Source organism: Streptomyces lincolnensis (assembly GCF_021173675.1).
GTDB lineage: Bacteria > Actinomycetota > Actinomycetes > Streptomycetales > Streptomycetaceae > Streptomyces > Streptomyces lincolnensis_B.
This window is the reverse complement of the sequence record NZ_JAIHON010000007.1, coordinates 510151-564834: the sequence shown is the minus strand read 5'-3', so window position 1 is coordinate 564834 and position 54684 is coordinate 510151. Positions and strand designations below refer to the sequence as shown.

Below are 54684 nucleotides of genomic sequence, written 5' to 3'. Positions count from 1 at the left end.
CACGAGCGACAGGGCCGCTCGAACGTCTACCGCATCGCGCAGGGCACGTTTCTGCGGCACCCGGCCGACGCCGGCGCCACCGTCGCGGACCTGCTGTCCCTCCTGGTCCATCAGGACAACACGCGTGCCACCGCCGCCGAGGCGCAGGAGACGCACTGAGCAGTGGTGCCCACCGCGTCGGGCCGACGCCTCGGCGCCGAGCGGCAGGTGTCAGCGCAGCCTGCTCGTCAGACGGTACGAGCCGGACGGCAGCCGGTACGAGGCCACACCGCCCGAGTGTCCGAGGAAGCGCACGCCGTCCACGCGGGCCAGCGGAGAGCGCCCCTCGCGGACGGAGTCGGCCGAGACGGCCGGCAGGCGTAGCGTGGCCTCGCTGTTCGCCGGCACCAACGCGTCGTAGGACAGGCTCGCGCCCCGGTCGCCGACCGTCCACTCACTCCTGATCTTCCCGTACGGCGACTCGTGCGCGCCCGCGACGTGCGTGATCCTCCCGGTGGGATCGAGATGCGGTCGCAGGACGAAGTGCTTGAAGCCGGGGCTGTCCGGGTCGCGGGCGATGCCGGCCATGTAGGCGTACATCCACTCCATCACGGCGCCGTAGGCGTAGTGGTTGAAGGAGTTCATGCTGACCGGGCCGAACCCGTCCTGCCCGGAATAGGAGTTCCAGCGCTCCCAGACGGTCGTGGCGCCGTTCTTCACCGAGAACAGCCAGGACGGCATCGCGTCCTGGTGGAGCAGCTTGTACGCCAGGTCCGCGCGGCCCTCGTCGGTCAGGACGGGGGCGAGGACGTTGACGCCGAGGAAGCCCACCGACAGCGTGTTCTCGGCGTACTTGACCCGGCTGCTCGTCGGATGGGCCGCCTTGTAGGCCGCGTCATTGCCGATGTTGTCCGCCAAGTGGGCGACGAGGGCGCGGCGTTGGGACTCGGTGTCGTAGAAACCGAGCTTGAGCACCCACAGCAGGGCGGTCTGGCTGTTGTCCTCGGTCTTCTGGTTCGGGTCGGCGCCGGGTTCGATCGGGGAGGCGTCGCCGAGGCTGGACCTCACGGTGACCGTGCCGCCCTCGGTGCTGAGGTACTTCCTCATGAACGCCTTCTTGATGTCCGCGAACAGCCGCTCGTAGGCCGCCGCCTCCGCCGGCCGGCCGACGGCTCGGGCCATCTGTGCCATCAGGCGGGCGACATGGCCGTAGTAGACGTCGCTCATCAGCTGGGCGCTGGTCTTCTGCGGCGCCAGCCAGTCGCCGGTGAGGGAGCCCTGTCCGGCGTGGGTGTCGCCGGTCTGCCGCCGGATCCAGTCGAGGTAGCGGGTCATGGCGGGCCGGCTGCTCTCGATGACGGCCGGGTCGCCGGTCATCTGCCACAGGGTCCACGGCAGGACGACCCCGCAGTCCGCCCAACCACTGCCGCCGCCGGGGAAGTTGTACCGGCCGCCGGGAGAGACTCCGGTGAACTGGGCCTTGTCCATGCCGTAGATGGTCTGCGAGTCGGCGACCGAGGCCTGGAAGTGGCCGAGGAAGGGCCCGGCGTCGGCGTTGTACAGGCCCGTGGTGGCGAAGACCTGGGTGTCCCCGGTCCAGCCGAGGCGTTCGTCGCGCTGCGGGCAGTCGGTGGGCACCCACAGGTAGTTGCCGCGCTGGCCCCAACGGATGTTGCTGATCAGCCGGTTGGTGTCGGGGTCGTCGGTGACGACGGTGCCCCTCTCATGGATCGCGGAGGTGGCGACCCTGCCGGTCAGGCGGGTGATCGTGACCGTCTCGGTCGCGGTGACGGACGCGTAGCGGAAGCCGTAGAAGGTCAGGGAGTCCTGGTGGGTCTCGCCCCGGCGCGGTCTCCCTTGAGGCTGTACGTGCTGGTGGCCTCGGCGCTGCGCAGGTTCGCCCGGTAGGCGCCCAGCGGCGCGGCCTTCATGACGAAGGACAGCACCTTGAAGACGACCTCGGTCAGCCGCCCCACGGCGGCGATGATCGGCTCGCCCGTCCTCCCTCCTCATCGACCGTGCCAAGGCCACCGGCCGGCTGCGCGCGGACTTCGACCCCTCGGACCTGGTGCTGATCCACATGGCCAACGCCGGTGTCGTCAACGCCTGCGGCGACGCCGCCCCCGACGCCTGGCGACGCGTCGTCGCCCTGCTCGTCCAGTCCCTCCGGACTCCGGCACACGGCCCCCTGCCCGACTCACCCGGGCACGAACCCCTCTACAAGGCCATGCTCCGCGCCGGCCAGGGCACTTCCGCACCTCCGTCGGGCAAGAGCGGCTGACCTGGAAAGCATGCCGGGGTCGGGCGCGGCAGGCGGGGTTGGCCCGGGGGTCCGCTCCGGGCGGCGGTGTCATGCCGGGTGGATGAGACGGCTTTCGTAGGCGAAGATCACGGCCTGGATCCGGTCCCGGAGTTCGAGCTTGTGCAGGATTCGCCCCAGATGGGACTTCACGGTCGCCTCCGCGAGGTAAAGGGTGGCCGCGATCTCGGTGTTGGACAGGCCGCGGCCCACCTGGACCAGCACCTCGCGCTCACGGGCGCTGAGCCGGCTCAGCCGCTCGTCGCGGTCGGCGCCGCCGCCGTCGGGGATGTGCGGGCGGAGGCTCTCCAGCAGGCGGCGGGTGATCCGCGGGGAGACCACCGCGTCGCCCGCGGCCACGCTGCGTATCGCGGTGAGCAGTTCCTCGGGCCTGGTGTTCTTCAGCAGGAAGCCCGAGGCTCCTGCGGTGAGTCCGGCGAAGGCGTACTCGTCCACGTCGAAGGTGGTGAGGATCAGCACTCTGGTCCGCGGGGAGACCCGGATGACCTGCCGGGTCGCCTCGATCCCGTCGGTCCCGGGCATCCGGACGTCCATGAGGACGACATCGGGGCGCACCTCCCGGGCGAGGCGTACGGCCTGGGTGCCGTCCGCGGCCTCGCCGACCGGTGACATGTCGGGCTGGGCCTCCAGGACCGTACTGAAGGCCATACGGAGCAAGGCCTCGTCGTCGGCGATCAGGATGCGGATCGTCATGCGGACGCCGCTCCGCCGCTGCCGAGGGAGAGGCGGGCATGGACGCCCCAGCCACCGCCCGATAGCGGTCCGGCGCGCAGCTTTCCTCCGTAGGCGGCGGCGCGCTCGCGCATGCCGGGGATGCCGTGGCCGGACGGTGTGGCGCCGGGAAGGGGCGAGCAGGGGCCGCTGTCGGTGACGTCGACGGGGACGGTCTCGGTCGAGCAATGTACCCGGACCCGCGCGTGTGTGCCGGTGGGTGTGTGCTTCAGGGTGTTGGTCAAGGCTTCCTGTACCAGGCGGTAGACGGTCAGTTGTGCGGTGGCGGGTATGTGGGTGTGGCCGCCGTGGACCTCGACGCGGGTCGGCAGACCGGCGGCGCGCATCTGGTCGGTGAGGACCTCCAGTTGTGCGATGCCGGGCAACGGGTGGCGCTCCGCGTCCGGTTCGTCGGTCCGCAGGACGCCCAACGAGCGCCGCATGTCGGTCAGGGCCTGCCGGCCCGTCTCGGAGATCTGGAGCATCGCGGTGGTGGCCCTGTCGGGCGAGCGGTGCTGGGCGTAGACGGCGGCGTCGGTGAGCGCGACCATCACGGACAGGTTGTGGGTGACGATGTCGTGCATCTCCCGGGTGATACGCGCCCTCTCCTCGGCGACGGCCAGTCGCGCCTGCTGGTCCTGTTGCTGCTCCAGGCGTACGGCCCGTTCCTCCAGGACCGCGAGGTAGGCGCGCGTGGTCCGCACGTTCACGCCCAGGACCGTGGCGGCGACGACCATCGCGGACAACGCGACGAAGAGGGTCGGGAACGCGCCGTCCACCGCCCAGCGCAGGCAGGCCAGCAGGGCCCCGCCCTCCACGACGGCAGCGGCGACAAGCGCGCCGCGCCGGCCCGAGTGCGCGGCCACCGTGTAGAGCGCCACCAACAAGGCGACGTCCGCGGGCAGTTGGATGTCCACCAGCCACTGGACGAAGGCCGCGGCTGCCACCAGCCCGAACACCGTGAGCGGGGCCCGGCGCCGCCACACCAGGGGCAGCGCAAGGGCGGCGGTGAGGGCCACGGCCACCGGGAGCTCCGGGTGCGCGCGCGTGGTCAGGATGTTGAGCAGGAGCAGCGCCGACAGCAGCGAGTCCCCCACCATGGGCGGCAGCCGGAGCGCCCGGCGCCGGGCCGCTCTCACCGGTCCACCGCTCGCACCGAGGCGGCCGGGTCGGCGTACCCCGTCAGCCGTACGGCTGTCCCCACCCGCCGCACACGGTCCCGGGGGCGCACCGCGTTGGGGGGCTGCCTCGGTCATCTCACGTCCCTGTCGGTTCAGCAGCGTGGTGACCCCGGCCGGGGTCACCACCGCGTGCGGCCGGAGCCGGGTCGGGTACGGGGAGCGCGCACCCGGCGCTCCCGGCGTGCGCCGCGGCCCTGTCACCGTAGGCCGCGGGCCCGCGCGGCACATGAGTCCACCGGCTGATCGCACCGCGCCGAGGTACGACCGCAGGAGGAGTCCCGTCACCTCCCGCGGTCGCAACGCGGCCGTTCATACGGCGTGCTCGATTGCGACTCCGGTCGCATGCCGGGGCGACCCGGGATCGATGTGGCCTCGCGGGCCGCGCCCCGAGGATGGCCGGGTGACCGAGATCATCGCGGGGCTGTACATGTCCCCTCCGGAACTTCTTGCCCTGCTGGGTGCCGTCGCGCTGGTGGGGGCGCGCCGGCTTCCCCCCATCGCCCGCCCACGCGTCACGGTCGCGGCGGGGGCGGTTCTCGTGCTGTCCGCGATCGTGCTGAGTGCGGTGGGGATCCGCTGGCAGATGCTGCCGGTCCTGGCCGGCGCTGCCCTCGCGTCGCCGTTCGCCCTCTCTCCCCTGCTGCGACGCCGTACTGGCCGGCCGGCGCGGCGCGCCCGATGGTGGCTGGCATTGCCGGGGACGGTGGCCTGCGTCGGCCTGATCGCCGCGGGTCCGGTGGCCGCCTGGGCCTTTCCCGTCCCCGTGTTCCCCGAGCCGTCGGGCCGTTTCGCGGTCGGCACCCGCGTGGTGCAGTGGACCGATCCACGCCGCCCCGAGACCTTCACGGCCGATCGGCACGACCGGCGCACGGTCGTGGTCCAGCTCTGGTACCCCGCGCGGAAGAGCCCCGCCGGCACGGAGCGGGCCCAGTACCTCGGACGCACGGGGCACGAGGCACGCACTGTTTCCGAGGCCCTCGCAGACTATGCCGGCCTGCCCGCCTTCCTGATCGACGGCGTCCCGCGGGCCCGCACCCATGCGGTCTTCAACGCCCCGGTGGCCGACCGGGGCGGACGGTTTCCGGTCGTGCTGTTCTCTCCCGGATCGGGTGGGGTGCGCACCCAGAACACCGCCTGGGCGGAGGAACTGGCGAGCCACGGCTATCTGGTCGCCGCCCTGGACCATCCGTACGACTCCGCCGCCGTCGTCCTCACCGACGGCCGAACGATTCGCACCAGGACCACCTCCACCGGCGACCGGGACAAGGACGACCAACTGGCGGCCGAATGGACCGCTGTTCGGGCCGCCGACCTCCGCTTCGTCCTCACCCAGCTGGACCGTATGGGCCGAGGCGAGATCGCCGGCCCGCCGGCCGGACGCCTGGACACCGGCCGAGTCGCGGTCGGCGGCCACTCCATGGGGGGCGCCGCCGCCCTGCAGGCGGCCCGGCAGGACTGCCGGTTCGACGCCGTCATGGATCTGGACGGCTACCCCCACGGCCCCGTCTCCCCCTCCCTCCACCGACCGACGCTCGCGCTCACCCAGGCCATCACCCCGGGAACCGACCCGGACTACCTGCCCCGTCTCACCGAGGCCCTCCAGCACAACACCGCGACGAGCTACCGGCTCACCGTCCCAGGCGCCGCGCACCTCACCTTCATGGACGGCCCCCTCTACCTGCCGCCCGTGCCCTCGACGGTCGGCTCCCTGGGCCGCACCGGGAGCCCGCACGTCGTCGCCGCGACCACGCTCGCCTTCCTGGACACCACCCTGCGACACAAGCCAGGTGACCTGGCCGGCGTGCTGTCGGCCTACGGCGACCTCAGCGTCCACGAACCGGGCGACAGCCGCCGGCCGGGCGCGATCAAGCTGTGTGACAAATGAGGTACAGCTGAGCCACGTGATCGTCAATCGCCGGCCACTGCACGCAAGTTGCTGCCACCATCATCGCTGGTGTGGGGTGGCGGTCGGGCGCGGGGAGAGTCGTGGTGGCGAACGGATGGGTGGTGCGCTTTGGCTGCGCCGTCGCGACGGGGGCTCTGCTGGTGACCGGTTGCACCTCCGGCGCCGGCGAACAAGCGGCGACGCCGCCGCCCCAGGCCCGCGCCACCGGCTCCGCCGCCCCTTCCCCGAGCACCGCCGTCGACATCGATCCGGGAAAACTGCCGACGACGGCGGCCCGGGCCACCGCCCTGATCCGCGACGTCATCGCGCAGCCCGCCGCGTTCGGACCGGACACCGAGCGCGACACTCCCTATGAGAGCGACCCGCGCAGGTGGGCGGTTCTCCGGAAGAACTGCGTCTGGGAGCAGCAGGCGCTCCCGAAGGACGTCCTCGCCACCCTGACCCGCCACTACGAGGTGCCGGCGGGCGGCGGCAAAGGACCGATCCTGCTGACCGCCGTGGTCACGGCCCACCGGACCGCCGAGCAGGCCGACTGGGAGAACGCCGAGGTCCTGGAGGAGATGATGCGGTGTCCCTCGCAACTGCTGCGCGCCGGTGAGGTGTTGTCGAACCTGACCGATGTGCCGACCGCCCTCGGGGACGACGGGATCACCTACGCCGACGACGTCCTCACCGAGATGGGCGAGTACACGAGTGACGAGGCCGGCGGCCCGCACGCCTACGTCTGGTCGCAGACCCGCATCGGGCCGTTCACCGTCGCGGTCTCGGCCAAGGGGTCCAAGGGCTGGTCCCGGACCGATCTCTTCGACCGGCTGAGGCAGCCCCACGCCGACATGCGCGGCCGTCTCGCCGGCGCGATCGAGCGGGGCACCGCGGCCGCCTCGCCCTCCGCCTCGGCGTCGACCACCGCGAAGGACACGCGCTGATGGCCGAGAAGCTCACCCCCACCGACCCGTCCCGCATCGGCGGTCACCGCCTGCTCGCCCGGCTCGGCGCCGGTGGCATGGGCGTGGTCTATCTCGGCCGTGCGGAGTCGGGCGAGCTGGCCGCCGTCAAGGTGATCCTGCCGGAGTACGCCGACCAGCCCGAGTTCCGTGCCCGGTTCCGCCGTGAGGTCGCCGCCGCGAGGCGGGTGGACAGTCCCTGGGCCGTGCCGGTGACCGGTGCCGATCCGGACGCGGCGGCGCCCTGGCTGGCCACCGCGTTCGTACCGGGCCCCGCGCTCGCCGAGGCCGTGGCCGCCTGCGGTCCGCTGCCGTCGCGCGGGGTGCGGGTCCTCGGCCGCATGCTGGCCCGCGCGCTCACGGCCGTGCACGCGGCGGGACTCGTGCACCGGGACGTCAAGCCCGGCAACGTCCTCCTCGCCGTCGACGGCCCCCGCCTCATCGACTTCGGTATCGCCCGCGCCACCGAGGACACCGCGCTCACCTCGGCCGACATGGTGGTCGGCACCCCCGGCTTCCTGGCTCCGGAACAGGCCCGGGCCCGGCCCGCCTCGCCCGCCAGCGATGTCTTCGCCCTCGGCTGTCTCCTCGTCTACGCCGCCACCGGGCGCCCGCCCTTCGGCACCGGAGCCGTCGACGCCCTGCTCTACCGCACCGTGCACGACGCGCCCGACCTCGACGGCGTCCCCGACGACCTGCGCGCGCTGCTCGACGCCTGCCTCGCCAAGGACCCGGCCGCCCGGCCCACCGCCCGCGCGCTGGACGAGGCGCTCCTTCAGCACACCGAGGACCTTCAGGACACCGAGGACACGCCTGCCGGCACCGCCGACTGGCTGCCCGACCCCGTCGTACGGCTCATCGCGGACCGCTCCGCCGCGATGCTGGCCCTGCCGGACATCGAGGCCACGTCTGTCGACGTGGCAACGGACGGGCCCGCGGCAGAAGTTCCCGAGGACGCTCCGCCCCCGGGCCGCCCGAGCCGACGCCGGCTGCTGCTCCTGGGCGGGGCAGCCGTCCTGGCCGCGGGCGGTGGCGCCGCCTGGTGGGCGAGCGGTCGCGACGACGAGCCCACGCCTGCCGCCCGCCGCTGGGTGCTCGGCGTCCAAGCCGACCTGACCGGCCCGCAAAGAGCCGTCGGACAGGCCCAGGAACGCGGCACACGCCTCGCCGTCGAGCAGTTCAACTCCCGTCAGGACAAGCCCTTCACCCTCACCCTCCAGGTCGCCGACGACCAGGGCGACCAGACCCGCGCCACCGAGCGCGCCCGTGCACTCGCCGCCGACCGCGACCTGCTCGCCGTCATCGGCTCCACCGGCGACGCCACCACCGGGGCCGCCCTCGACGCCTACGACGCACAGGGCGTGCCCCAGCTGACGGCATCCTCCGCGCAGGCGGTGTACGGCACCGCGCAGCCCCGCCGTTTCCTCCAGGCCGTGCCCGGCTACATGGTCTCGCCGGCCCTGATCGCCTTCCGGCTGCGGGACTTGGGGGCGAAGAGCGTGGGCGTGCTGATCGACCGGGACGGCGGCCAGGCGTCCTGGGAGATCGGCCATACGACGTTCCAGTCCCTCGGTGTCGTGAAGATCCCCGTCGAGCCGCGGGTGGTGCCCGTCCTGGCCGCGGATCTCGCGCCGGTGGTGGCAGAGATGACCGCGCGCGGACCCGACGGCTTCGTCTACACGGGCACACCCGCCCGCGCGGCAGCCGTCGCCCGCGCCCTCGCGCAGCGCGGCTTCACCGGCCCGCGCGTCCTGGGCTACCCGGCCGCCGAGCAGGAGTTCCTGACCACCGCGGGCAGCGCCGCCGAGGGCTGGCAGACCTTCGCCCCGTACATCGACCCGGCGAGCACCCCCGTCCGCGCCTTCACCACCGCCTACCGCAAGCGCTACGGCTCCGCTCCCCCGCACTGGGCGGCGGAGGCCTACGACGTGGCCCGCATGGTCATCACCCGTCTCACCCAGGCCCGCGGCCGCCCCTCCCGCGCCCAGCTGTACGCGCTGCTGGCGAAGGGCACGTACAAGGGCCTGGTGCGCACGTACGCGTTCGACGGCCAGACGCTGAAGGGCTACGACGTCTTCCGCTACGAGGTGAAGGGCGGCCGGTTCGCCTACGCGGGCGAGGCGGCGTTCTGATGCGGCCGCTCACGGCCGACGATCCCGACGACATCGGCGGGCACCGGCTGCTGGCCCGGCTCGGCGCGGGCGGCATGGGCGTGGTCTACCTGGCCCGTACGGCGGGCGGGGCGCTGGTCGCGCTCAAGGTGATCCGGGCCGAGCACGTGGCCGATCCGGCGTTCCGCACCCGTTTCCGGCGTGAGGTGACGGCGGTCCGCTCGCTGACCGGGCGCCGGCTGGTGCCGGTCGTGGCCGCCGACCCCGAGGCCCGACAGCCCTGGCTGGCCACCGAGTTCGTGCCCGCGCCCTCCCTGGTCGAGGCGGTCGACGGCCAGGGGGCACTGCCCGTCGCCGCGGTACGGGCCCTGGGCATCCGGCTGGCCGAGGCGCTGACCGCCGTGCACGCCGCGGGAGTCGTGCACCGGGACGTCAAGCCGGGCAACGTCCTGCTCGCCCTCGACGGGCCGCGCCTGATCGATTTCGGCATCGCGCACGCTGTGGGGGCCACCGCGCTCACCGCGCCGGACGCCGTCGTCGGCACGCCCGGCTTCCTCTCACCGGAACAGGCACGTGCCCGTGCCGACGAGGTCGGCCCGCCCAGCGACGTCTTCTCGCTGGGCTGCGTCCTGGCGTACGCGGCCTCGGCGCGGCGCCCGTTCGGCACCGGGCACGCGGCGGGCGTCCTGTTCCGTACGGTGCACGAGGAGCCGGACCTGACGGACGTACCCGCCGCACTACGCGAGCCGATCAAGACCTGCCTGGCCAAGGACCCCGCCAGGAGGCCGACCGCCCGGCAGCTCGCGACCGCGCTCCAGGATCCCCGGACCTCACTGGCACGGAACGGGCCGACGGGACAGGCGGCGGAGCACTGGCTGCCGCCCGCCGTCGTACGCCTGGTCGCCGAGCGGTCCGCGCGGGCGCTGGACGTGCCCACACCCCAGCGATCCCCCCAGCGCCCGGCGGACGACGGCACGGCCCTCGACCCGACGCCGCCGGGCCCGGCCGAACCCGACCCGCCGACCCGGCGGCGCGTACTGCTCCTGGGGAGCGCGGCGGCCTCCGTGGTGGCGGCCGGCGGCGGGGTCACCGCCTACCTGGCGGCCGGGCAAGGATCCACAGGCGGCTCCGACACCCGCCTTCCCGTGCACACCCTCGGCTTCCAGGGGACGCTGAGCGGCACCGGCCGGGCGGACGGCGTGGCACAGGAGCGCGGGGCGCGGCTTGCCGTGGCGCAGCACAACGCGCACAAGGACATCACCTTCCGTCTCGCCCTCGACTCCTTCGACGACCGCGGTGAGGCGGCACGGGCCGAGCAGGCGGCCCGCCGTTTCACCGAGGCCCAGGTCAGCGCGGTCCTCGGACCCACCGCGGCCGCCACGGCGATCGCCGCCGGACCGCTCTACCAGGCCGCCGGCACGGCCATGGTGCTGATCTCCGTGGACGACCCCCGGCTCACCGACGCCGATCTGCGCACCCTGTGCGTCACCCGGGCCCCGGAGCAGTTCCTCGCCCTCGCGCTGACCTCGTACTTGTCCCAGGTGCGCCCCGTCGACCGCACCGCCGTCATCGACGACAGGGCGGCGGGCCGGGCAGGCTCCGACGTGACCGACACGCTGACACGGCAGCCGCCCCACGAGGGCACGACCAGCGTGCACCCCGTCGCCGCCGACACCGACGACTTCGCGCCCGCCGTCCGCGCCGCCCTCGACGCCCGGGCCCAGGCCGTCGTCCTCACCGGGACCTCGCCCGAACGCGCCGCCCGCTGCGCCCGCGCCCTCGCCGCCGCCGGATTCACCGGGCCGCGCCTCGGCACCTGGCACATCATGCGGTCCTCCTTCCTCCAGCAGGCCGGATCAGCAGGCCAGGACTGGCTGTTCGCCACCCCGTTCACCGACCCCGACAGCGTCTCCCCCGCCTTCCGCACCGCCTACCGCGCCAAGTACGCCACCGCCCCGGCCCGTTGGTCCCCCGAGGCCTACGACGCCGTAGGCCTCGTCGCGCGTGCCCTGTCCTCCCTGGGCGGCTCGCCCGACATCACCCCGACCACCGTCTCGCAGCACCTCTTCGGCATCACCTACCAGGGCCTGGCCAAGCCCCTCCGCTTCAGCGACGGCACCCTCGACCGGGGCCCGGTGTACTTCCTGTTCCAGGCCAAGGGGAACGGCTTCCGCCTCGTGGGACGCTACGGGTAGAGCACGCGAGCCCGCCGACACGATCGGGGCAGCGGCTGTGGCCGCTCACGACACCGGTGACTCGGCGTCGGTCAGCGGCTTCTGCGGGTAGGTGCGAAGTACGAGGGATGTGGTGACGGGGCCGAAACGGGCGAGTGCGTCGACCACTTCTTCGAGTCGTCCCGCCTGCGGGCAGTGGACGTCGAAGATGAGGCAGTCCTCCCCGGTGACCCTCAGGGTGGAGGCGATCTCGGTGGTCCGGGAGGCGAAGTCCAGGGCGCGTGCGAGCTGGGCATGTGTGGTGCGCAGCCGGATGACCGCGTGAATGTTCAGGCCGAGGGCCACCGGGTCGACCACGGCTCGGTAGCCGGTGATGATCCCGTTCTTCTCCAGCCGCTGGATACGCGCGCTTGCCGCCGGCTGCGAGAGTCCGACACGGCGCCCCACCTCGGCGCCGGTCAGCCGGCCGTCGGTCTGGAGCAGGGCGAGGATGTCCCGGTCTATGCGATCGAGTGATTCCATCGTCGTCAGCACCACTTCCCTTGAGATCACTTGCGCCACCGCCACGGTCCTGATGCATCCAGCAGAATCTGCGCCAGGAGCCCCCGCGATCCTAGGGAGCGACGAGTGAAGGAGTGGTGGGCGGTGGCCGCGTACGTCATCATCCCGGGCATCGACGGCTCGGACGAGCAGCACTGGCAGTCGGTGTGGGAGCGCCGGTGGGGCACTTCGGCGGTGAGGATCTCCCCTGCCTCGTGGTCCGCTCCCGACCTGGACGACTGGGTCGACGCCGTCCAGGAGGCATACGACCGGACTCGCGAGCAGGACAGCCGGGTTGTGCTGGTGGCCCACAGCCTGGGCTGCTGGGCGGCATCCACCTGGCTGACCAGGAACCCGTCGAACCCGACGGCCGGCGCGTTCCTGGTCGCGCCGCCCGACCCGGGTGGGCCGGCGTTCCCACGCCAGGCGGCAGCGACGTTCACCGGGCTGTCGGCCCAATCGTTGCCGTGCCCTGCTCTGGTGGTGGGCAGCGCCGACGATCCGTACTGCGCCACCGAGGCAGCCGCCGGCTTCGCGACACGGTGGGACGCACGATGGCATCTGGCGGGCGCCCACGGACACATCAACTCCGCCAGCGGCCTGGGCCCGTGGCAGCAGGGCCGTCACCTCCTGGACTCCCTGACCGAGCAGTGATCCACCCGGATGTGTCGACCCGCGTGTGCCCGGGAGGGGCCCCGGGCCGTCAGGCGTTGCCCGGTGTCACCAGGCCGGATTCGTAGGCGAGGACGACGAGTTGGGCGCGGTCGCGGGCGTGGAGTTTGGTCATCGCCCGGTTGATGTGGGTTTTCGCGGTGAGCGGGCTGATCACCATGCGGTCGGCGATCTGGTCGTTGGACAGGCCCTGCGCGACGAGGGCGACGGCCTCTCGTTCGCGTTCGGTCAGTCCGTCGAGGCCGGTGCCGGTGCCGGTGAGGAGGGACGGCGGCTGGGCGACGTACCGCTTGATCAGCTTGCGGGTGATGGACGGCGCCAGGAGCGCGTCACCGCGGGCGGCGACCCGCACGGCGTGCACCAGGTCGTCCGGCACGATGTCCTTGACGAGGAATCCGGCGGCTCCGGCGCGCAGCGCGTCCAGGACGTACTCGTCCATGCCGTAGTTGGTGAGGATGACCACGTGCACCTGGGCCAGGGCGGGGTCGGCGGCGATGCGGCGGGTGGCCTCGATGCCGTCGACGACCGGCATCCGGATGTCGATCAGTACGACGTCCGGCAGGTGCCGGGCGGCCAGCGCCAGGCCCTCCGCGCCGTCGGCGGCCTCGGCCACCACCTCGATGTCGTCCTCCAGGTCGAGAAGGGCGCGGAACCCGCTGCGGATGAGCGGCTGGTCGTCGACCAGCAGGACACGGATCATGAGGTCTGCTCCACGGGTCATGAGACCTGCTCCACGGGAAGTTCGGCCCGGACGGTGAAGCCGTGCTCGTCGCGCGGCTGCGCGCGCAGCCGGCCGCCGAGGGCGGTGACGCGTTCCCGCATGCCCAATAGTCCCAGGCCGGGCGTCGGCACGGTGTCGGGTGTGGCCTTGCCGTCGTCGTCGACCTGGACGGCCAGTGAGTCGGCGCGGTAATCGATGCGGACCGACGCGGTCGCGGCGCCGGCGTGCCGGGCGACGTTGGTCAGCGACTCCTGCACGATCCGGTAGGCGGTACGGCTCACCGCGGCCGGCACGTCGGACCGCTTCCCGTCGATCGTCAGCGTCGTGTCCAGACCGGCCCTGCGGGACTGTTCCACCAGTTCCGGGATGTGGTCGAGCCCACGGGGCGGGGTGGTGTCGTCGTCGCGCAACGCCTCCAGGGTGGCGCGCAGTTCCCGGGTCGCCTCACGTCCGGCCTCCTGGATCGCCAGCAGCGCCTCGGAGACCTGCTCGCCTCGTCTGCGGGCCACATGGACGGCGACTTCGGACTGCACCTTGATGATGGAGATCTGGTGCGTGAGCGAATCGTGCAACTCCCGCGCGATGTGCAGCCGTTCCTCGTCCGCGCGGCGCCGCGCGGTCTCCTCCCGGGTGCGTTCGGCCTCGTCCGCCCGCCGCTCGGCCTGCCGCAGCGCCTCCCCCGCGGCGAAGGCAGCGATCAGCCAGGCGATCTCCAGGACGTGCCGGGCCTGTGCCCACCCCTCCCCCACGGGCCCGTCGCGGAGGACCAGGGCGGTCAGCTGAAGCACGACCAGCATCGTCACGGACACCACCACCGTGAAGGTGCGGTGCCCGGCCCGTACCGCGCCGTACACCGCGACCAGATACGGCACGGAGAGCGCGTCGAAGCCGGCCGCCAGATACCCCACCGCGCACACCCCGGTGACGGCCAGCACGGCGAGCGGGGCACGGCGACGCGCGACCAGGGCCAGACCGCCGGCCGCCAGCAGTACGTAGCCGAGCACGTCGAGGTCCGTGCCGGGGGGCTCCCCGGACAGCCCGGTGCCCAGCAGCAGGGCGGCCGCCCCGAGGGCGATCGTCCCGTCTGTGACCCCGGCCGGCAGGCCGAACCGTCCTTCGTCCATGCGCGCACCTTAGACCGGCGGCCACCGGCGGCAAGTCCCGCTCCGGGACGAGCCGCCCACTACCGCACCCGTGGTAGTCACGCGCCGTCTACCACGTCCGCGGCAGCAGCCTGCGCCGGCTGCGGCAGCGCGAAGTGTCTGCGGCTGCGGGACGACCGGCGGGGCGTCCGGCAGAGATGCTCAGGTCGCGGCGAAGCGACGGGATCGTTCGCGTGAAGAGCGCGAAGAACCCGAAGAGCGCGAGAACGCGAGAACGCGAAGAAGGTCATGAGAAGTAGGTCATGAAGGGGAGAGACATGAACGCATCAGGCGTGGTGATGGCCGCCGCCGAGGGCGGAATCATCGGTGACGGGCGTACCGGGGCCAACCTGGCCCTAGGGGTCGGGCTGGTCGGCGTGGCCCTCGGCTGGCTGGCCCTGGCCCGCGTCTCCGGCCGCATCAGCGCCGGCAACGCACGCACCGGAGCCCTGTCGGCCATGGCGGTGGGGCTGGTCGGCACGGTCCTCGCGGTACTGCACCTGGCCACCTCCAGCGGCGGCCCCGGCACCGGCAACGGCCTCGTCGGCGCCATCGTGGCCGTCCCCCTGGGGCTGCTCGCCATCGGCCTCGGCGGCCGCGTCCTGACCCGCTCGCGTACGGGGGGCTCGGTACGCACGGGTTGAGCGCGGCGAGTCCGTGGGCGGCCGACCGGGCGGTTCAGCCCGCGCTCTCCGGGCTCGGGCATGGCGATCACTTCCCGGGTGCCCGCTCGGCTGCCGCGCGCTGGTCGGTACTGCCCGCGAAGAGGACCTCGGTCGGCGGCGGCCCGTCGCGGTCAGCCGAGTGGGTTGGAGGCGGGCAGGTGCTGGTCGGCGGCCCAGGAGGCGAGGATGCGCAGTCGTTCGTGGGTGGCGGAGCCGGGGGCGGCGGTCCAGACGGTCAGGTGCTGGTCGGGGTCGGTGTTGGCGGTGAGGGTGTCCCAGTCCAGGACGAGTTCGCCGACGACGGGATGGTGGAGGGTCTTGGTGCCGACGGTGCGGGCGGCGACGTGGTGTTCGCCCCACCACTTGGCGAACTGCTTGTCGCGCAAGGACAGTTCGCCGACCAGTTCGATCAGGCGGGGGTCCTCGGGGTACTTCGCGGCCTCCATGCGCAGCTGGGCGACGGCGATCTGCGCGGAGGCCTCCCAGTCGGCGTACAGGGTGTGCATGGGCGGCTCGGTGAAGATGATCCGGGGATAGTTGCGGTGTTTCTCCGGCAGGTGGGAGAAGTCGGTGACCAGGGCGGCGGCCAGTGCGTTCCAGGCGAGGATGTCTCCGCGCCGGCCCTGCACGATGGCGGGGGTGGCGGTGAGGTCGTCCAGGACCCGTTGCAGTTGTGGCTGGACGGTCTGCCGGCCGCGGCGCCGGGTGCGGGTGCTGGTCCTGCCGGCGAGCTGGAAGAGGTAGCCGCGCTCGTCGTCGTCCAGATGGAGTACCCGGGCGAGGACGTCCAGCACGGGTGCGGAGGCCTGCATGCGGCCCTGTTCCAGGCGGGTGTAGTAGTCGGTGCTGATGCTGGCGAGCTGGGCGACCTCCTCGCGGCGCAGTCCGGCCACCCGGCGGGGCCGGTCGGTCTCGGGCAGCCCGACCGTGCGCGGGCTCAGTTTCGAGCGGCGCTTCTTGAGGAATTCTCCCAGCTCGTTGAGGGGGACGTTGGCGGTCATGCTGCCCAGCATGACACCGGTCGCACCGGGGGAAGGGGGGAGAATTTCCTCCCCGGATGTTTTCCTCCCGGGATGGATTTCTCCGCTTTTCCCGCCTGCCCCTGCGTGTGAGGGTCGATGACGAGCAGCCGACCACGAACTGGCCCGGCCGCCGCACACCGACCTCGCACCGAAGGAAGCACCCCCATGCGCGCAGCAGTCATCCACGCCCCCGGCGACGTGCGCTTCGTGGTCGGCCCGTTCGCCACCTCGGACAACACCGCGCCAACTGCATCGGCGCCGACTCCGTGCTGGAGTGCGTCGGCGCCCCGGAGTCCATGCGGCAGGCCCTGCACTGCGCCCGGCCCGACCCGGCCCGGCGGCAACGTCGGCTTCGTCGGTGTCCCGCACGAGGCGCCGCTCGACGGCGAGGAGCTGTTCGACCTCGCCCTGCCCCTGGAGCAGGTCGCCGAGAACTACAAGGCGATGGACGAGCGCCGCGCCGTCACACCCCTCCTCAAGCCCTGACCGCACGCCTCCCCACAGCGGAACCGCACCCAGGTGTGCCGCTCCCGCCGAAAACCACGACCGCTCGCACAAGGAGCACCCATGACGACCTTCGCCCTCGTCGGCGCCGGCCCCGGTCTCGGGCTGGCCACCGCCCGCCGCTTCGGAGCCGCCGGCCACACCGTCGCCCTGATCGCCCGCGACGCGGAGAAGCTGGACGAGTTGACGGCCGACCTCGCCCGTGACGGCATCCAGGCGCGCGGCTACCCGGCCGACGTCCTCGACATCGAGTCCCTGACCGCGGCCTTCCACGCAGCCGCGGCCGATCTGGGGCCCGTCGAGATCCTCCAGTACAGCCCGGTGCCGCGCACCGACTTCATGAAACCGGTCCTCGACACCAGCGCCGACGATCTCGACGCCCCGCTCGCCTTCTCCGTCAAAGGCCCGGTCACCGCGGTGAACGCCGTTCTGCCCGGCATGCGCGCGCTGGGCCGCGGCACCCTGCTGTTCGTCAACGGCGCAAGCGCCGTACGACCGAATCCGAAGGTCGCAGGCACCTCGATCGCCTTCGCCGCCGAGAGCGCCTACGCCCGCATGCTCCACGACACGCTCGCCGCGGAGAACATCCACGCCGCCCAGCTGATCATCCCCGGAGCCATCCGACCCGACGCCGAGCACAGCAGCCCCGACCGGCTGGCCCAGCGCCTGTACGACATCCACACCGAGCGGGACGCCTTCCGCCACTACTCCGAGCCCCTGCCCAACTAGCCGGCCACTGGACGCCTCCGTGAATCCCGCCCCCTTCCGCGCTCTCGCCCGCGTGGCCCCGGCCGCCGCCCTGCTCCTGGTCACGACCGCCTGCGCCGACGATTCCCCGCCCGCCTCCTCAACCTCCGCCGAGTCCGTGCCCGGGTCCGCGTCGCCGCAGGCCTCGACCGCCCCGGCAGCCACCCCACCCACCGGCAGGACCACCACCATGAACATCCGGCTCACCCTCGACGGCCACCCCGTCGACGCCACCCTCAACGACAGCCCCACCGCCCGCGACCTCGCCGCCCAGCTCCCGATGACCCTCTCCCTGCGCGACCTCAACCAGGCCGAGAAGATCGCCGACCTGCCCCGGAAACTGTCCACCTCCGGCGCCCCGGAAGGCGCCGACCCCGAAGTCGGCGACCTGGCGTACTACGCCCCCTGGAACCAGCTCGCCACCTACTACCGCGACGCCCCCTACGCGACCGGCCTGGTCATCCTCGGGCACATGGCCGACGACGGCACCGAGCAGCTCGCCACCGCCGAAGAGATCACCATCGAAGCCGCGCCCTGACCCACCCCACCGCACCCGAGCGTTCGAAGGGACGAGCACACGTGAATCCCCGCTACGACTTCACCGGCCAGGTCGCTCTCGTCACGGGGGCCGGTGCCGGTATGGGCCTGGCGACCGCCCGCGCGTTCGCCGCCTCCGGAGCCGCCGTCGCCCTCACCGACATCGACGAAGCGGCCCTGACCGCGGCCGCGAAGGAACTCACCGACGCCGGCCACCAAGTCCTCGCCCTCACCTGCGATGTCGGCGACGAGGACCAGGTCGCCGCCGCGGTCGACCGCACCGTCGAGACCTTCGGCCGCCTCGACATGGCCTACAACAACGCCGGGATCCAGATCCCGTCCAGCGACGCCGCCGACGAGCCGGCCGAACGGTTCGACCGCGTCAACGCCGTCAACCTCCGGGGCGTGTGGGCCTGCATGAAGCACGAGTTGCGGCACATGCGGGCCCAGGGCAGCGGAGCCATCGTCAACTGCTCCTCCCTCGGCGGGCTGGTCGGCCTGCCCGGCCGCGCCTCCTACCACGCTTCCAAACACGGCGTCATCGGCCTGACCAGCAGCGCCGCCCTCGAATACGCCCCACGCGGCATCCGCATCAACGCCGTCTGCCCCGGCACCATCGACACCCCCATGGTCAGCGACATGATCGCCAAGGGGGAACTCGACCGCGCCGAAGCCGAGGCCGACCAGCCCATCAACCGGCTCGGCACCGCCGAGGAGATCGCCCAGGCGGTCCTGTGGCTGTGCAGCCCCGGTGCAGGCTTCGTCGTCGGCGTCGCCCTCCCCGTCGACGGCGGCTACGTCGCCCGCTAGATACAGCCCACGCACGGAACAGACCTGGGAGACACCATGGAATTCGTCGAGCAGCAGCCCACCAGCAAGGCCCCGGCCCACTGGTTCACCGGCGACGTCTGGTGGGACGTCATCGTGGCCGGCCGGGCGCCGTCCCGGATGCGCGCCAATCTCGTCCGCTTCTCCCCCGGCGCCCACACCAACTGGCACTCCCACGCCGTGGGCCAGACCCTCCACGTCGCTTCCGGCATCGCCCTCATCGGCACCCGGGACGGCACCGTCTTCGAGGCCCACCCCGGCCAGACCGTCGCCTGCCCGCCGCACGAAGAACACTGGCACGGCGCCGCCCCCGACCGGTTCATGGAACACCTCGCCCTGTGGGAAGCCACCGACGACGGCACCCCCGAGACCACCTGGGCCGAACCGGTCACCGACCAGCAGTACAACAGCCCCCGCACCCGCGCCCAGTAGCCCCGGCCGGGCGCCAGGTTGCCCGAGCGGGTAGTGCTCAGTCGTCGTCGGGCCGCCACAGCCGGCGCAGAGCGTCCGGCAGCAGGACGCCGCCGTGATTGGGACTGTGTCCGCCGTCTCCCAGGACAAGGCGGAAGTCGTAGCCCGCTTCGGCGAGAGCGGCTGCCACGCGCAGGTTCTCGGTGAGCCAGTTCCGCTGTGCCTCATTCCAGTGCAGGTCGCGGTGGCCGCCCTGCAGGAAGATGCGCAGCGGCCTGCGGGGAGTTCGCCCCCAGCAGCTCACCTACGACCGGCGCAAGAACCCGGCCGTCAACGGTCAGGTTCCCCTTGCCCCCGTGGGCGACCCGGCTCGCGGAGTGCTCTTCGACTCCGTCGGGATGCGGTGCAGTCCCTTGCGGTCGTACCACCCGAGCATGCCGAAGCCGAAGAGGGCGGCTGCCGCGAGGGCGGCGGCCATCATGACCCAGCCCCGAGTCAGGCCGGCGTCGCCCTGGGCGTCGTAGTAGAGGATCGAGCGGACACCGGCCGTGATCTGCCGCAGTGGTTCGAACTCCGCGAGGAAGCGGTAGAAGCCGGGCAGCGCCTCGAGGGGGGTGGTGGCCCCGGCCGTGGGCACCGCCATCCCGATGAAGACCAGCGTGACCACCAGCATGCCGGGTGTGCCGAAGACCGCGAGCAGGGTGAGCGCGCCGATCCCGGCGACCGCGACGGCGCACACTGAGTACAGCCACAGCAGCGGCAGATGGGGCGCGTCCATGCCCATGACGCCGACCGCGCCCGCCATGACCAGGCTCCCCGTCAGCAGCGACAGACCGGCCATGAGAGTGCTGCTGATGGCGAGGGTCTGCACCCGGGACGCCCTGATCAGCGGGCGGTGCAGGCGCAGCGGGCCCATGTCGTTGTGGGTGTAGCCGAGGGCGTGGTCGACCTGGCCGCTGATGACGTTGGCGGAGAGCATGCCGACGACCACGAGGGTGAGTGCGTAGTAGAACGCTGTCAGGCCCAGGCCGCTGTGCGCATCGAGGGATGGCCGTCCTCGACGGTGACGGCGGCCGGGTCGGCGTCGACCAGACCGACGGGCAGATGCTTCATGGGATCGACGGGATCGACGTTGGCCCCGACGTAGAACACGGCGAAAAGGAGCGCGAGTACGCCGGTGATGACGCCGTTGGCGATCCACAGCGGTTCGGCGCGCAGGACGCGGAGGGGGTGAATGCCACTCAAGACGTACGTTTCTCCCGCTCGGTGGGCGCGGAGCGGCGCGCCGGGGGCTGCCAGCCGCCGGTGACTTCCTTGACGGGCTTGTGAGGGAAGCGGCGTTGGGCGTACTCCTGGGCGTGGGATCCCGGCAGGACGTAGAGGGTCTCCTTCTTGTCCCGGAGCGGGCGCAGCACGGTGTCCATGAACGTTTTGCGGTCGTCCAGGTAGGGGCCGAGGACGTCCTCGCCGGCGGGGCAGACGGCCAGGCAGTAGCCGGACTTGTAGCCGGGGGGTGAACTCAGGCTCTGCCACATGGAGGCGTTCTCGGAATCGGTGACCCGGGAGCGGTAGTCGGCGGCGTCCTCGCTGTCGGCCAGGGTCTGGGCCCAGTCGGTGAACCCGCTCATGAACTCGCGGTAGTTGTGCGTGGTGCAGGCCGGCGCGTCGAAGGCGCCGTCCTTGGCGATGGCGCCGACCGGGCAGGCCGCGACGCACAACTTGCAGTCGATGCAGGGGTTGTAGTCCAGCGCCTGCCCGTATTCGCTCACCTCCGCGTCCACCAGGACGGTGACCAGCAGGATGAAACTGCCGAACTTCGGGTGGATGACGTTGCGGTGCAGGCCCATCACACCGAGCCCGGCGGCCACCGCGACCGTCTTGTGTGCCACGACCCAGATCCGCTCACTGGGGAAGCGGTCCATCTCCTGGGGGAAGCCGACGGACGGATTGAGTGCGCGGTAGCCGGCGTCCTGGAGCGCCCGGGTGACGCTGCGCGCGGCATGGTTGGCCTGTTCGTCGGCCTGGTGGAACTCCTGGTTGGCCACGCTGCGGGCCGGGGAACGGCAGTTGTCGCGGTTCATCCGGACCGCCATCGCGATCAGGGTGCGGGTGCCGGGCAGTGCGGCCTGCGCGTACTCGCGCTCTCCGGCCAGGTCGGGGTGGTCCAGGCCGACCGCGGCGGCGTCGTCCGCACCGGCCGCCAGACACAGCTCGCGCAGCCACCCGGCATCGATCACCGCCGGTGGACTCCCCCCGTCACCGGCCCTGCGCCGGGCGAGTACGGCCTGCACCGACGGGTGGGCGGCCAGCTTCGCCGGAAGCCTGGGGCCGGTCTGTGGGCCCTCGGGGTCGCGCGCGGCAGTCATCCGTGCTCCTGGTGATTCGGGTGCGAGACTCGCCCGACGGACGAGAAACCGATCAGTTCCATCACCGTAAACCGATCAGTTTTCCCATGCAAGTCCAGGCCGTGGACCAACCACCACCCGACGGGACTTGCGCACGGAAACCGATCGGTTTACGGTGGCGGAAACCAATCGGTTTCTCGCCGACCACATCCCGGGCTTCCTGAACAGCTGCCGCCGCCCTCCGAACCAAACACCATCTCCCTGAGACCGCAAAGGATATTGGCAATGAGTGAAAATTCGCAGAAGAAGTTTTATGCCCTGAACTTGTTCGACGTGGTCGACGTGGAGAAATACCTTGAGTATTTCAGTCGCCTGCCCGAAGTGGCCCCGCAATACGGTGGCCGAATCGCGGCATTTGCCCGCTTCCGTGGCAACGTAGCCGGTGATCTCACGCCGCGGCAGGTGCTGTTTCTCGTTGAATGGGAGTCCGAAGAGGCCTTCAACAGCTTCCGGGACGATCCGGAACTGGCCGACTTGCATCCGCTGCGGGAGAACGGGACGGCGTCCTACATCTGGCAGACCTTCGACGGCTCCGACATGAGTGACCCCACCGACGTTTCGCTCGACGACGTGCTGGCGGTGCTCAAGCCTTGAGCCCGTATCGCTACTGGATCAGCTCGATGTGCGGATGGTCCGGCGACACCGGGCAGACGTGGAGTTGCAGGTCGTAGCCTCGGGCGAGGTCGAGCATGGTGAAGTTCGCCGGCGGGGTGCCGGGGAGGAGCGGTGTGGGATCGGTCTGCTCCTCTTCCGGGGCCCAGCTTTCGGTGCCGTCGTTCCATTCGGTCGAGGCGATCGTCAACAGCGGGTCCGCGTCGGTGCCGCATGCGGGGCAGAGCCGGGGCAGGGGGTCGGTGAGGCCCCAGCGGGTCCAGCCGCCGACCTTCCAGCCGGGGGAGAGGGACACCATGTCCATGTAGAGCTCTTCCGGTGCGACCTCGTAGGAGCTGTCCAGCGCCGGTCCGGCCGCCTGCCACCTGCTCCAGTCGTCCAGTTGCTCCTGGAGGTCCTTGCTCAGCTCCAGGTAGTTGGGGTACTCGGTGACCTGCTCGGGTGCGAGCAGACACGGCTCCGGCAGACAGGTGGGGAACTGGATCGCGGGCGGCTCGGGCGGTGCGTCGAGTACGTCCGTCACGGTCGCAGCGGACCGCCAGAACAGCGCGGTCCTGGGATGCGCCGGGTGGTCGAAGGGGCACCAGAGCACCTGAAGCAGATCGGCCTCGGAGGCTCCGGGCGGGCGCAGCCCGGGGATGTCGCGGACGTACAACTGGGCCACGGGCAGCATGGCGATGGGGCCCTCGGGCCAAGGGCGGCCGGCCATGAGGCGCTTCTCGGTCTCCAACTCCTCGGGTGTGGCCCAGGGTCCTTCGGGATCGCGGCGCCGCCGGCTCTCCGATTCCGCCCGGTTGCGGCGCCACTGTCGTACGTCCTCCGGCGAGAGCGGGGCGTTCACCCGGTCCCACTGGTGCGGGCCCTCGCAGTGCGGCCATGGCTCGTCGGCGGGCCACAGCAGCGGCCCGCCGACGGAGCTGTCGTGCGGTGACGGCGCCCCGGGGCGGGGATGCAGCCGGGTCGCCGTACGTGCCAGGGGAGCCAGTCGAGGGAAGAGCGCGGCGACGTCGAACGGCCGCGGCGGGGTGGTGAGACTCATACCGGCTCCCGTAGGCACGAACTTGCTGAGATCAGTTTCCGAGGTTGAGCAGCCCAGTGTCGGCCCGGTTGTTCTGCCCGCCGTCCCGGATCAGTACGTCGACGATGACCTGCGGTTACCCGGACTACGTGATCGATGTCCAACGACTTCTCCGCCCGGATGTTCGTCACCGGGCTCGAATTCGGGTGCACAGGATTGAGTGCGGAGGTTACGGGCGGGTCATTTCCCGATGCCATGGGCGAGGAGACTCTCGGCGGTCTCCGCGACGGTGTCCTCGATGGGACGCGCCTGCCACCCGAGGAGCTTCTCGGCCTTGGTGCTCGTGGCGTCGAGATCCCGCCCCAACTGGTGCCTCAGCAGCCGCAGTTCCGGGTTCACGGCGCCCAGGGCGCGCGCGAGCCACACGGGCAGTTCCCGGGTCGGGACCTGCGCGGCGCGCTGACCCAGACGGTCGCGCAGGATGCCCGCGATCTCCACGACGCGCAGACTGTGCCCGGCGACGGCGAGGAAACGCTCGCCGGCGGCCGCCGGATCGGTCATCGCGCGCAGGTGCAGATCCGCGACGTCCCGCACGTCGACGAAGCCCATCCCGAACGGAGGGCACGCGGGCACCCGGCCTTCGAGCATTCTGCGCACCAGCCGCAGGGAAGGCGGGTCGTCCGGGCCGAGCAGTGGTCCGAGGACCGCGACGGGATGAACCGCCGCCATTTCCAGTCCACCACCTTCCTCGCCGACGAACTGCCAGGCGGCGCGCTCGGCGAGCGTCTTGGACCGCTGGTAGGGCGGGATGTCGCCGTCGACGTCGGTCCAGTCCTCCTCGGTGAACGGGGTCGACCGCCGGGGGTGCCCGATCCCCACGGCACCGAAGGCACTCGTCAGGACGACCCGACGTACCCCGGCGTCGCGGGCGGCCCGCAACACCCGCAGGACACCCTCGCGTGCCGGGACGACCAGCTCGTCGTCGTTCGCCGGTGTACGGCGCAGGGTCGGCGAGGCGACGTGCAGGACGAAGTCGCAGTCGGCGACGGCCTCGTCCCAACCGTCGGGGTGTTCGAGGTCGGCGCGGACGACGGTGAGACGGTCGTCGTCGAACGGTGCGGCCGCGCCGAGCCAGGAGCGCAGTGCCGGCTCGCGCCGCAGGTCGCGGACGGTGGTGCGGACGGTGTGCCCGGCGTCGAGCAGGGCCGTCACACACCAGCTCCCGATGAATCCCGTCCCTCCGGTGACCAGTACCCGTGCCATCCGTCTCTCCTCAACTCGCGAATCGTGTATCGAGAGGCATCAGCGGGCGCGTCGCAAGATGCCGTTGGGCAGCGGCCACACTGCTTCCGAGGAGGGCGTGGCCGATCATGATCGGGTAGATGACCGCGCGCTCCAACATGCCGACGTTCCACATCCAGCCGGTGTACACATCGGCCAGGAAGACGGGGAACGCGATCAGTCCGACGGTGCCGAGCGCGATGCTCACGATCGACCGGCTCCTGCTGAGACCGATGCGGGCTCCGCCGGCTCCGGCCACGATCGCCATGACGTTGCCGGCGAGCATGACGCTCTGCGCGCCGAAGGTGTGGAACGCGATCAGACCGTTGTCGACGTTCGCGTTGGAGCCCTGGAAGACGCCGACGAGACAGACCCCCACGCCGGCCAGGACGGCGAGGATCATGATGATCACCGGGCGGACGCCCTTGCGCGGGTCGAACACGAGGAACACCCCGACGACCAGGAGGATGCCGTAGATCACCCAACCGGTGTCCATGACGGCGCCGAGGGGGGAGTTGGCGGCCTGTCCGAACGCGGTCTGCGGCGGGCCGGTCAGTCCGAGGTGGCTGACCCAGTGGTGCAGGGGCGCGTACGGCGGGTCCTGCCACGCGGCGGCGGTGACGAACTCGGCGAGCCAGGACACCAGCGGGCCGAGGAGGATGAGGAGGGCTCCGGCGCGGGCGGCCGCGCCGGAGCGGACGATGGGGTTCATGCGAGAGCCATGCCGGGGACGCGCCGGCGGATGGCCTCCATCTCGGCCTCGTCGGAGACGCCCTGCCAGTCGTGGCGGGGGGTGTACGGGGCCTCCAGGGCGTGTACCTCGTCGTCGGTGAGCCCGATGTCGAGGGAGGCCACGGCCTCGTCGATCTGCCGGATCGAGCCCGCCCCGACCAGGGGTGCGGTGACGACCGACTGGCGGCGCAGCCAGGCGAGCGCGACCTGTGCGCGGCTGACGCCGTGGGCGTCCGCGACCTGTCCGACCGCCTCGATGATCGCCCGGTTGGACGCCTCCTGCGCGGGCGAGTAGAGCAGGTCCGCGTAGGACCCGTCCGTCGCGGAGCGCGCCGTCGACCGGGCGTCGTCCCAGCCCCGGGCGAGACGGCCGCGGGCCAGCGGCGACCAGACGATCGTGCCGACGCCTTCGTCCAGGCACAGCGGGATCATCTCCCGCTCCTCCTCGCGGGCGAGCAGGTTGTAGTGGTCCTGCATCGACACGAACCGCGCCCAGCCGTGCTCCTTCTGCAGGTGCAGCGCCTTCGCGAACTCCCAGGCGTGCATGGACGAGGCGCCGAGGTAGCGGACCTTGCCGGACTTCACGAGGTCGCCGAGCGCCTCGAGCGTCTCCTCCCACGGCGTGCCGTGGTCGTTGCGGTGGATCTGGTAGAGGTCGATGTAGTCCGTGCCCAGGCGGCGCAGGGAGTGGTCGACCTCGGTCATGATCGCCTTGCGCGACAGTCCGCGGCCGTTGGGGCCCAGCCGCATCGGATGGCGCAGCTTGGTGGCGATCACCACGGCATCGCGGTCCGCGTAGTCCTTGAGCGCGCGGCCGAGGATCTCCTCGCTGGAGCCGTTGGAGTACATGTTCGCGGTGTCGAAGAAGTTGATCCCCGCCTCCAGCGCGTGCTTGATGAGCGGGCGCGCGTCCTCCTCGCCCTTCGACCAGATGGGGTGGCCACGGTCGGGTTCGCCGTAGGTCATCGCGCCGATCGCGATCGGGGACACGTCAAGGCCGGTCGTGCCGAGCTTGATGTATTGCATGACGCTCCTTAGAGTAAGTGGAGAGCTCTCCAAATAACGTAGTGGAGAACTCTCCACTTAGCAAGGTGAGGTCCCGTGGTCCGTTCAGACGCCCGTGAGAACAGGGCTCGCATCCTCGCGGCCGCCCGCGAAGCACTCACGGCGGACGCCAGTACGTCGATGAACCAGATCGCCCAGCGCGCCGAGGTCGGCGCCGGCACCCTGTACCGCAACTTCCCCACCCGCGAGGCGCTGCTGCTGGCCGTCTACCAGGACGAGGTGACGCGCATCACCGCCACCGTGCCCGGACTGCTGGCCGAGATGCCGCCGCTGGAAGCGCTCCGCCACTGGACGACCGATCTCGTCGAGGCCATGCGCAGAAAGCACGGCCTCGGGGAGGCCCTCAGCGCGGGCGCGCACCAGGCGATCGCCGAGCAGAGCCACGGCCCCGTCATCGCCGCCATCACGGAGCTCCTCGACGCCGGAAAGAAGGACGGCACCATCCGTGCCGACGTCGATCCCGCCGACTTCCTCCAGCTCACCGGCGCACTCTGGCGCGCCGTGTCCACCCCCGAGGACCGCGCTCCCCACCTGCTCGCGCTCATCCTCGACGGACTCCGCACGCGCCGATAGACACGGCGCACCCGTCGTACTGGGGGTGGGCCGGTGGGGCGACGTGCTGTTCGAGTCGCGCGATGCCTCGCCGCGCACGGACGGTCCGGTGCGGCCGCCGGCCGGCCTGACGGGGAGGCCACCGCGGAGGTGATCGATCGGGCCGTTCGAGTGCGCTGCCGTACACGTCCGGTCCGGCAGAACCCACTCGGGCCCTGTTACGCAGAAGCGGTCCGCCGGACGAGCCGACGAACCGCGGTTCTCACCGGAACAGGTCAGACGCTGCCGGCGGCAACGACCTTCCGGAGTTCCTCACCGTCGTAGATGACCTCGGCGCGGACGAGGACACCGTCCTCGACGGTGAGCAGTTCGGCCGCGTCGGTGGTTCCGCTCACCTGGGGCAGGTTCCACCGCACGATCGAGCACACCAGGTCTCCGTCGGTGAACTGGTGGCGGACGGAGAAGTCCTGAGCGATCGGCCCGAACTGCGCCGCCATGGCGCGAAAGTCCGCCGCGGAATCAAAGGAACCCACCGGGCCGACGAATACGAAATCGTCGGCGAGGGGCACGTCGGTCATGTCTCCGTCGAGATTGATCCACGCGTCGTAGTAACGCTGTACGGCATCCATCGTCGTCATACGTCGAACTCCTCTGCCAGTTCAGTGCTGCACGAATATGGCGGGAATCGACGCGAGGGGTCACTGGATGATGCGCTCGATCAATTCCCGCAGGACCGGGTCGGCACCCACCCTGTCAAAAGCAGCGGCAAGTGTCTGCAAATAGACGGGTGTCGCTTCCTTCAGTGTCTCCCGGCCGGTTTCCGTAATGCTGGTGAAAACGCCGCGCCGGTCGCGCTCATTGAGACTGCGCTCGGCGAGTCCCTGCCGCTCCAGTCGGGCGACCAGACGGCTGACGGAACTCTGGTTGAGACCGATCGCCTCGGCGAGCGCCTGCATGCGCAGGCCCGCGGGTCCGGGCGCCTCGGCGAGCGCTTCCAGTGCGCTGTACTCCGTGAGCGACAGCCCGAAGCGGTCCTGCAGGGCTCGTTCCACCAACTCGGACACCTGCGCGTGCAGCGCGACGAGTTGGTTCCATGTGCCCTGCTCGCGCTCACTGGCGTGACGCTCACTCATGGCACGCTTCACCGCCACCAACCTCCCAACGCCCGAGGGGGAGCCCGCGGCCGAGAAACCAATATCACCCGTACATATAGCAAGACCGCGCTGGGCATGTAAAGATTCGCGCATTCATTGCACGGGTCTGTACCGCCCATCTACGTTACCCCAGGTGAGCGGGCGATGATTTCGAACCGGTGGGCCGCTTCGCGCCGCACGCTCTCCTCCAGCCGCCGTATGAGGGCCAGGTAGGAGCGTGCCGGACCGGCACCGAGAGCCGTGTGCAGGGAGTCCTGGACCAGACGCGCCGTCTCGGCGAGCGCTCCGTAGTGCCCCCGTTCGACGGGGAACCTGGCCATCCGTTCGATGACGAAGCCGGCCGCCTCCAGTTCCTCGGCCCACTGCCGGGAGACCGGCTCCCCCGCTCCCTCCGCCACCGCTATGTCGGTGCCGGTGACGACGACGGCCCCGGATTCGGGTTCGATGACACGGCGCCAGACCTGGGCCGTGGTGGAGATCGCGGTCGGCGGTGCGCAGTCCAGCGCCACCACCGCGTCGAACACCTCGGCGGGCGGGGCGGTCCCGTCCTCGCCGTCGCTCTTGTGCGCGGCGCGTAACCGGAATTCCTCCGGCTGCGATGCGTCACACTCGGGCAGGTGGTCGCCTATATGCAGAACCCGCTGCCCTGGGCGTATGCCGGCGCGGGCCAGAAGTCGGCGTACCTGGCCTGTTCTTGATTCATCCTTCGGCCAGGATGAATGGCTGACATCCGGATCGATGGGATCCCGGACGGAACCCCGATGCGTGGGCTGTCGTGCGGACATGGACACCCCGTCCCCCGTTCGGATCTGCGGCCGACGTGCTCCGCTTCCCTGAATCTCTGCCCGACTGTACTTCAACGGCCTCGAAACAGACGGAGTTGACCTACGATCGGTCATCATTTGGCGTGTCGATGGAACGGTATTCAGTCACCCGCGGATCAGAATTCCGCCATCATCTCGTCGGCGAAGCACTCCACCGCCTCACGGGTCTGATCGGCATTCAACCGGGGGTCGCAGGCGGTGAGATAGCGATCGGGCACCTGGCTCTCCAGGGTGCCGCAGCGTCCTCCCACGCACTCGGTGACCCCGTCGGGCGTGGCCTCCAGATGCAGCCCGCCGGGGCGTCCGCCGCCGCGCCGGACGGCCCTGGTGAACCCGCGGATCTCGCCGAGTACGGCGCTCATGTGGCGCGTCTTCAGCCCGCTGCGCGAGCGGACGGTGTTGCCGTGCATGGGGTCGCACAGCCAAATGGCCGGATGTCCCGCCCGGCGCAGGGCTTCCACCAACCCCGGCAGTCCCTCCTCCACGCGGTCCGCGCCCATCCGTGCGATCAGGACGAGCCGGCCGGGCCGGCGGTCGGGGTCGAGGACCTGGGCGAGCCGGACGATGTCCCGGGGCGTCGTCGTCGGCCCCACCTTGGATCCGACGGCATTGGCCACCCCGGCGAGAAAACGCACATGGGCGCTGTCCGGATGCCGGGTGCGCTCGCCCACCCACGGGAAGTGCGTGGAGCACAGCACCCACCCGCCGTGCCTGTCGTCCCACCTGGTCAGCGGTTCCTCGTAGTCGAGGACCAGCGCCTCGTGACTGGTCCACAGCGCGGGACGGCCGCCCTCGCCGGACTCCCGCAGCAGGGACAGGGTGCGCGCGGCGTGCTCGTACCCCCACAGCAGCCTGCGCGGCTCCGGGCGCCGGGACAGTTCGTCGGGCCGGCAGTCATTGACCAGGTCCCCGCGGAAGGCGGGCAGCCGGACACCGTCCACGTCCTCCGTGGGGGACGACCGGGGCTTGGCGAACTGCCCCGCGATACGCCCGACGTTGATCACCGGTGTGCGCAGCCGGTCCCCGACGATCCCCGCCACCTCCCGGGAGAGCGCCACGGCTCCCGCGATGTCGGCCCGCGCGGGAAGGGCGAACGTCTCGGCGCAGTCCCCCATCTGCAGCACCAGGGCACGCCCCTCGGCGACATCGGTCAGCTGTCGCCGTAGCGCGAGGACCTCTTCCGGAGCCACCAGCGGTGCCCGCCGCAGGAGTTGCGCCCGGATTCCTCGCAGGCCGACGCTCTCCGGCCAGCCGGGAGGCTGCAGCGCCCGGAACCGCCGCCAACGCGCCGGATGCCAAGAGGCTCGGGTGCCGTCCGGATGGGAGACGACTTCTGTCCGCATCGCTCAACTACCTCTCCGACTGTGCCAGTTCGGTTCTCTGGGCTGCCTCGACCATTCTAGACCCATACAATGTATGCATGAGTCTAGACTCTCGCAGTATCATGAACGGCGACGAGACAGACGGGGGTGGAAACATGGGGCTGCCCGAACACGATCCGCACGACCCGGTGGAGAGCGCCGTGATCGCCCGGCTCTCCGGCAACTGGCACCGGCGCGCCGCGGTCAAACGGCCCGAACCGGATCTGGACGATCTCTTCGAGGTGCAACGGCCCGACTATCCCGAACGACTGCTGCCCTTCCACGACCACCCGACGTACCGCGCGCTGGACGACGAGGCGAAGGCGAAGCTGCGTGCCTGGGGCTGGGTCGCGTTCAACAAGAACGTGATGGACATCGAGCAGCAAGTGGTGAACCCGGGGTTCACCCTGATCGCCACCGACGCGTTCGACACGGGTCTCGGCGAGCCCATGGCGATCGCGGTGACCCAGGCCATGGTGGACGAGCAGTACCACACGCTGATGCACCTCAACGCGAGCGCGGTGACCCGGCGCAGGCGCGGCTGGCGGATGCCCGAATCCGCGCTGCCGCTCGGCCACAAGGCGCGCCGCTACCGGCAGCGGATGGAGAAGGCCTCGCAGGCCGGGCACCGCGAGATCGACACCCTGGCCTACACGACGGTCGCCGAGATATCGATCAACGCGTATCTCGACCTCATCGCCGACAGCGACGACATCCAGCCGATCAACCGGGCGACCGCCGAACTGCACAACCGCGACGAGTACTGCCACTCCTCCATCGCGGACGAGATCGCCAAGTCCGCCTACAGCCGCTTCGGCGATGAACAGCGCGGGCTCTTTCTCGAAGCCCTCGCCGACGGCATGGAGGCCTTCGCGGCCAACGACTTCACGACCTGGCACCGGATCGTCGAGCTGGTCGGCGTGCCCGGTGGACGGCAGATGGTGCTGGACGTCGAGCACGACGCGGCCCGCCGCCGCCTGCTCCAGGACTTCGGTGCCCTGCACCGGCTCTGCGCGGACATGGAGGTGCTCGACCGGCTTCCCTTCGACTGGTCCACGGTCAGGACCGGCTGACCGCACCCGGTGCCCGCACACCCACAGGTGACCGTTCCTACCCTCCGAGGGGCCCATGCGCACACTGCTGATCGACAACTACGACTCCTACACCTACAACCTCCATCAGCTGCTCGCCGAGGTGTACGGCAGTGAGCCGACCGTGGTGCGCAACGACGACCCGGACTGGGACCGGATCGACCTGGACGACTTCGACGGCGTGGTCATCTCGCCGGGGCCCGGCCGGCCCGACCGGCACCGGGACTTCGGCCACTCCCGTGACGCCCTGCTGCGCCGCCCGGCGCTGCCCGTCCTCGGGGTGTGCCTCGGCCATCAGGGCATCGGCCTGCTGGCCGGGGCGCAGGTGCGCAGCGCGCCGCAGCCGCGGCACGGCCACCTCACGACCGTCGACCACACCGGCGAGGGCCTGTTCGCCGGGATTCCGGACCGGTTCACCGCTGTGCGGTACCACTCGCTGTGCGTCGCCGAGCCGCTGCCCGAGGAGCTGGAGGCGATCGCCTGGGCGGAGGACGGCGTGATCATGGGGCTCCGCCATCGCGAACTGCCGCGCTGGGGAGTGCAGTTCCACCCGGAGTCGATCTGCACGGAGTACGGTGCCGAGCTGGCCGCCAACTTCCGTGCGCTGGCCCTCGGTTCGGCGCACCGCCCGTCCGTCGCCGCGTCCCGGCCGCAGACGGGGCAGGCCGGCGCCCGGCCCGCCGGACAGGCTTCCGTGCCCGGCCAGGGTTCCGTACCCGGCCCGGCGTCCCGGCCCGGGCCGCACGTCGTCGAACTGCGGGCGCACGTACGCCGTATCGACCGGCCGACGGACACCGAGGCCGCCTTCCACACGCTGCACGGTGCGAGCGACCGGGCGTTCTGGCTGGACAGCGCGCTGGTCGAGGAAGGCCTGTCGCGGTTCTCCTTCCTGGGCGACGCCGAGGGACCCGGCGGCGAGGTCCTCACCTATCGGGTGGGGGACAACGCGGTGATCGTCGAACCCTCGGGCGGCATCCCCTATCTCGAGACGGGAGGCATCTTCGAGGTGCTTCGCGACCGGCTGGAGACACGGGTGAGCGGGGCCGAGGAGCTGCCGTTCGACTTCACCGGCGGCTACGTCGGGTACTTCGGCTACGAGTTGAAGGCCGAGACCGGCTCCACCGCGACCCACCGGGCGCCCACCCCCGATGCCGTATGGCTGCGGGTCAACCGCTTCCTCGCCGTCGACCATCTGGAGGGACGGACGTACGTGGTGGCGGTGGCCGAGCCCGGGCAGTCCGGCTCCGCGCAGGAGTGGGTGGACCGCACCACCGCGCGGCTGGAGGCGTTGCCCGACATGGCGCCGGACACGGAGGCGCCGGCGAGGGCGACGAGCGTGGACGCCGCACGCCGCCTGGTACGCCCGCGCGACCGGTACCAGGCCGACATCGCGGAGTGCCGGCGTCAGCTCCAGGCGGGCGAGAGCTACGAGATATGCCTCACCAACAGCCTGAGGCTGCCCGCACCCCCCGACGATCTCGCCTACTACCGCAGGCTCCGGCGCCTGAACGCGGCCCCCTACTCCGCCCTGCTCCGCCTGGGTGAACTCACCGTCTTCAGCTCCTCCCCCGAGCGGTTCCTCCGTATCGACAAGGACCGCACCGTGGAGAGCAAGCCCATCAAGGGCACCACGCGGCGCAGCTCCGACCCGCAGCTCGACGGGGAACTGCGCGACTCGCTGCTGAACGACGCCAAGACCCGCGCCGAGAACCTGATGATCGTCGACCTGCTGCGCAACGATCTCGGTCAGGTCTGCGAGATCGGCAGCGTCAGCGTTCCGCGGTTCATGGCGACCGAGTCGTACGCGACGGTGCACCAGTTGGTCTCCACCGTCCGGGGAACACTGCGCAAGGACACCACCGTCATCGACTGCGTCCGGGCCTGCTTCCCCGGCGGCTCGATGACCGGGGCACCGAAGCTGCGCACCCTGGAGATCATCGACAGGCTGGAGGAACAGGCCCGGGGCATCTACTCGGGAACCCTCGGCTACCTCGGCTTCTCCGGGACCGCCGACCTCAACATCGTCATCCGCACCGCCGTGCGGTGGCGGGACGGGCTCACGGTCGGTGCGGGCGGCGCCATCGTGCTCGACTCGGACCCCCAGGCCGAATACGACGAGATGCTCCTGAAGGCCGAGGCCCCCCTGCGGGCGCTGCCCGCGCCCGTCCGCGACACTCCCCAGGTTCCGTCCCCGGGCTTCGCCGACGACAGCCGATAGCCTGACGTGCCGGGGCCCGGTGCCCCGGCACGCAGGACACAGAGACGACCGTGTCGGAGGTGGCGGTGTTCGCGGACGAGCAGATCGAGTTGTTGGCCGCGTCGGGCTGGAATACCTGCGAGTCCGTCCGCGAGGGCCTGCTCAGAGCCGGACTTCCCGTCCCGACGGCCGACTATCTCAAGAAGGCGGTTCCCGCCGCGCGTTGGGAGCGGGCCCGGCGGGCCACCGAGGCGCTGCGCGAGCAGTTCCAGGAGGCACGCTTCGCCGATGAGGCCACCTTCGGTGTGCTGCTGGTGCCGGACCCGGACAAGCTCGACACGCGCGGCGCCGTCGATCCCGCCATCCGCGCGGACCAACTCGGCAAGCCCACCCCGGACGTCGTGGACAAGTCCCTGCCGGCCGGTGCGCTGCCGGTGGGGCCCGGCACCGACTGGACACCGGTGGCCACGATCACCGGCCCGGCCGGGCTGCACTTCGGCAGCTACCAGGACATCCGTGACGAGTACGACGGGAAGACGTTCGAGGTCGACGACGTCGACACCCGGGACCTCATGGTGCGTCAGTTCTGGGGTGCCCGCGTGCTGCAGTCCGGCCGGGAGCTGCCGGACTGCGAGGAGGGCGGCGGATGGACGTTCACGCTCTTCCCCGGTGAGGACCTGGTCGGTGGCCGGGCGGTCTCCGGGACGGTGCTCCACGGCAAGGTCCGCTTCCGGCTGGGCAAGCCCGACCGGGGCATCGCGGTGGTACGGGTGTGTCCCGCGTTGGTGATCCCCTGACACCGCTGCGCACATCCGGCTGACTCGCTCCGCACACCCGACGCCGGCCCGAAGCGAGTCCGTCCCGTCAGGTCGTCATACCGCGGCCCGCGACGGCGGCCACCGGTGCGGCGGCCTCGTCCAGCACGCGGCTCCACTCCTCCACCCGCCGGGACGCACCCGCTTCGACGACGTCCGGCAGACCGGTCCAGGCCGTCACCGGACGGATACCGTGCAGCGCGTTGACCGCCCAGACCTCCAGACCGTCCAGTTCGTACGGGGTCGGCCGCTCCAGGGCCACGTCGACTCCCGCGTCGGAGGCGGCCCGGAGCAGCAGGGCGCGGGTCACGCTCGCCAGGACGTCCGGGCCCTCGGGGACCGCGCACAGGGTGTCTCCCCGCCACCACAGCAGGCTGGTGGTGGAGCCCTCCCGGATCCGGCCGTCCGGCGCCAGGATCAGCGCTTCGTCGGCGCCCGCGTCGAGGGCCTGCTGCCGCAGCAGGGTGAGGTGAGCGAGGTCGGCTCCCTTGACCGAGGGCCTGATCCGCCGGTCCGGGTGCGGCGGCGTCCACAGACGCACGCGCTCACCGCGCGGCGGGGCGGGCCTGATCCACAGCTGAAAGCACAACGCTCCGTCGGCCAGGACGAGTTCCACCCGGGGGAACCAGCGCCCCTGCCGCGGGAGACGCTCGACAGCCGCGCCGAGGAACGCGGTGGTCCGCCGCGCCGGAATCGCGCGGAGCGCGGCGCAGGCGGAGGCGAAGCGCTCGACGTGGGCCTCCAGGGCCTTGACCCTGCCGTCGTCCACCAGCCACGAGTCCATGGCCAGCAGCGTGGTGGGCTCCTCTGTGGATCGCCACGTGGACTGCTCCGTGGACTTCTCCGTGGGCTCCTCCCCCGGTCCGAAGCCGCGTTCGGGGCCCACCCAGCGCAGTCGTGCCCCGGCCCGGGCGCCGGCCATCAGCCGCAGCCGCCCGCGTGTCCGTAGTCGCTGGACCGGGCAGCCGTGACGGCCGCCGGGTCGGGTGACACCGCGCGCCCCGAAGGGGCATCGCCGGCGTCGAGAGAGGCGACGAAGTCGGCGAGCCGGTCGACGCCCCAGAACTTCTGGCGCCCGTTCAGGAAGAACGGCACGCCGAAGACGCCGTCCTGGTCGATGTCCAGCAGCGCCCGCACGCCCCGCGCGCGAATGTGCTCGTCGTCCGGGGCGTGTGCGGCGGCCTCGGAGACCCCGGCCTCGGCCGCCAGCTTCGCGACCGTCTCCCGGTCCGAGATGTCCAGGCCCTCCTGCCAGCGCGCACGCTGGACGCGGTCGATGAACTCCATCCCCCGGCCCTCGTCCGCGGCCACCAGGTAGGCGAGATGGGAGACCTCCCACCAGGCGTCACGATCGTCCGGCCAGGTGACCGTCAGCCCGCGCCGCGCAGCGAGCCGCCGTACGTCGCCCAGCATGTAGAGGTGCTTCTCGCGGGACATCGGCACGTAGATGAACCGGCCGTCCGCCTCCTTCAGCGCCTGCTCGCTGTGTTCGTCCGGTTCCCAGAAGGGCCGCCACTCCGCCGCCCGGACCACGTCCGGGTGCTCGTGGAACAGATCGTGCAGCGCGAGCCAGGAGTAGGGGCTGCGGAAGGAGAAGTAGATCCGGGGACGGCGGGGTCGCGCCATGGTGTGCTCTCCTCGGGCTGCTCAGATGGTGATGCCGCCGTCGACCTGGACGACGGCGCCGGTGATGTAGGAGGCCCGCGGCGAGGCGAGGAAGGCGACGAGATCCGCCACCTCCTCGGCGCCGCCGAACCGGCCCAGCGGAATGCGGTCGACCGCGTCCCGCTGCCGGCGCTCCCCGAGCCCGGCGGTCATGTCGGTCTCGATGAAGCCGGGGGCGATCACGTTCGCGCGGACACCATAGGCGCCCGCTTCCTTGGCGAGCGCGCGGGTGAAGCCGATGATCCCGGCCTTGGAGGCGGAGTAGTTGGTCTGCCGGGCATTGCCGTAGACCCCCGACACGGACGAGAGGTTGAGGACGACTCCGCGCTTGCGCTTCATCATCGGCAGGATGACGGCGTGGCACACGTTGTACATACCGTCGAGGTTGACCCGCAGGACGCTGTGCCAGTCCTCGTCGGTCATGGTCACCAGCGGCTTGTCCCGGGTGATGCCGGCCGAGGTCACCACCACGTCGATGGGCCCGAGTTGCTCCTCCGTGGCCTGGACGAGCCCGCGCACGGCATCCGCGTCCGTCACATCGGCCTCCCGGGTCAGCACCTGGGCCCCGAGTTCCTTGGCCTCCCGCTCGACCTCCCGCGCCTCCTCGGAGCGCGACCGGTAGCAGAAGCTCACGTCGTGGCCGTCCTCGGCGAGCTTTCGTACGACGGCTCGCCCGATGCCCCTGGAGCCCCCGGTCACGAGGGCCACAGGCCTTCGGCCGCTGTCCATTGCGTACCCCTTTCCGTACTGATTCAGCTGCGATCGACGCGTCAGCGTCGTCCCTGCTCCGGCCCGGGGAAGCGCAGCAGCGCGCAGCCCACCACGCCTTCGCGGTCCACGGTCGTCACGACTCCCGCCCGCCCCGCCGACTCCGGGTCGCTCTCCGCGGCGCTGAGCAGGGCCGTGATCTGGAACGCGGCGGAGACGGCGCCGGTGTCGCCGAGCAGTTCGGTGCACAGCGGGCCGCGTGGAGTGCGGCCGCCCAGCGCCTCGTCCAGGGCATGGCGTTCGGCGGTGCCGAGGGTGCCCGGCAGGTCCGCGGGTGCCACCGCCCAGACACGGTCGGCGTCGAGTCCCGCCCGCGCGAGGGCCCGGCGTACGCAGTCGGCGAGTACGGGGGTGACCTCCGACTCGGTGTGCGGCAGGCCGATTTCGACGGCAGCCAGTTCGGCGAGCGCGGCGCCGCCCCGAGGAGCGTCGGCCTCCAGCAGCAGCACCGCGCTGCCCTCGCCGGTCAGCGGCGCCCGTCCCTGTTCGGTGTGTGCGTGCCAGTCCAGCCAGGCCCGCTCGGCGGAGAACTCCTCCACCGCGCCGCAGACCACGCTGCGGGCGTGGCCGGAACGCTGCAGCCGCTGGGCGTGGTTGAGGGCGAGCAGCGCGGACGCCCGGCCGCCGGCGATCGTCACGTTGGGGCCGCGCAGCCCGTGCCGGATCGCCGACTGTCCGGCGGCGCAGTTCATCACGGTGTTGGGGAAGCGTGCCGGGTCGACGTGGTAGGGCTTGTCCTCGGTCAGCGCGTCGCGGGTGAAGCTCATGATGCTGCGCACGCTGCCGTTGGAGGTGCCGAGCACCAGTGCGGTGCTCTCGTCGACTCCGGGGATGCGGGTGCCCGTACCGTCGTCGAGGAGTTGGCCGACCGCGGCGACGGCCAGTCCGGTCGCCCGGTCCATGGAGCGGGTGCCTTTGCGGCCCAGCAGTTCGCGGGGATCGCCGCCCGGCACGAGGCAGGCCTCCGTTGCCGGAGCCGACCACTGATCGGGGTCCAGCGCGGTGACGACCGGCTTCCGGTCCCGTAGGCCCGCGCTGAAGCTCTCCCGGCCGACTCCGAAGGCGGAGACCGCCGACCAGGTGGAGATGAAGGGGCCCGTGACCGGGGCCGCCCCCGATGTGCGGTCTCCGCTCGTCCGCGTCATCCCGGTCATCGCTGTCCTCCCGCGGGTCCCGTCGGGCCGCCCGTGTCGTACCGGCCCAGCATCAGCACGGCGTTGTTGCCTCCGAAGGCCAGCGCGTTGTTCTGTACGACCCGCAGATCGGCCTCGACGGCCTCGTTCGGTACGCAGTCGATGTCGCACTCGGGATCGGTCTCGACGTGATTGATCGTCGGCGGGATGAATCCCTCCCGGATGGCGAGTGTGCAGGCGATCGCGGCGATGGCGCTCGCCGCACCCATCGTGTGGCCGATCATCGACTTGATCGAGACGGTGCGCGGGGTCTTGTCGCCGAAGACCTGCCGGATGGCCCGTGCCTCGCTGACGTCGTTGGCCTTGGTGCCGGTGCCGTGCGCGGAGATGAGGTCGACGTCGTCCGCGGCGATGCCGGCGTTGTCGTGGGCCAGCCGCACGCACCGGGCAAAGCTGTCCTCGTTCGGCGCCACGGGGTGGTCGGCGTCGCAGTTGAGGCCGTAGCCGAGCACTTCCGCGTGGATGGTCGCGCCCCGCGCCAGGGCGGACTCCAGGCTCTCCAGCAGGAGTATCCCGGCCCCTTCGCCGGTGAGGATGCCCTTGCGGTGGCGGTCGAACGGCTGGCACCGCTCGGGTGCGATGGTGCCCAGCCGGTAGAACCCGGCGAAGGTCTTCAGGCACACGGCGTCCGCGCCCCCGCACAGCGCGAACTCCACCTCGCCGGTACGGACCGCGTCGTACCCGTAGCCGATGGCGTAGTTGCCCGCCGCGCACGCGGTCGGCAGGGTCACCGCCTCGACGTTGACCAGCCCGAGTTCGCGGGCGGCGGCCACGGACAGCCGGCCGGCCGGGACCCGCCGGGCCACCACCGGGTCCATCCGTTCGGGGCCATGGGCCACTTCCTGCTGGACGAGCCGGTCGAGGTCGCGCGACTCGCCGTCCGTGGTGCCGACCGTGACCAGGGAGCGGGCCTGCCTCAGGTCCTCGGCCGGAAGCCCGGCGTCCTCGACCGCCATCCGCGCGGCGGCGGCGGCGAAGTGGCTGGCCCGGCCGTACTCGCGCAGCGGGAGGTTGTGCACGTACGCGGCGGCGTCGAAGTCGTCGATCTCGCAGCCCTGGGCGTGTTCGAAGCCGGTGACGTCGAAGGACGTGACCGGCTTGGCGCCGCTGCGGCCCGCGCGCAGTCCCCCGAGGAACTCCGCGACACCGGTTCCGATGCTGGTCACCGCGCCGAGGCCGGTGATGACGACGCGTCGCGGTGATGACATGTCAGACAGCGTCATCGCGGCCTACTGCCGCCGGGCGGCGGCTTCCGCCACCACCTCGCACACGCCTTGCAGGTTCACCATGTGCACGAGTTGCTCCTGAGCGATGGTGATCTTGAAGGTCTTCTCCAGCGACGCGAGGATCTCTATCGCGAGCAGCGAGTCCGCGTCGTGGTCCTCCTTGAAACGGCTCGTGAGGGTCATGTCCTCGGGTTCTATCTCGAGGATGTCGGTCACGATGTCCTTGACCTTGCTCTCGAGGTCGGTGTCGATGCTCGGACTCGTCATGGCCGCTTCCTTCTTCCTCTTGGTGACTGGTTCTTCGTGACTGACTCTTGGTCCGTGGGTCCGGCGTCAGGCCAGCCGGACGACCGCCCGTGCTCCCGACATCACCTCGCGCCCGCCGGACGAGGCGGACAGGCGGACCACGACCTGGTTGTCGTCCAGCTTCTTCTCGATCCGGCCGCTGACGTCGAGGCGCGCTCCCTCGTCGTCGTCGGGGACGACGACGGGGTGGGAGAAGCGGCGTACCGAGTACTCCACCAGCGCCCCGGGGTCGCCGGCCCAGTCGGTGACGACACGCACCGCCTCGGCGATGGTGAAGGTGCCGTGGGCGATGACGTCGGGCAGGCCGACGGCCTTGGCGACGCGCTCGTTCCAGTGCGTCATCGTGTAGTCCGAGCAGGCGCCGCAGAAGCGCAGCAGATCCACCCGTTTGACCGTGAACTCGCGGCTCGGTATCTCGGTGCCGACGCCGACCTCGTCGTAGCGCACTCGCGCGGCCATCGTCGTCATCCCTCCCCGGGCGCGGCGGTGCCGCGCGAAAGGATCGTGTTGACGACGGTGCACACGTGCTCGCCGTCGACCGTGTCGATCGTGTGGGTCATGGTCCACTGCTCGTGTTCGCCCAGCACCCGCATGTCGTCGACCGTGGTGGTCTGCACGAGCCGGTCGCCCGGCTGGATGGGGCGCCGGTGGGTGGTGCGCTGTGCGCGGTGCACGCAGACGGGTTCCTTCTTCTTGCCGAACTCCGGGTCGTACAGCGGCCAGCCGCCGAAGCGGAAGAAGAGCATGACGGCGAAGGACGGCGGTGCGATCACGTCCGGATGGCCGAGTTCCTTGGCCGCCTCGGGATCCAGGTAGGCCGGGTGGGTGTCGCCCGTCGCCAGGGCGTAGTCGCGGATCTTCTCGCGGCTCACCTCGTAGATTTCCGTGGGCTTGTGGGTGCGCCCGACGAAGTCGTGGTTGAGTGCCATGACCGCCCCCAATTCGGTGTCTGGCGTGGTGCGTTCGGCCGATGGACCGAGCGCTTCAGTCGCGGATCACGGTCTTGGTCCGCATGAGGAACTCCGCGAGATAGCCGTCGTGCGGGGTTCCCGGACGCATCCAGTACGTCGGGTGGTCGCCCACGTGGACGTTGCTGATGGTGGGTTCGTCGACCAGGTGCCCGATCAGCTGTTCGTCCTCGGTGATCGCGGTGAGGACGAGGCTGTTCTTCAGCGGCTCGATCCCGTCGGCCCTCGACCAGGGGGCCACCCAGACGCAGGGGAAGCCCAGTTCGATGCCGGCCTGCCGGGCGTCACCGCGGGGCAGTTGGAACACGGCGGGCCGCAGTACGGCGCTGCCGTCGCCGAGTTCGTCCACGATGCCGTCCCCGCCGAGCCGGGCGGTGGTGCCCTCGGCGCTGCGCAGCAGATACCGCTCGACGGCGCGCGCCTCCTTCACGGGCTGTACGGGCAGGACGGCCTTCGGGTCCTGCGGCGGCAGGCTGGGGATGGCCGCCAGCCGGTCGGCGATGGCCTCCGCCACCGGGGCGGGGTCGCCCTCGACGAAGACCGCGGTGGCGTTGACGCACGCCGTCCCGCCCTCGTCGCCGATCGAGTCGACGATGACGTCCAGATGCGAGCGCCAGTCGTCGCCGGTGATCAGGATCTTCGACCGGCCCGGCCCCTGCGGGAGCACGGTCGGGTGACCGCCGTACTTCTTCATGACCTCGTCGCCGCCGTAGACCATCGCCAGGTCCGCGCCCTTGATGACGCCGTCGGCCACCGCGTGGTCGGTGGGCAGCAGGACGACGTGGTCGTCGGGGAAGCCCGCCTCGCGCAGGGCGCTGATCAGGCGGTGCGGGGTGAACGGCTCGCGTCGGGACGGGCGTACGGCCACGCGGTAGCCCAGGACCAGGGCCTCCAGCCACAGGGCGTGCACGCCGGGGTGGTTGCCGGCGGCGTGCACGGCGAAGACGTCGCCGCGCCGGGTCCACACCGCCCGGCCCTGGCGCGTCGACGGGTCGTTCCAGTGGTCGACGGCGCCTCGCGGGCGTGCCTGGGACGTGGTGTCCCGGGCCTGGGCGGCGGCGTCCGCCACGATCTCGGCCGCCGCGGTGACCACCGCGACGGGCAGTCCGGAACAGCGGCTGACGAGGGCCCGGTACTCCTGCGGGGTCAGTCCCCCGACGGTCTCGGTCGCGAAGATCCTTCCGGCCCGGTCCAGGGCGGCGGCCCGCTCGTCGGCGGGCAGGGTGCCGGCCCTGTGCAGCGCGGCCATGCTGCGCTGGACGTACAGGGACGGCACCAGACTGAGTTCCGCGACGGGTGTGCCTCCGACGTCGGGCACGGTCAGGCGGTTGCGGGCGCGGAAGGCGCCGCGCGGCCCGAGGGCGTCGAGTTGCACCAGTCCCTGTATCTCCTGCGCCCCCTCCATCCCTTCCATCAGTAGACCCCTTCGATGACGACCTCGTCGTCGAAGCTGGCGACCGGGGCCACCTGGGCGACGGAGTCCCCCAACTGCCCCTCCGGCGGGCGCATCCGCACGGCGGTGTCGCGTTCGAGGTTGTTCGGCAGCAGCATCCCCTTGCTGATGTGGTTCATCACGACCTGGCCGCGCTCGCCGTACGGGACGTTCTCCCCGGTCGCGGGATCGATGACCGAGAAGGAGATGTAGGGCGAGAGGGGATCGAAGACGCAGGCGTCCTCACCGGTGGTGTCGACGCGCTCCAGGGAACCGCCCAGGATCATCGTGCTGCCGTAGGCGCCCTGCAGTTGGATACCGGGGAAGACCTCGGTGCGGAACAGGTGCCGGGTGTCGGCGTCCATGTGCGCCCCGCCCCACTGGATGAGCGAGACCTTCCTGTTGATCAGTTCGACCAGCCGCTCGTCCTGGGCCAGGCGCTCCAGCAGCGGCGGAGTCGTGATCATCACCCCGACGTCCTGCGTCTCCAGCAGGTGGCGGGCCTGGTTGACGAGGTGCTCGGCATAGCGTCCGGCGTCCTCCGCGCGTCCCTCGCCGATGCACTTCTTCACCCACCGGGGGTCCATGTCGATGGTGAAGAGGATGCCGCCGTTGCGGCGTGCGCCCTCGCGCAGCGCGGCTCCGAAGATGTGCGGGCCGTCCGGCATCAGGGCGAGCCAGTTGACGTTCCGCGGACAGTCCCGTTCGTCCAGCTTGCGCTGACTGAACGTCAGCCAGCGCTCCATCCAGTCGTTCATGCACACGACGCGCTTGGGCGCCCCCGTGGTACCGCCGCTCTCGTAGACGCCGTAGAGGTCGTCGAAGGAGCCGTAGCCGCGGGGGATCAGCTCCTCCGCGCGGACCTCGCGCAGTTCGTTGACGACATTGGGAAACAGCTTCAGGTCGTCGAAGGTGTGCACGTCCGCGCGCGGGTCGAAGTCGAGCTTCTTGGCCCGCTCGAGCCAGAACGGGGATCCGGTCTCCGGGCTGAAGTGCCACTGCATCGCCGCTTCGAGCAGGTCCCGGGCTCCCGGAGTCTCGTCCATCGGGCAGTCGAGCACCCGGTCCACGTGACTGTGGTTCGACATCTGCGTCCTTTCACTGCTCGGTCCCACCGGCCGTTCCCACCGGAGATCGTTGCCACGCCATGGTGGCACGCAATATATGCACGGTCAAGAGATGTGCACACCTTGATGGTTGAGTTACCCTCGGACGGCAGAAGGGGGGCCAAGATGACGGAGATCCAGGAACCGACCGCCGCCGCGACGGATGCGCGGGGACGGGTCGCGGAGCTACGGACGCTGCGCGAAAGGGCGTTGCGGGGCCCGGACGAGCGGGCGACCCGGACGCAGCACGCCCGGGGAAAGCTGACGGCGCGGGAGCGGATCGAACTCCTGCTGGACGACGGATCCTTCTGCGAGACGGAGCCCCTGCGCCGGCACCGGGCCACGGGGTTCGGGCTGGAGGACAAGAGGCCCCACACGGACGGCGTGATCACCGGGTGGGGGACGGTGTACGGGCGGACCGTGTTCGTCTACGCCCACGACTTCCGGATCTTCGGCGGCGCGCTGGGCGAAGCCCACGCCGCGAAGATCCACAAAATCATGGACATGGCCATCTCGGCGGGTGCGCCCCTGGTCGGCCTCAACGACGGCGCGGGGGCCCGCATCCAGGAGGGCGTCACGGCGCTCGCCGGGTACGGCGGCATCTTCCGGCGCCACACCCTGGCCTCCGGAGTCATTCCGCAGATCTCGGTGATCCTCGGCCCCTGCGCGGGCGGCGCCGCCTACTCCCCGGCACTCACCGACTTCGTCTTCATGGTGCGGGAGACCGCGCAGATGTTCATCACCGGCCCCGACGTGGTCCGGGCCGTCACCGGGGCGGAGGTGTCCCACAACGGGCTCGGCGGCGCGGATGTGCACGCGACCACGTCCGGCGTCTGCCACTTCGCCTACGACGACGAGGCCGCCTGCCTGGAGGACGTGCGCTACCTGCTCACCCTGCTGCCGGCCAACAACCGCGAGATCCCCGAGGCGTTACCCACCACCGACCCCGCCGAACGCCGCTCGGACCTCCTGCTGGACCTGGTGCCGGCGGACGGCAACCGGCCCTACGACATGCGCCGGGTCATCGAGGAACTCGTGGACGACGGCGACCACTTGGAGATCCACGAGCACTGGGCCACCAACATCATCTGCACGCTGGCCCGCCTGGACGGCCACGTCGTGGGCATCGTCGCCAACCAGCCCCAACGGCTGGCCGGCGCCCTGGACATCGAGGCCAGCGAGAAAGCGGCCCGTTTCGTCCAGCTGTGCGACGCCTTCAACATCCCCCTCGTCACCCTGCTCGACGTCCCCGGCTTCCTGCCCGGCGTCGACCAGGAACACGGCGGCATCATCCGGCACGGGGCCAAGCTGCTGTACGCCTACTGCAACGCCACCGTCCCCCGGGTCTCCGTCGTGCTGCGCAAGGCCTACGGCGGTGCCTACATCGTCATGGACTCCCAGTCCATCGGCGCCGACGTCACCTACGCCTGGCCCACGAACGAGATCGCCGTCATGGGCGCCGAGGGCGCGGCCGACATCATCTTCCGCAAGCGCATCGCCGAGGCCGACGACCCCGAGGTGATGCGCGCCCGCCTCATCAAGGAGTACAGGTCCGAGCTGATGCACCCGTACTACGCGGCCGAACGCGGCCTCGTCGACGAGGTCATCGACCCGGCCGACACCCGCCCCGTCCTCGTCCGCACCCTGGCGATGCTCCGCACCAAGCACGCCGACCTGCCGTCCCGCAAGCACGGCAACCCACCCCAGTAGGCGGCAAGCACCCCCGGCCCTCCCGGGCAGGCCGAGGGAGCGGCTGCGACCCGCTCGGCCACGGGCAGGGTCAGCCAGCGCAGTAGGTGTTGCGCAACAGCGTGTTGATCCGCTTGCCGTCGGCCACGGTCACCTCGTGGGTCCCGGTGCTGAACCGCCGCGCGGCGACCCGGTCCGGGTCGGCGATGTTCCGCCGGAGGTCGGCGCATTGCGCGTCGGCCTTGGCATCGGCCGTGGCCAGGCCCTCGGGTGTGCCGAGTGCCGGATCGATGTAGCGCAGATTGCTTTGCAGGGCGACGCTGCGGGCCGCGCGAAACGCCTCGTCGACTTCGTCGTTCGCGTCGGGCGTGGTGTCCGGACCCGGTGACAGCGCGGCCGTGCTCGCCGACGTCCGGGCCTCGCTCGGTCGGCCGGAGGCGGACTTGTCGTCCGTACCGTCGCTCCCGCACCCCGCCAGCAGCAGTGCCAGACAGGTGACGAAGGGCGCGACGAGGACGCCTGGGCGTCGTACGGAAAGCTTCTGTCGCATGGGCTCCGCTCCGTGGTCAGAACCACCGGTTGTCCTTGGCGAACGCATGATGGCGTACGGCGTCCGGGACCGGTCCCGGACGCGCGAAGCCGGGGGGGCTCGTCGCCGCAACTGGGGCTCCGATCCGGTAGAGAACCTTCCCCCCCTTCGCTCCAAAGGGCCGCCCAGGAACGCCGGTCCGGTCGGTCCGAGGGCGACCGGATACAGTGCGCGGGACGGCAGCCTGGTTTGTGAGGGGAAGCGTGACCGACACCAGCGACACCCGGCCCACCGAGGATGAGGCGCGAGCGCCGCGGCAGAGCCGACTGCACCGCCTGATGCGCTATCTCCCCCTGATCGCCCCCGTCCTGCTGTGGGCCGTGCCCTGCTGGATGCTCCTGTACGCCGGCCAGCGCTGGCCGCTGCCGGTCACGCTCGCCGGTACCGCCCTGTTCGCCCTCGGCCTCATATGTATGCCGCTCGCGATGGCGCGCGGCCACGGCCGACGCCAGCAGGACCGGGCGGCGATCGTCGGAGACACCCTGCTGGGCGCCAGTTGGGTTCTGTTCACCTGGTCCGTTCTGCTCGGCGTCCTGCTGCGGCTCGCCCTGACCGTGGCCGGTGTTGGGGGAAGCCAGGACCGGGCCCGGATCGTCGCCTGGGCCGTCCTCGGCACCGCCGCCGTACTCCTCGCCTGGGGATACGCCGAAGCCCGCCGCGTGCCACGCGTGCGCCGACTCGACGTGCAACTCCCCCGACTGGGCGCCGGGTTGGACGGTCTCCGCGTCGTCCTCATCACCGACACCCACTACGGTCCCCTCGATCGCGCCCGCTGGTCGGCACGTGTGTGCGAGACGGTGAACACCCTGGAAGCCGACGTGGTCTGCCACACCGGTGACATCGCGGACGGCACCGCCGAACGCCGCCGCGCCCAGGCCGCCCCGCTCGGAACCGTGCGGGCCACCCGGGCCCGGGTCTACGTCACCGGCAACCACGAGTACTACAGCGAGGCCCAGGGCTGGGTCGACCTGATGGACGAGCTGGGCTGGGAGCCGCTGCGCAACCGCCATCTGCTGCTCGAACGCGGCGGCGACACCCTCGTGGTGGCCGGCGTGGACGACGTCACCGCCGAGTCCTCCGGCCTGGCGGGCCACCGTGCCCACCTCGCCGGAGCCCTGAGCGGCGCCGACCCCGACCTGCCCGTCCTGCTCCTGGCGCACCAGCCCAAGTTCGTCGACCGGGCGGCGGCCGCCGGCATCGACCTCCAGCTCTCCGGCCACACCCACGGCGGCCAGATCTGGCCCTTCCACCACCTGGTCCGCCTCGACCAGCCCGCCCTCGCCGGCCTCACCCACCACGGCCCCCGCACCCTCCTCTACACCAGCCGCGGCACAGGCTTCTGGGGCCCGCCGTTCCGCGTCTTCGCCCCCAGCGAGATCACCCTCCTCGTGCTCCGCTCCCCACACCTGCCCACCGCGCCGTAGCCGCGTCCTCAGTGCCGTGGCGCAGCTCGACGCAGGGCCGCGGTCACAGCACCGCTGATTCGGTCGTCCGGTCAGCGGTCCACCCACCCCGGTGTCCACACCTCGCGCGGAGTTCGCGGGCCTGTGGTGCGCAGATGGTCGCGCAGCGCGGTCAGCACGGGGTGCTGGTCTCCGCTGCGGAACAGCAGCGTGTGCGGGTAGACCGGGGTCGGGTCGTGCAACGGGATGCGCCGGAGGTCGTGGTTCTGGGGCCACAGGTACCGGTCCCCGCTGCCGACGAGGGTGGCCAGCGCGGCCGAGTCGGCCAGCGCGTCCATCAGGGCCTCGTCACCGAAGTTGGGGCCGAGCGCGTCGATACTCAGTCCGAAGGCCTCGGACAGCGCCTGGTAGAACGCGGCCCATTCCGTGCCCGGCCTGATCCCGGGGATCCAGATGCGGTGGCCGGCCAGGTCCGCGGGACCGACCCGAGGCGCGTCGGCCAGCGGATGGCCGGGGCCGACCAGGAGCTCCAGGGGTGCGTCCAGGAGCCGTTCGGCGCTGATCCCGGTCGGCACCTGGTCCGCCGGCAGGGCGCGGAAGGACGCGTCGACGGTCCCTTCGAGCACCGCCCGGGCGGCTTGGGCGGCGTTCTCCTGGCTCAACGTCACCGCGTCCAGGTCCGCCCCGGGGTGGGAGCGGTAGAACCGGTAGACGGCCTGGGCCGGGGCGATGCGCCGGTTGAGGACATCGACGCGCAGGGGACGGCTTCCGGGGCGCACGGCTTGCTCGGCCTGTTCGACGGCCGCCAGGACCTTCTTGGCGTGCGGCAGGAAGACCTGCCCGTCCAGGCTCACCCGGGAGCCTCGGGAGGTCCGCACCAGGAGCGTGACCCCGATATGCCTCTCCAGGGTCGCGATCCGCTTGGAGGCCGCCTGCTGGCTGATCCCCAGCTCGTCGGCCTGGAACTGGCCGGTCTCGGCGACGGCCACGAACGTGCGCAGGGCTTCGACATCCACGCTCGCACCCTACTTTCACAACCGATGGTTGTGTCCGGTGTGGTGCTGGGTTGTTTGATCGCGTGTTCCGCGCGGTGATGGGATCAGGGCATGTCTCCTCGCACAGAGCAGGTCATGTATGTCCGGACGCCCGAGTTCGCGCGCCATGCGGAGCGGATCACGGAGGTCACCGATGCGACGTCTCGACTGAATGTGCTTCCGTTCGGCGACAGCGAAGGTCGGGCGGAACTACTTTCTGTTGTGTTCGGTGGCCCGCTGCCGGAATCGGTGACGATCTATCCGCCGTTCTTCACCGAGTACGGGCTGAACACGACGTTCGGGGAGAACGTCTTCGTCAACCAGGGATGCACCTTCATGGACAAGGGAGGCATCCGTCTCGGGAACGGCGTCATGATCGCCCCGAAGGTCAGCCTCATCACCGGAGGCCACCCGCTGCCCCTGGCCGAACGCCGCGAGTACCTCTCCTTCGCCCCGATCGTCATCGAGGACGACGTCTGGATCGGGACGGCCGCCGTGATCACGCAGGGGGTGACCATCGGTGCCGGTGCGGTGGTCGCCGCCGGTGCGGTGGTCACCCGTGATGTTCCTGCCGGCACCCTGGTCGCGGGAGTGCCCGCCCGGGTCGTCAAGAAGATCGACTGATCCCCCGGCCAGGGCGCTCGATGCCCGCGGGATCACGGCGGCCGATCGCCGGTGCGGGGCGGTGTCAGCCGTCGTGTCCGAGGCCGCGGTCCGGTGCGGCCATGTCTCCTGTCCCGGGTGTGCCCTCGGCGAGGCCGTAACGCAGGTACACCGTGCCCTTGGCGCTGGACACCGGCGGTTCGAGGAGGGTCAGGTTCGTGGGCACCGCGCCGCCCTCGAACACCTTCTTGCCGACACCGAGCACGATCGGGTGCACCCAGAGGTCGAGCCGGTCGAAGAGCTTCTCCCGCAGGAGGGTCTGGACCAGGTTCAGACTCCCTACGACCTTCACGTGCTTGTGCCGGTCACGGATCTCGCGGACCGCATCCGCGAGATCCGGGCCGAGTTGCGTGGACCCGGCCCACGAGAGGTCGGGCTCGCCACGGGAGGCCACGTACTTCGGGACGCTGTTGAAGAGCGCGGCGATCTCGCCGTCCTCGCCGCCCTTCTGGTGCGGCCAGTAGGCGGCGAAGATGTCGTACGTCCGCCGGCCGAGCAGAAGGGCGTCCGTGCCCTCGTACGCGGCACCGATCTGTGCCCCGGCGACCTCGTCCAGCAGAGGCGCCTGCCAGCCGCCGAACGGGAACCCCGCCGGGTCCTCGTCAGGGCCGCCGGGCGCCTGCCCGACGAGGTCGAGGGTCGCGAACATCTCGATGTGGATGAGGCCCATGTCCTGCTCCCGATGAGTTGGATGTCTCCTTCAGGGAGGTAGACCTGTCGGGGCGGGCAGAATCATCGCGCGCGGGGCTTCCCGGGCCGACCAATGTCGGTGGCGATCTTCAGAAGACCCAGTCCAGCTCATCCTCGTCGACCGCGACAGGCTGGTAACCGTCCACCGCCTCGCCGGTCTCCAGGGCCGTGGCCGTGGCGTCGAGGAGAGCCGGGAGCGACGCCCACATGGGGTGGGGCGAGAAGGAGCATCCGGTTTCGTGATCGGCCTCGCCGATGCGTCCACGCCGGCGGTAATGGCGTTGGTCGATGATGAGGTAGTCCCCTGCCCCGTCGAAGGCGAAGGGGATCCACCGGGCGTGCCACCACGGCCCGTACTCCCCGTCCGGGTCGCCTTCCTCGGCCCCCGCCGGCTCCTCTCCGTAGATCTTCATGCGTGTCTGCCAGGACCTGACGATGCTCTGCACATCGAGCAAGGACCAGAAGGGTGGCAGCAGGTCGTAGTGGCCCATGCCGTTGTGCCGCAGCAAGGACTCCGTCAAAGGATCGGGGAACGGCTGCCCGATGACCTCTTCGGCCAGGGCGACGGCGGAGCGCTCCGCAGGGGGGCCGAGAGCGGCGAACGTGCGAGGCGTGTGCCGGGCGAGCCATGCCTCGATACGGGTCCACGACTCGGATGTCGACGTAGTCATCCTGGGATGGTGCCAGTGGCGTGTCGCTCGACGGGCGGATTCAGGGCGACTGCCACGGCCGCCGTGCGAGGCGGTCGGTGTTCAGCGCGGGGCCGCCGCGGCCGCGGTGAGGATGCGGTGCAGGACGGCGACCGGGATCGCCGGGTTGGTGACCGCCGTGCTTGCCGTGTCGCGGTCGTGCAAGAGCCCGGCCAGGACGCGGGCCGGCAGCCGTGGACTGCGCAGCGCGGTGTCGCGGACGTGGGCCTCGGGGTCGTTCAGCAGCCGTACCGCGTCGGCCGGTGACAGCCGGGTGTCCTCGGCCGCGCGGCGGCGCACCTCGGCTTCGGGATCCCGGGCCAGGCGTGCGACGTCGGCCGGTGTCGACTCGGGATCGTCCAGGGCCAGGCGGCGCATTCGCCCGCTGGGGTCGTCTGCGTGGCGCAGCAGGCCCGCGCGGGGGAAGTTGGGGTGGCCGCGAGGCCGGTCGGGGTGGCTGAAGCTGCCGTCCCACCAGCGCCAGACGTCCAGCAGCAGGTCGGCCGGCGCGTCCTCGCACGACTCGGCGAGGACCAGGTGGACCACCCGGTCCCCGTCCCGCGCCAGGCGCGCCACGACGTCCGGCGGGAGGTGCCGGGCTCGCGCCACACTGCGGCGCACCAGCGGGTGGGACGACGCGGCGAGACGACGCATGGCATCGGCGTCGCCGTGCAGCTCCTCGACCCAGGGCAGGGTGTGCGCCATCGATGCCGGGTCGAAGTCGTGGCGGACCGCGGCACGTTGCTCCTCGGTGAGGTCGGGGCGCAGGGCCACCTCGGAACGGATGGCGGCCTGCGGGTCCCGCGCCAGCACGGCGACCCCGTGCGTGCTAAGGCTCGGGTTGGCGGCCAGTGCCCGCCGTACCTCCGGGTCCCCGTCCCGGACCAGCTCCGCTTCGAGCCCGGGCGCGAGGCGGCACCGTTCCAGCGCCCGCCGCGGGTCGGGCAGGGCGGCGAAAACCTCGCGAGGCATGGGTACGCCGGTGTGGTGGGCGAGCAGCGCGGCCGTTCGCACCGCCTCGTCGGTGTCGGCCAGCAGGCGCTGCCGCAGCGGCGCAGCGAGCTCCTCCCACCGGGCACAGGCCGCCGCCCGCACCAGGGGATCGGCGTCGGCCGCGAGGCCGGGCAGGTGCGGTGCGGGCAGCCCCGGAAGTTCGGCGGCTCGCGCGCGGGACGGGCCGGCGAGGAGGTGGTCGTACAGGTCCTCGGGGAGTTCGGCGCCCCAGACGCCGGCGCGCTCCGCCCAGAGCACGCGTCGATCGGGCGACGGCTCGGCGCGGACGAGACGTACCCACTGATCGGACGTGAGCCTGGGCCGGAAGGTGTCGGCGGGCGTTGACCGCACCCGCGGATCGGGGTGCGCCACGGCGGCGTCGAGGACGGCGGGCCGGTCGCATCCGTGCAGGAAGCCCTCGTCCACGTCCAGCAGCCGGATCAGCAGTTCGTCCGGCGCGGCCGGATTGGATCCGATCCCCCCCGCCCAGTGCAGAGGCCACCCGCGTCGGCCGGGCACCGCCGCCCATACCTCGGCGCGCTCGACCTCCGTCTCGCGTCCGGCCGTCTCGGCGGCCTCCTCCAGCCGCTCCGACAGCCGGTCGAGGGCCGTCACCCGGGACCCGCCGGCCCCGGGCACCTCCGCCAGCAGCACCTGCCCGTCGAGGGAGAGCGCCACGAACCCGGGGTCGCCGGTCAACCCCGGCACGCCACTTTCGGCGTGCCGGACCCTGGTCCACCAGGAGTCGTTGCCACCGATCCGGTGTCCGAGGACGGCCACCAGGAACTCGCCGTCGGCATCGCGCAGACGCCGCCACCAGGCGGCATCGAGCGCTTCCCGGGCCACGCCGTCCGGCGCCGCGATCCCCCGCGCGATCCGCCAGGCGGCCTCCGGCGGGAACAGGCTGCCGGGGCGCACGTCCTCGACGACCGTGAGTCCGGCGCGCGCCAGTACGTCGTGGAGTTCCTCTCGGTGCTGCACGCGATCATGATCTCCGTCGGCTCGCGGCGGGACAAGGCCCTCCGCCCAGGCCCAAGAGGCGCTCGCCTTCTCCCGGGCGAAGCGATGCCGGTGCCCCCGCCGACCGGCACTCCGGGTCATCCCGAAGGAATGCGGAACTCGAATTCGGGGCGGTCCCACGGCACGGCGGGCGGGTTCGCGAAGGCCGTACCGGTCCGCACCGCACCGACGCGGTGGTAGAAGTCCTCGGCGGGAACGTGCGACACGACCTTGAGACGGTCGAGCCCGGCGGCACGGGCCTCGGACTGCATGTGCGCGATGAGCAGCCGTCCGATACCCCGTCCCTGCACCGCGTCGGCGACGAAGAGCAGGTCGAGCTCCGGCGGAGCGAGGACGAGGGAGTAGAACCCGAGGATCCGGCCGCCGTGCTCGTCGGCGTCGACGGCCACGAAGGCGCGGTGGGCCTCGATGTAGTCGGGACCGACCCGATAGCCCTCGACCGCGGCCGCGTACTCACCCTGGTAGGCGCCTGAGCCCCGCACCAGCCGCGTGAGCCGCTTGGCATCCCGCGCGACGGCCCGCCGTATCGTGATCGGCCGGCTGACCGGGGACGTGCGTGAACTCATCGGGCGAGTATGTCGCACCGGTGAATGCCGTCGTGCGGCGGGTCTGCTGCTCACGCGGGCGCTCCCGCCCGCACCACTCCCGGGACACGGGGTACCGCTCGGGTCACGGGGCGTCGAGAATTCCATGCCCCTGGATGGGCACGTCCTTCGTCCGAGCGTCCTCGGCCTCCCAGCGCAGCAGGTCGCCCGGCTGGCATTCGAGAACCTCGCAGAGCGCGGCGAGCGTCGCGAAGCGGACCGCCTTGGCACGGCCGTTCTTGAGGACCGCCAGGTTGGCGGGAGTGATTCCCACGCGGTCGGCGAGCTCGCCCACGGACATCTTCCGCCTGGCCAGCATCACGTCGATGTCGACGGCGATCGGCATCAGATCACCCCGTCCAACTCGGCCTGCATCTGCGCCGCTTCGACGTCGCGCGCGACGGCCTGGGCGAGCAGCATCCGCAGCACGAGCACGATGAGCGCGACCCCCAGGACGGCCACCCCGACCCCGCCCATGATGACGGTGACGCCCGGGTCGTCCCGCTGGCCCGGCGCGTTGACGACGGTGACCGCGAACCACACGAGGGCCGCCGCCACGATCGCGCCGATCACGCCGTCCACGTAGCGGAAGGCGGCGTCGGAGAACACGGTTCCGTGTCGCACCATCGCCACCAGCCGCCATACGCAGACCAGGGCGACCTGGACCGACAGCATGCCCAGGATCGTGATCACGCGCAGCGCGGTCAGCGGGAGCGCCCCGTCCTCCGGGTCGCTCCCGCTGATCAATGTCCACAGCATCAACACCTGCACGAACACGGTGCCGACGAGCACCAGCACGAGCACCGCGCGCAGCGCACGCACGGTCAGCTTTCCCATGCCCGTCCTTCCCTTACTCATCCTCACCCGACCCACCCGGCCTTCCATCCACCCGGCATTCCATCGAATCGCGATGGAAATCTATCGAGATTCGATAGGTCGCGCAAGCTGCTCGATCTCGTCGAGGTCGGCCTCACTTGTGTGCACGCTCGATCCAACCTGCCGTGCACGCGACCGCTCACCGTCGTCGATCGGCGTGACCTTCGCTGCCACAAGGTCGATACTGCCGACAGTGATGCTCCGAGCCGACTCACGTCCGACCGATCCACGCACCCCGCCCATCTGTCACCGAAGTCGGCATCAGTACCAGGAGGTACCCGTGAAGATGCTCATCAACGTCCCGGAAACCGTCGTCGCCGACGCGCTGCGCGGTATGGCCGCCGCCCACCCCGAGTTGACGGTGGATGTGGAGAACCGGGTGATCGTGCGGCGGGACGCGCCGGTGGCCGGGAAGGTGGGGCTGGTCTCGGGTGGCGGGTCGGGGCACGAGCCGCTGCACGGCGGCTTCGTCGGCCCGGGGATGCTGTCGGCGGCCTGTCCCGGCGAGGTGTTCACCTCCCCCGTGCCGGATCAGATGGTGCGGGCCGCGGCTGCCGTGGACAGCGGGGCCGGGGTGCTGTTCATCGTGAAGAACTACACCGGTGACGTGCTCAACTTCGACATGGCGGCCGAACTCGCCGAGGACGAGGGCATCCGGATCGCCAAGGTGCTGGTGGACGACGATGTCGCGGTCACCGACAGCCTCTACACGGCCGGCCGGCGTGGCACCGGCGCCACGCTGTTCGTGGAGAAGATCGCGGGGGCAGCGGCGGACGAGGGGCAGCCGTTGGAGCAGGTGGAGGCCATCGCCCGGCTGGTCAACGAGAACTCCCGCAGCTTCGGTGTCGCCCTGAGCGCCTGCACCACGCCCGCGAAGGGCAGCCCCACCTTCGATCTGCCGCCCGGCGAGCTGGAGTTGGGCGTCGGCATCCACGGCGAGCCGGGCCGCGAGCGGCGGGCGATGATGACCTCGCGGGAGATCGCCGACTTCGCGGTCGGCGCGATCCTGGACGACTTCACCCCGGGCAATCCCGTCCTCGTCCTGGTCAACGGCATGGGCGCGACACCGCTGTTGGAGCTGTACGGCTTCAACGCCGAGGTGCAGCGGGTCCTCGCCGAGCGCGGTGTCGCCGTCGCCCGCACGCTCGTCGGCAACTACGTCACCTCGCTCGACATGGCCGGCGCCTCGGTCACCCTGTGCCGGATCGACGAGGAACTGCTGCGCCTGTGGGACGCCCCGGTGCGCACACCGGGGCTGCGCTGGGGCATGTGACCGGGTGGCGACAGCCGATCACGACGTACCGACCACGCAAGGAGACCCAGTGCTCGACGCCGATTTCTTCCGCCGTTGGATGACGGCGACCGCCGCCTCCGTCGCCCGTGAGGCGGAGCGGCTCACCGCCCTCGACTCGCCGATCGGGGACGCCGACCACGGCAGCAATCTGCAGCGCGGGTTCACCGCGGTGACCGCGACGCTGGAGAAGGAGGCCCCCGACACCCCGGGCGCAATCCTCACGCTCGCCGGACGACAGCTCATCTCGACGGTCGGCGGCGCCTCCGGTCCGCTG

Annotated in this window: 58 protein-coding genes and 2 pseudogenes (2 of these 60 cut by a window edge); 23 read left to right on the top strand and 37 right to left on the bottom strand. The window is 71.3% G+C overall.

The window, feature by feature from the left end:
• Window positions 1-159, top strand: partial view of a helix-turn-helix transcriptional regulator gene (locus K4B79_RS23550; RefSeq protein WP_232028859.1) — the final stretch only. It extends 180 nt beyond the left edge of the window; the window shows 159 of its 339 coding nt (coding positions 181-339); the start codon falls outside the window, past its left edge; its stop codon occupies window positions 157-159.
• A 51-nt stretch (window positions 160-210) separates the two neighbouring features.
• On the opposite strand, the pseudogene K4B79_RS23545 reads toward K4B79_RS23550, so the two are convergent.
• Window positions 211-1886: pseudogene (locus K4B79_RS23545) on the bottom strand (family 78 glycoside hydrolase catalytic domain); the annotation flags it as partial.
• A 173-nt stretch (window positions 1887-2059) separates the two neighbouring features.
• Between K4B79_RS23545 and K4B79_RS23540 the strand changes: the two are divergent.
• Entirely contained in the window at window positions 2060-2260 is a 201-nt protein-coding gene (locus K4B79_RS23540; RefSeq protein ID WP_232028858.1) for a hypothetical protein, read from the top strand.
• Between the two features lie 69 nt (window positions 2261-2329).
• Here K4B79_RS23540 and K4B79_RS23535 read toward each other — a convergent pair whose 3' ends face one another.
• Both K4B79_RS23535 and K4B79_RS23530 read right to left on the bottom strand, forming a co-directional pair.
• On the bottom strand, window positions 2330-2992 hold the full coding sequence (locus K4B79_RS23535) for a response regulator (protein ID WP_232028857.1): 663 nt from the start codon (window positions 2990-2992) through the stop codon (window positions 2330-2332).
• Complete coding sequence (locus K4B79_RS23530) at window positions 2989-4149, bottom strand: sensor histidine kinase (RefSeq protein ID WP_232028856.1); 1161 nt, start codon at window positions 4147-4149, stop codon at window positions 2989-2991. Before K4B79_RS23530 ends, K4B79_RS23535 begins: the two co-directional genes overlap by 4 nt.
• A 406-nt stretch (window positions 4150-4555) precedes the next feature.
• Here K4B79_RS23530 and K4B79_RS23525 point away from each other — a divergent pair, with 406 nt between their 5' ends.
• The 4 genes from K4B79_RS23525 to K4B79_RS23510 all read left to right on the top strand — a co-directional run bounded on the left by K4B79_RS23525 (window position 4556) and on the right by K4B79_RS23510 (window position 11347).
• On the top strand, window positions 4556-6076 hold the full coding sequence (locus K4B79_RS23525; protein ID WP_232028855.1) for an alpha/beta hydrolase family protein: 1521 nt from the start codon (window positions 4556-4558) through the stop codon (window positions 6074-6076).
• 104 nt (window positions 6077-6180) lie between these two features.
• Entirely contained in the window at window positions 6181-7023 is an 843-nt protein-coding gene (locus tag K4B79_RS23520) for a hypothetical protein (RefSeq protein WP_232028854.1), read from the top strand.
• A complete protein-coding gene (locus K4B79_RS23515; RefSeq protein ID WP_232028853.1) occupies window positions 7023-9173 on the top strand; it encodes a bifunctional serine/threonine-protein kinase/ABC transporter substrate-binding protein in 2151 nt (716 codons plus the stop codon). The genes K4B79_RS23520 and K4B79_RS23515 overlap by 1 nt, the downstream gene beginning before the upstream one ends.
• Window positions 9173-11347 carry a bifunctional serine/threonine-protein kinase/ABC transporter substrate-binding protein gene (locus K4B79_RS23510; protein WP_232028852.1) on the top strand — a complete coding sequence of 725 codons (2175 nt, stop codon included), beginning with the start codon at window positions 9173-9175 and terminating at the stop codon, window positions 11345-11347. Before K4B79_RS23515 ends, K4B79_RS23510 begins: the two co-directional genes overlap by 1 nt.
• Window positions 11348-11392: 45 nt before the next feature.
• Here the strand turns inward: K4B79_RS23510 and K4B79_RS23505 are convergent, their stop codons facing one another.
• Window positions 11393-11848 carry an Lrp/AsnC family transcriptional regulator gene (locus K4B79_RS23505; RefSeq protein ID WP_232028851.1) on the bottom strand — a complete coding sequence of 152 codons (456 nt, stop codon included), beginning with the start codon at window positions 11846-11848 and terminating at the stop codon, window positions 11393-11395.
• 105 nt (window positions 11849-11953) lie between these two features.
• Here K4B79_RS23505 and K4B79_RS23500 point away from each other — a divergent pair, with 105 nt between their 5' ends.
• Window positions 11954-12520, top strand: coding sequence for an RBBP9/YdeN family alpha/beta hydrolase (locus tag K4B79_RS23500; RefSeq protein WP_232028850.1), 567 nt, complete (start codon window positions 11954-11956; stop codon window positions 12518-12520).
• Between the two features lie 49 nt (window positions 12521-12569).
• On the opposite strand, the gene K4B79_RS23495 is transcribed toward K4B79_RS23500, so the two are convergent.
• On the bottom strand, window positions 12570-13238 hold the full coding sequence (locus K4B79_RS23495) for a response regulator (protein WP_232028904.1): 669 nt from the start codon (window positions 13236-13238) through the stop codon (window positions 12570-12572).
• 17 nt (window positions 13239-13255) lie between these two features.
• Complete coding sequence (locus tag K4B79_RS23490; RefSeq protein ID WP_232028849.1) at window positions 13256-14383, bottom strand: sensor histidine kinase; 1128 nt, start codon at window positions 14381-14383, stop codon at window positions 13256-13258.
• Window positions 14384-14679: 296 nt separating this feature from the next.
• On the opposite strand from K4B79_RS23490, the gene K4B79_RS23485 reads away from it, so the two are divergent.
• Window positions 14680-15045, top strand: coding sequence for a DUF6223 family protein (locus K4B79_RS23485; protein WP_232028848.1), 366 nt, complete (start codon window positions 14680-14682; stop codon window positions 15043-15045).
• 152 nt (window positions 15046-15197) lie between these two features.
• Here the strand turns inward: K4B79_RS23485 and K4B79_RS23480 are convergent, their stop codons facing one another.
• On the bottom strand, window positions 15198-16079 hold the full coding sequence (locus K4B79_RS23480; RefSeq protein WP_232028847.1) for a helix-turn-helix domain-containing protein: 882 nt from the start codon (window positions 16077-16079) through the stop codon (window positions 15198-15200).
• Between the two features lie 260 nt (window positions 16080-16339).
• On the opposite strand from K4B79_RS23480, the pseudogene K4B79_RS23475 reads away from it, so the two are divergent.
• From K4B79_RS23475 to K4B79_RS23455, 5 genes and pseudogenes are all read left to right on the top strand, one after another.
• Window positions 16340-16574, top strand: a pseudogene (locus K4B79_RS23475) (IMP dehydrogenase); the annotation flags it as partial.
• A gap of 81 nt (window positions 16575-16655) precedes the next feature.
• The gene (locus K4B79_RS23470) at window positions 16656-17321 is read left to right on the top strand and encodes an SDR family NAD(P)-dependent oxidoreductase (protein ID WP_232028846.1); all 666 of its coding nucleotides are present in this window, start codon (window positions 16656-16658) and stop codon (window positions 17319-17321) included.
• Window positions 17322-17340: 19 nt separating this feature from the next.
• Entirely contained in the window at window positions 17341-17877 is a 537-nt protein-coding gene (locus tag K4B79_RS23465) for a cyclophilin-like fold protein (protein WP_232028845.1), read from the top strand.
• A 41-nt stretch (window positions 17878-17918) separates the two neighbouring features.
• Entirely contained in the window at window positions 17919-18686 is a 768-nt protein-coding gene (locus tag K4B79_RS23460) for a glucose 1-dehydrogenase (RefSeq protein WP_232028844.1), read from the top strand.
• Between the two features lie 36 nt (window positions 18687-18722).
• Window positions 18723-19136: a (R)-mandelonitrile lyase gene (locus K4B79_RS23455; RefSeq protein WP_232028843.1), complete on the top strand. Its 414-nt coding sequence runs from the start codon at window positions 18723-18725 to the stop codon at window positions 19134-19136.
• 37 nt (window positions 19137-19173) lie between these two features.
• On the opposite strand, the gene K4B79_RS47895 is transcribed toward K4B79_RS23455, so the two are convergent.
• The 4 genes from K4B79_RS47895 to K4B79_RS23440 all read right to left on the bottom strand — a co-directional run bounded on the left by K4B79_RS47895 (window position 19174) and on the right by K4B79_RS23440 (window position 21481).
• Window positions 19174-19305, bottom strand: a complete 132-nt coding sequence (locus K4B79_RS47895; protein ID WP_269463771.1) for a hypothetical protein — start codon at window positions 19303-19305, stop codon at window positions 19174-19176.
• A 147-nt stretch (window positions 19306-19452) separates the two neighbouring features.
• The gene (locus K4B79_RS23450; protein WP_374208501.1) at window positions 19453-20094 is read right to left on the bottom strand and encodes a DUF3533 domain-containing protein; all 642 of its coding nucleotides are present in this window, start codon (window positions 20092-20094) and stop codon (window positions 19453-19455) included.
• Window positions 20095-20132: 38 nt separating this feature from the next.
• Window positions 20133-20360 (bottom strand): SNG1 family protein, encoded by a 228-nt coding sequence (locus K4B79_RS23445; RefSeq protein ID WP_232028841.1) that lies wholly within the window; start codon window positions 20358-20360, stop codon window positions 20133-20135.
• On the bottom strand, window positions 20357-21481 hold the full coding sequence (locus K4B79_RS23440) for a 4Fe-4S binding protein (RefSeq protein ID WP_232028840.1): 1125 nt from the start codon (window positions 21479-21481) through the stop codon (window positions 20357-20359). Before K4B79_RS23440 ends, K4B79_RS23445 begins: the two co-directional genes overlap by 4 nt.
• Before the next feature lie 264 nt (window positions 21482-21745).
• On the opposite strand from K4B79_RS23440, the gene K4B79_RS23435 reads away from it, so the two are divergent.
• Entirely contained in the window at window positions 21746-22114 is a 369-nt protein-coding gene (locus K4B79_RS23435) for a DUF1330 domain-containing protein (protein WP_232028839.1), read from the top strand.
• 10 nt (window positions 22115-22124) lie between these two features.
• Here the strand turns inward: K4B79_RS23435 and K4B79_RS23430 are convergent, their stop codons facing one another.
• The 4 genes from K4B79_RS23430 to K4B79_RS23415 all read right to left on the bottom strand — a co-directional run bounded on the left by K4B79_RS23430 (window position 22125) and on the right by K4B79_RS23415 (window position 26189).
• Window positions 22125-23171, bottom strand: a complete 1047-nt coding sequence (locus K4B79_RS23430; RefSeq protein ID WP_232028838.1) for a hypothetical protein — start codon at window positions 23169-23171, stop codon at window positions 22125-22127.
• 219 nt (window positions 23172-23390) lie between these two features.
• A complete protein-coding gene (locus tag K4B79_RS23425) occupies window positions 23391-24413 on the bottom strand; it encodes an SDR family oxidoreductase (RefSeq protein ID WP_232028837.1) in 1023 nt (340 codons plus the stop codon).
• 10 nt (window positions 24414-24423) lie between these two features.
• Window positions 24424-25143 (bottom strand): DUF998 domain-containing protein, encoded by a 720-nt coding sequence (locus K4B79_RS23420; RefSeq protein ID WP_232028836.1) that lies wholly within the window; start codon window positions 25141-25143, stop codon window positions 24424-24426.
• Window positions 25140-26189: an aldo/keto reductase gene (locus tag K4B79_RS23415; protein ID WP_232028835.1), complete on the bottom strand. Its 1050-nt coding sequence runs from the start codon at window positions 26187-26189 to the stop codon at window positions 25140-25142. Before K4B79_RS23415 ends, K4B79_RS23420 begins: the two co-directional genes overlap by 4 nt.
• A 75-nt stretch (window positions 26190-26264) precedes the next feature.
• Between K4B79_RS23415 and K4B79_RS23410 the strand changes: the two genes are divergently transcribed.
• Window positions 26265-26801 carry a TetR/AcrR family transcriptional regulator gene (locus K4B79_RS23410; protein ID WP_232028834.1) on the top strand — a complete coding sequence of 179 codons (537 nt, stop codon included), beginning with the start codon at window positions 26265-26267 and terminating at the stop codon, window positions 26799-26801.
• Window positions 26802-27055: 254 nt separating this feature from the next.
• On the opposite strand, the gene K4B79_RS23405 is transcribed toward K4B79_RS23410, so the two are convergent.
• The 4 genes from K4B79_RS23405 to K4B79_RS23390 form a co-directional block, all read right to left on the bottom strand.
• Window positions 27056-27418, bottom strand: a complete 363-nt coding sequence (locus K4B79_RS23405) for a nuclear transport factor 2 family protein (protein WP_232028833.1) — start codon at window positions 27416-27418, stop codon at window positions 27056-27058.
• A gap of 60 nt (window positions 27419-27478) precedes the next feature.
• Window positions 27479-27913 (bottom strand): MarR family winged helix-turn-helix transcriptional regulator, encoded by a 435-nt coding sequence (locus K4B79_RS23400; protein ID WP_067425991.1) that lies wholly within the window; start codon window positions 27911-27913, stop codon window positions 27479-27481.
• A 140-nt stretch (window positions 27914-28053) separates the two neighbouring features.
• Window positions 28054-28446, bottom strand: coding sequence for a hypothetical protein (locus K4B79_RS23395; RefSeq protein WP_232028832.1), 393 nt, complete (start codon window positions 28444-28446; stop codon window positions 28054-28056).
• A gap of 428 nt (window positions 28447-28874) precedes the next feature.
• Window positions 28875-30101 carry a 3-deoxy-7-phosphoheptulonate synthase gene (locus tag K4B79_RS23390; protein WP_232028831.1) on the bottom strand — a complete coding sequence of 409 codons (1227 nt, stop codon included), beginning with the start codon at window positions 30099-30101 and terminating at the stop codon, window positions 28875-28877.
• Between the two features lie 134 nt (window positions 30102-30235).
• On the opposite strand from K4B79_RS23390, the gene K4B79_RS23385 reads away from it, so the two are divergent.
• From K4B79_RS23385 to K4B79_RS23375, 3 genes are read left to right on the top strand one after another with little or no spacing between them, the layout of a single operon-like run.
• Window positions 30236-31192, top strand: a complete 957-nt coding sequence (locus K4B79_RS23385) for an AurF N-oxygenase family protein (protein WP_232028830.1) — start codon at window positions 30236-30238, stop codon at window positions 31190-31192.
• Window positions 31193-31247: 55 nt separating this feature from the next.
• Window positions 31248-33428, top strand: a complete 2181-nt coding sequence (gene pabB / locus K4B79_RS23380) for an aminodeoxychorismate synthase component I (RefSeq protein ID WP_232028829.1) — start codon at window positions 31248-31250, stop codon at window positions 33426-33428.
• A gap of 50 nt (window positions 33429-33478) precedes the next feature.
• On the top strand, window positions 33479-34204 hold the full coding sequence (locus tag K4B79_RS23375) for a hypothetical protein (RefSeq protein WP_232028828.1): 726 nt from the start codon (window positions 33479-33481) through the stop codon (window positions 34202-34204).
• A gap of 67 nt (window positions 34205-34271) precedes the next feature.
• On the opposite strand, the gene K4B79_RS23370 is transcribed toward K4B79_RS23375, so the two are convergent.
• The 10 genes from K4B79_RS23370 to K4B79_RS23325 all read right to left on the bottom strand — a co-directional run bounded on the left by K4B79_RS23370 (window position 34272) and on the right by K4B79_RS23325 (window position 42868).
• Complete coding sequence (locus K4B79_RS23370; RefSeq protein WP_232028827.1) at window positions 34272-35144, bottom strand: aminotransferase class IV; 873 nt, start codon at window positions 35142-35144, stop codon at window positions 34272-34274.
• Window positions 35144-35848 carry a 2-hydroxychromene-2-carboxylate isomerase gene (locus tag K4B79_RS23365; protein WP_232028826.1) on the bottom strand — a complete coding sequence of 235 codons (705 nt, stop codon included), beginning with the start codon at window positions 35846-35848 and terminating at the stop codon, window positions 35144-35146. The genes K4B79_RS23370 and K4B79_RS23365 overlap by 1 nt, the downstream gene beginning before the upstream one ends.
• A gap of 21 nt (window positions 35849-35869) precedes the next feature.
• Window positions 35870-36616 carry a 3-oxoacyl-[acyl-carrier-protein] reductase gene (gene fabG, locus K4B79_RS23360; protein ID WP_232028825.1) on the bottom strand — a complete coding sequence of 249 codons (747 nt, stop codon included), beginning with the start codon at window positions 36614-36616 and terminating at the stop codon, window positions 35870-35872.
• Between the two features lie 41 nt (window positions 36617-36657).
• On the bottom strand, window positions 36658-37809 hold the full coding sequence (locus tag K4B79_RS23355; RefSeq protein WP_308280474.1) for a beta-ketoacyl synthase N-terminal-like domain-containing protein: 1152 nt from the start codon (window positions 37807-37809) through the stop codon (window positions 36658-36660).
• The gene (locus K4B79_RS23350; protein ID WP_308280473.1) at window positions 37806-39056 is read right to left on the bottom strand and encodes a beta-ketoacyl-[acyl-carrier-protein] synthase family protein; all 1251 of its coding nucleotides are present in this window, start codon (window positions 39054-39056) and stop codon (window positions 37806-37808) included. Before K4B79_RS23350 ends, K4B79_RS23355 begins: the two co-directional genes overlap by 4 nt.
• A 21-nt stretch (window positions 39057-39077) precedes the next feature.
• Window positions 39078-39341, bottom strand: coding sequence for an acyl carrier protein (locus K4B79_RS23345; protein ID WP_232028823.1), 264 nt, complete (start codon window positions 39339-39341; stop codon window positions 39078-39080).
• 66 nt (window positions 39342-39407) lie between these two features.
• Entirely contained in the window at window positions 39408-39839 is a 432-nt protein-coding gene (locus K4B79_RS23340; protein WP_232028822.1) for a MaoC/PaaZ C-terminal domain-containing protein, read from the bottom strand.
• Window positions 39840-39844: 5 nt separating this feature from the next.
• Window positions 39845-40309 carry an FAS1-like dehydratase domain-containing protein gene (locus K4B79_RS23335; RefSeq protein WP_232028821.1) on the bottom strand — a complete coding sequence of 155 codons (465 nt, stop codon included), beginning with the start codon at window positions 40307-40309 and terminating at the stop codon, window positions 39845-39847.
• 55 nt (window positions 40310-40364) lie between these two features.
• Complete coding sequence (locus tag K4B79_RS23330; RefSeq protein WP_232028820.1) at window positions 40365-41762, bottom strand: aldehyde dehydrogenase family protein; 1398 nt, start codon at window positions 41760-41762, stop codon at window positions 40365-40367.
• Window positions 41762-42868, bottom strand: a complete 1107-nt coding sequence (locus K4B79_RS23325; RefSeq protein WP_232028819.1) for a phenazine antibiotic biosynthesis protein — start codon at window positions 42866-42868, stop codon at window positions 41762-41764. The genes K4B79_RS23330 and K4B79_RS23325 overlap by 1 nt, the downstream gene beginning before the upstream one ends.
• 144 nt (window positions 42869-43012) lie before the next feature.
• Between K4B79_RS23325 and K4B79_RS23320 the strand changes: the two genes are divergently transcribed.
• On the top strand, window positions 43013-44596 hold the full coding sequence (locus K4B79_RS23320) for an acyl-CoA carboxylase subunit beta (RefSeq protein WP_232028818.1): 1584 nt from the start codon (window positions 43013-43015) through the stop codon (window positions 44594-44596).
• 70 nt (window positions 44597-44666) lie between these two features.
• On the opposite strand, the gene K4B79_RS23315 is transcribed toward K4B79_RS23320, so the two are convergent.
• On the bottom strand, window positions 44667-45125 hold the full coding sequence (locus K4B79_RS23315) for a hypothetical protein (protein ID WP_232028817.1): 459 nt from the start codon (window positions 45123-45125) through the stop codon (window positions 44667-44669).
• 242 nt (window positions 45126-45367) lie between these two features.
• Between K4B79_RS23315 and K4B79_RS23310 the strand changes: the two genes are divergently transcribed.
• A complete protein-coding gene (locus K4B79_RS23310; protein WP_232028816.1) occupies window positions 45368-46588 on the top strand; it encodes a metallophosphoesterase in 1221 nt (406 codons plus the stop codon).
• Between the two features lie 71 nt (window positions 46589-46659).
• On the opposite strand, the gene K4B79_RS23305 is transcribed toward K4B79_RS23310, so the two are convergent.
• Window positions 46660-47583 (bottom strand): LysR family transcriptional regulator, encoded by a 924-nt coding sequence (locus tag K4B79_RS23305; protein WP_232028815.1) that lies wholly within the window; start codon window positions 47581-47583, stop codon window positions 46660-46662.
• A 114-nt stretch (window positions 47584-47697) separates the two neighbouring features.
• Between K4B79_RS23305 and K4B79_RS23300 the strand changes: the two genes are divergently transcribed.
• On the top strand, window positions 47698-48225 hold the full coding sequence (locus K4B79_RS23300) for a DapH/DapD/GlmU-related protein (protein ID WP_232028902.1): 528 nt from the start codon (window positions 47698-47700) through the stop codon (window positions 48223-48225).
• 64 nt (window positions 48226-48289) lie between these two features.
• Here K4B79_RS23300 and K4B79_RS23295 read toward each other — a convergent pair whose 3' ends face one another.
• From K4B79_RS23295 to K4B79_RS23270, 6 genes are all read right to left on the bottom strand, one after another.
• The gene (locus tag K4B79_RS23295) at window positions 48290-48934 is read right to left on the bottom strand and encodes a dihydrofolate reductase family protein (protein WP_232028814.1); all 645 of its coding nucleotides are present in this window, start codon (window positions 48932-48934) and stop codon (window positions 48290-48292) included.
• A gap of 109 nt (window positions 48935-49043) precedes the next feature.
• Complete coding sequence (locus K4B79_RS23290) at window positions 49044-49625, bottom strand: SMI1/KNR4 family protein (protein ID WP_232028813.1); 582 nt, start codon at window positions 49623-49625, stop codon at window positions 49044-49046.
• A gap of 81 nt (window positions 49626-49706) precedes the next feature.
• The gene (locus K4B79_RS23285; protein ID WP_232028812.1) at window positions 49707-51617 is read right to left on the bottom strand and encodes a hypothetical protein; all 1911 of its coding nucleotides are present in this window, start codon (window positions 51615-51617) and stop codon (window positions 49707-49709) included.
• 116 nt (window positions 51618-51733) lie between these two features.
• Window positions 51734-52222, bottom strand: a complete 489-nt coding sequence (locus K4B79_RS23280; protein WP_232028811.1) for a GNAT family N-acetyltransferase — start codon at window positions 52220-52222, stop codon at window positions 51734-51736.
• A 103-nt stretch (window positions 52223-52325) separates the two neighbouring features.
• Window positions 52326-52586 carry a helix-turn-helix domain-containing protein gene (locus K4B79_RS23275; RefSeq protein WP_232028810.1) on the bottom strand — a complete coding sequence of 87 codons (261 nt, stop codon included), beginning with the start codon at window positions 52584-52586 and terminating at the stop codon, window positions 52326-52328.
• Complete coding sequence (locus K4B79_RS23270) at window positions 52586-53077, bottom strand: DUF2975 domain-containing protein (RefSeq protein WP_232028809.1); 492 nt, start codon at window positions 53075-53077, stop codon at window positions 52586-52588. Before K4B79_RS23270 ends, K4B79_RS23275 begins: the two co-directional genes overlap by 1 nt.
• Before the next feature lie 319 nt (window positions 53078-53396).
• Between K4B79_RS23270 and dhaK the strand changes: the two genes are divergently transcribed.
• Together dhaK and dhaL are read left to right on the top strand one after the other, a co-directional pair.
• Window positions 53397-54389 (top strand): dihydroxyacetone kinase subunit DhaK, encoded by a 993-nt coding sequence (dhaK, locus tag K4B79_RS23265; RefSeq protein ID WP_232028808.1) that lies wholly within the window; start codon window positions 53397-53399, stop codon window positions 54387-54389.
• A 49-nt stretch (window positions 54390-54438) separates the two neighbouring features.
• Window positions 54439-54684, top strand: partial view of a dihydroxyacetone kinase subunit DhaL gene (gene dhaL, locus K4B79_RS23260; protein WP_232028807.1) — the beginning only. The gene runs 363 nt beyond the window's last position; only the first 246 of its 609 coding nucleotides appear in the window; the start codon lies at window positions 54439-54441; its stop codon lies beyond the right edge, outside the window.

What these genes read in the sequence shown, in the direction of transcription:
- K4B79_RS23540 (WP_232028858.1), top strand. Translation starts at nt 2,060, where the DNA reads ATGGCCAACGCCGGTGTCGTCAACGCCTGCGGCGACGCCGCCCCCGAC.
- K4B79_RS23535 (WP_232028857.1), bottom strand. Translation starts at nt 2,992, where the DNA reads ATGACGATCCGCATCCTGATCGCCGACGACGAGGCCTTGCTCCGTATG.
- K4B79_RS23525 (WP_232028855.1), top strand. Translation starts at nt 4,556, where the DNA reads ATGTGGCCTCGCGGGCCGCGCCCCGAGGATGGCCGGGTGACCGAGATC.
- K4B79_RS23515 (WP_232028853.1), top strand. Translation starts at nt 7,023, where the DNA reads ATGGCCGAGAAGCTCACCCCCACCGACCCGTCCCGCATCGGCGGTCAC.
- K4B79_RS23510 (WP_232028852.1), top strand. Translation starts at nt 9,173, where the DNA reads ATGCGGCCGCTCACGGCCGACGATCCCGACGACATCGGCGGGCACCGG.
- K4B79_RS23505 (WP_232028851.1), bottom strand. Translation starts at nt 11,848, where the DNA reads ATGGAATCACTCGATCGCATAGACCGGGACATCCTCGCCCTGCTCCAG.
- K4B79_RS23495 (WP_232028904.1), bottom strand. Translation starts at nt 13,238, where the DNA reads ATGATCCGTGTCCTGCTGGTCGACGACCAGCCGCTCATCCGCAGCGGG.
- K4B79_RS23490 (WP_232028849.1), bottom strand. Translation starts at nt 14,383, where the DNA reads ATGGACGAAGGACGGTTCGGCCTGCCGGCCGGGGTCACAGACGGGACG.
- K4B79_RS23485 (WP_232028848.1), top strand. Translation starts at nt 14,680, where the DNA reads ATGAACGCATCAGGCGTGGTGATGGCCGCCGCCGAGGGCGGAATCATC.
- K4B79_RS23480 (WP_232028847.1), bottom strand. Translation starts at nt 16,079, where the DNA reads ATGCTGGGCAGCATGACCGCCAACGTCCCCCTCAACGAGCTGGGAGAA.
- K4B79_RS23470 (WP_232028846.1), top strand. Translation starts at nt 16,656, where the DNA reads ATGACGACCTTCGCCCTCGTCGGCGCCGGCCCCGGTCTCGGGCTGGCC.
- K4B79_RS23455 (WP_232028843.1), top strand. Translation starts at nt 18,723, where the DNA reads ATGGAATTCGTCGAGCAGCAGCCCACCAGCAAGGCCCCGGCCCACTGG.
- K4B79_RS23450 (WP_374208501.1), bottom strand. Translation starts at nt 20,094, where the DNA reads ATGCTCTCCGCCAACGTCATCAGCGGCCAGGTCGACCACGCCCTCGGC.
- K4B79_RS23440 (WP_232028840.1), bottom strand. Translation starts at nt 21,481, where the DNA reads ATGACTGCCGCGCGCGACCCCGAGGGCCCACAGACCGGCCCCAGGCTT.
- K4B79_RS23435 (WP_232028839.1), top strand. Translation starts at nt 21,746, where the DNA reads ATGAGTGAAAATTCGCAGAAGAAGTTTTATGCCCTGAACTTGTTCGAC.
- K4B79_RS23430 (WP_232028838.1), bottom strand. Translation starts at nt 23,171, where the DNA reads ATGAGTCTCACCACCCCGCCGCGGCCGTTCGACGTCGCCGCGCTCTTC.
- K4B79_RS23425 (WP_232028837.1), bottom strand. Translation starts at nt 24,413, where the DNA reads ATGGCACGGGTACTGGTCACCGGAGGGACGGGATTCATCGGGAGCTGG.
- K4B79_RS23420 (WP_232028836.1), bottom strand. Translation starts at nt 25,143, where the DNA reads ATGAACCCCATCGTCCGCTCCGGCGCGGCCGCCCGCGCCGGAGCCCTC.
- K4B79_RS23415 (WP_232028835.1), bottom strand. Translation starts at nt 26,189, where the DNA reads ATGCAATACATCAAGCTCGGCACGACCGGCCTTGACGTGTCCCCGATC.
- K4B79_RS23405 (WP_232028833.1), bottom strand. Translation starts at nt 27,418, where the DNA reads ATGACGACGATGGATGCCGTACAGCGTTACTACGACGCGTGGATCAAT.
- K4B79_RS23400 (WP_067425991.1), bottom strand. Translation starts at nt 27,913, where the DNA reads ATGAGTGAGCGTCACGCCAGTGAGCGCGAGCAGGGCACATGGAACCAA.
- K4B79_RS23390 (WP_232028831.1), bottom strand. Translation starts at nt 30,101, where the DNA reads ATGCGGACAGAAGTCGTCTCCCATCCGGACGGCACCCGAGCCTCTTGG.
- K4B79_RS23385 (WP_232028830.1), top strand. Translation starts at nt 30,236, where the DNA reads ATGGGGCTGCCCGAACACGATCCGCACGACCCGGTGGAGAGCGCCGTG.
- pabB (WP_232028829.1), top strand. Translation starts at nt 31,248, where the DNA reads ATGCGCACACTGCTGATCGACAACTACGACTCCTACACCTACAACCTC.
- K4B79_RS23370 (WP_232028827.1), bottom strand. Translation starts at nt 35,144, where the DNA reads ATGGCCGGCGCCCGGGCCGGGGCACGACTGCGCTGGGTGGGCCCCGAA.
- K4B79_RS23365 (WP_232028826.1), bottom strand. Translation starts at nt 35,848, where the DNA reads ATGGCGCGACCCCGCCGTCCCCGGATCTACTTCTCCTTCCGCAGCCCC.
- fabG (WP_232028825.1), bottom strand. Translation starts at nt 36,616, where the DNA reads ATGGACAGCGGCCGAAGGCCTGTGGCCCTCGTGACCGGGGGCTCCAGG.
- K4B79_RS23355 (WP_308280474.1), bottom strand. Translation starts at nt 37,809, where the DNA reads ATGACCGGGATGACGCGGACGAGCGGAGACCGCACATCGGGGGCGGCC.
- K4B79_RS23350 (WP_308280473.1), bottom strand. Translation starts at nt 39,056, where the DNA reads ATGTCATCACCGCGACGCGTCGTCATCACCGGCCTCGGCGCGGTGACC.
- K4B79_RS23345 (WP_232028823.1), bottom strand. Translation starts at nt 39,341, where the DNA reads ATGACGAGTCCGAGCATCGACACCGACCTCGAGAGCAAGGTCAAGGAC.
- K4B79_RS23340 (WP_232028822.1), bottom strand. Translation starts at nt 39,839, where the DNA reads ATGGCCGCGCGAGTGCGCTACGACGAGGTCGGCGTCGGCACCGAGATA.
- K4B79_RS23335 (WP_232028821.1), bottom strand. Translation starts at nt 40,309, where the DNA reads ATGGCACTCAACCACGACTTCGTCGGGCGCACCCACAAGCCCACGGAA.
- K4B79_RS23330 (WP_232028820.1), bottom strand. Translation starts at nt 41,762, where the DNA reads ATGGAAGGGATGGAGGGGGCGCAGGAGATACAGGGACTGGTGCAACTC.
- K4B79_RS23325 (WP_232028819.1), bottom strand. Translation starts at nt 42,868, where the DNA reads ATGTCGAACCACAGTCACGTGGACCGGGTGCTCGACTGCCCGATGGAC.
- K4B79_RS23320 (WP_232028818.1), top strand. Translation starts at nt 43,013, where the DNA reads ATGACGGAGATCCAGGAACCGACCGCCGCCGCGACGGATGCGCGGGGA.
- K4B79_RS23315 (WP_232028817.1), bottom strand. Translation starts at nt 45,125, where the DNA reads ATGCGACAGAAGCTTTCCGTACGACGCCCAGGCGTCCTCGTCGCGCCC.
- K4B79_RS23300 (WP_232028902.1), top strand. Translation starts at nt 47,698, where the DNA reads ATGTATGTCCGGACGCCCGAGTTCGCGCGCCATGCGGAGCGGATCACG.
- K4B79_RS23295 (WP_232028814.1), bottom strand. Translation starts at nt 48,934, where the DNA reads ATGGGCCTCATCCACATCGAGATGTTCGCGACCCTCGACCTCGTCGGG.
- K4B79_RS23290 (WP_232028813.1), bottom strand. Translation starts at nt 49,625, where the DNA reads ATGACTACGTCGACATCCGAGTCGTGGACCCGTATCGAGGCATGGCTC.
- K4B79_RS23280 (WP_232028811.1), bottom strand. Translation starts at nt 52,222, where the DNA reads ATGAGTTCACGCACGTCCCCGGTCAGCCGGCCGATCACGATACGGCGG.
- K4B79_RS23275 (WP_232028810.1), bottom strand. Translation starts at nt 52,586, where the DNA reads ATGCCGATCGCCGTCGACATCGACGTGATGCTGGCCAGGCGGAAGATG.
- K4B79_RS23270 (WP_232028809.1), bottom strand. Translation starts at nt 53,077, where the DNA reads ATGGGAAAGCTGACCGTGCGTGCGCTGCGCGCGGTGCTCGTGCTGGTG.